At 66.3% G+C, this 55,650-nt stretch carries 55 protein-coding genes and 1 tRNA gene (2 of these 56 running past the window's edge); 31 read left to right on the top strand and 25 right to left on the bottom strand.

Annotated features, from left to right (window positions below; translation table 11 throughout):
* The 8 genes from zapD to DIE13_RS11315 all read right to left on the bottom strand — a co-directional run.
* On the bottom strand, positions 1-690 hold the 5' portion of the coding sequence (gene zapD / locus DIE13_RS11350) for a cell division protein ZapD (protein WP_124827220.1). It extends 66 nt beyond the left edge of the window; only the first 690 of its 756 coding nucleotides appear in the window; the start codon lies at positions 688-690; its stop codon lies beyond the left edge, outside the window.
* 110 nt (positions 691-800) lie between these two features.
* A complete protein-coding gene (gene coaE, locus DIE13_RS11345; protein WP_124827219.1) occupies positions 801-1,409 on the bottom strand; it encodes a dephospho-CoA kinase in 609 nt (202 codons plus the stop codon).
* An 84-nt stretch (positions 1,410-1,493) separates the two neighbouring features.
* Positions 1,494-2,405: an A24 family peptidase gene (locus DIE13_RS11340; protein ID WP_124827218.1), complete on the bottom strand. Its 912-nt coding sequence runs from the start codon at positions 2,403-2,405 to the stop codon at positions 1,494-1,496.
* A gap of 44 nt (positions 2,406-2,449) precedes the next feature.
* A complete protein-coding gene (locus tag DIE13_RS11335) occupies positions 2,450-3,655 on the bottom strand; it encodes a type II secretion system F family protein (RefSeq protein ID WP_124827217.1) in 1,206 nt (401 codons plus the stop codon).
* Between the two features lie 5 nt (positions 3,656-3,660).
* Positions 3,661-4,938, bottom strand: a complete 1,278-nt coding sequence (locus tag DIE13_RS11330; RefSeq protein WP_124827216.1) for a GspE/PulE family protein — start codon at positions 4,936-4,938, stop codon at positions 3,661-3,663.
* 83 nt (positions 4,939-5,021) lie between these two features.
* Entirely contained in the window at positions 5,022-6,311 is a 1,290-nt protein-coding gene (locus DIE13_RS11325) for an HlyC/CorC family transporter (protein ID WP_124827215.1), read from the bottom strand.
* A gap of 140 nt (positions 6,312-6,451) precedes the next feature.
* Positions 6,452-6,528, bottom strand: a tRNA-Pro gene (locus DIE13_RS11320).
* A gap of 149 nt (positions 6,529-6,677) precedes the next feature.
* Positions 6,678-7,673, bottom strand: a complete 996-nt coding sequence (locus DIE13_RS11315) for a polyprenyl synthetase family protein (RefSeq protein WP_124827214.1) — start codon at positions 7,671-7,673, stop codon at positions 6,678-6,680.
* Positions 7,674-7,883: 210 nt separating this feature from the next.
* On the opposite strand from DIE13_RS11315, the gene rplU reads away from it, so the two are divergent.
* The 4 genes from rplU (at position 7,884) to proB (ending at position 10,979) form a co-directional block, all read left to right on the top strand.
* Positions 7,884-8,195 (top strand): 50S ribosomal protein L21, encoded by a 312-nt coding sequence (gene rplU / locus DIE13_RS11310; protein ID WP_027783472.1) that lies wholly within the window; start codon positions 7,884-7,886, stop codon positions 8,193-8,195.
* Between the two features lie 24 nt (positions 8,196-8,219).
* A complete protein-coding gene (rpmA, locus tag DIE13_RS11305) occupies positions 8,220-8,483 on the top strand; it encodes a 50S ribosomal protein L27 (protein ID WP_006476999.1) in 264 nt (87 codons plus the stop codon).
* 188 nt (positions 8,484-8,671) lie between these two features.
* Positions 8,672-9,784, top strand: coding sequence for a GTPase ObgE (gene obgE, locus DIE13_RS11300; protein WP_124827213.1), 1,113 nt, complete (start codon positions 8,672-8,674; stop codon positions 9,782-9,784).
* A gap of 76 nt (positions 9,785-9,860) precedes the next feature.
* A complete protein-coding gene (gene proB / locus DIE13_RS11295) occupies positions 9,861-10,979 on the top strand; it encodes a glutamate 5-kinase (protein WP_096506192.1) in 1,119 nt (372 codons plus the stop codon).
* Positions 10,980-11,074: 95 nt separating this feature from the next.
* Here the strand turns inward: proB and DIE13_RS11290 are convergent, their stop codons facing one another.
* Together DIE13_RS11290 and DIE13_RS11285 are read right to left on the bottom strand one after the other, a co-directional pair.
* Positions 11,075-11,683, bottom strand: a complete 609-nt coding sequence (locus tag DIE13_RS11290) for a CNP1-like family protein (protein ID WP_124827212.1) — start codon at positions 11,681-11,683, stop codon at positions 11,075-11,077.
* 13 nt (positions 11,684-11,696) lie between these two features.
* Positions 11,697-12,344, bottom strand: coding sequence for an RNA pyrophosphohydrolase (locus DIE13_RS11285; protein ID WP_096506196.1), 648 nt, complete (start codon positions 12,342-12,344; stop codon positions 11,697-11,699).
* Between the two features lie 217 nt (positions 12,345-12,561).
* Between DIE13_RS11285 and DIE13_RS11275 the strand changes: the two genes are divergently transcribed.
* On the top strand, positions 12,562-14,298 hold the full coding sequence (locus DIE13_RS11275) for a proline--tRNA ligase (protein ID WP_124827211.1): 1,737 nt from the start codon (positions 12,562-12,564) through the stop codon (positions 14,296-14,298).
* Between the two features lie 21 nt (positions 14,299-14,319).
* Positions 14,320-14,922: a MarC family protein gene (locus DIE13_RS11270; RefSeq protein ID WP_048251148.1), complete on the top strand. Its 603-nt coding sequence runs from the start codon at positions 14,320-14,322 to the stop codon at positions 14,920-14,922.
* A 76-nt stretch (positions 14,923-14,998) separates the two neighbouring features.
* Here DIE13_RS11270 and DIE13_RS11265 read toward each other — a convergent pair whose 3' ends face one another.
* Both DIE13_RS11265 and ffh read right to left on the bottom strand, forming a co-directional pair.
* Entirely contained in the window at positions 14,999-15,550 is a 552-nt protein-coding gene (locus tag DIE13_RS11265) for a hypoxanthine-guanine phosphoribosyltransferase (protein ID WP_096506204.1), read from the bottom strand.
* 94 nt (positions 15,551-15,644) lie between these two features.
* Positions 15,645-17,012, bottom strand: coding sequence for a signal recognition particle protein (gene ffh / locus DIE13_RS11260; protein ID WP_124827210.1), 1,368 nt, complete (start codon positions 17,010-17,012; stop codon positions 15,645-15,647).
* Positions 17,013-17,101: 89 nt separating this feature from the next.
* Between ffh and DIE13_RS11255 the strand changes: the two genes are divergently transcribed.
* From DIE13_RS11255 to DIE13_RS11215, 7 genes are all read left to right on the top strand, one after another.
* Positions 17,102-17,995: an inner membrane protein YpjD gene (locus DIE13_RS11255; RefSeq protein WP_096506208.1), complete on the top strand. Its 894-nt coding sequence runs from the start codon at positions 17,102-17,104 to the stop codon at positions 17,993-17,995.
* A 13-nt stretch (positions 17,996-18,008) separates the two neighbouring features.
* Positions 18,009-18,326, top strand: a complete 318-nt coding sequence (locus DIE13_RS11250) for a PP0621 family protein (RefSeq protein WP_124827209.1) — start codon at positions 18,009-18,011, stop codon at positions 18,324-18,326.
* Positions 18,323-18,928: a 1,6-anhydro-N-acetylmuramyl-L-alanine amidase AmpD gene (gene ampD / locus DIE13_RS11245; protein WP_124827208.1), complete on the top strand. Its 606-nt coding sequence runs from the start codon at positions 18,323-18,325 to the stop codon at positions 18,926-18,928. Before DIE13_RS11250 ends, ampD begins: the two co-directional genes overlap by 4 nt.
* 447 nt (positions 18,929-19,375) lie before the next feature.
* The gene (locus tag DIE13_RS11235; RefSeq protein ID WP_124827206.1) at positions 19,376-22,366 is read left to right on the top strand and encodes a ribonucleoside-diphosphate reductase subunit alpha; all 2,991 of its coding nucleotides are present in this window, start codon (positions 19,376-19,378) and stop codon (positions 22,364-22,366) included.
* 364 nt (positions 22,367-22,730) lie between these two features.
* Positions 22,731-23,942 (top strand): ribonucleotide-diphosphate reductase subunit beta, encoded by a 1,212-nt coding sequence (locus DIE13_RS11225; protein ID WP_124827204.1) that lies wholly within the window; start codon positions 22,731-22,733, stop codon positions 23,940-23,942.
* A gap of 82 nt (positions 23,943-24,024) precedes the next feature.
* The gene (locus DIE13_RS11220) at positions 24,025-24,351 is read left to right on the top strand and encodes a hypothetical protein (RefSeq protein ID WP_124827203.1); all 327 of its coding nucleotides are present in this window, start codon (positions 24,025-24,027) and stop codon (positions 24,349-24,351) included.
* Between the two features lie 28 nt (positions 24,352-24,379).
* Positions 24,380-25,051, top strand: a complete 672-nt coding sequence (locus DIE13_RS11215; RefSeq protein ID WP_124827202.1) for a histone H1-like DNA-binding protein — start codon at positions 24,380-24,382, stop codon at positions 25,049-25,051.
* 221 nt (positions 25,052-25,272) lie between these two features.
* Here the strand turns inward: DIE13_RS11215 and DIE13_RS11205 are convergent, their stop codons facing one another.
* From DIE13_RS11205 to DIE13_RS11160, 10 genes are all read right to left on the bottom strand, one after another.
* Positions 25,273-25,746 carry a glycine zipper 2TM domain-containing protein gene (locus DIE13_RS11205; protein ID WP_124827200.1) on the bottom strand — a complete coding sequence of 158 codons (474 nt, stop codon included), beginning with the start codon at positions 25,744-25,746 and terminating at the stop codon, positions 25,273-25,275.
* Between the two features lie 19 nt (positions 25,747-25,765).
* Complete coding sequence (locus tag DIE13_RS11200; RefSeq protein WP_124827199.1) at positions 25,766-26,704, bottom strand: carbohydrate kinase family protein; 939 nt, start codon at positions 26,702-26,704, stop codon at positions 25,766-25,768.
* Positions 26,705-26,798: 94 nt separating this feature from the next.
* Positions 26,799-27,302, bottom strand: coding sequence for a thiol peroxidase (tpx, locus tag DIE13_RS11195; protein ID WP_124827198.1), 504 nt, complete (start codon positions 27,300-27,302; stop codon positions 26,799-26,801).
* Positions 27,303-27,374: 72 nt separating this feature from the next.
* On the bottom strand, positions 27,375-28,679 hold the full coding sequence (locus DIE13_RS11190; protein ID WP_124827197.1) for a DUF3426 domain-containing protein: 1,305 nt from the start codon (positions 28,677-28,679) through the stop codon (positions 27,375-27,377).
* A gap of 45 nt (positions 28,680-28,724) precedes the next feature.
* Positions 28,725-29,627 carry a 50S ribosomal protein L11 methyltransferase gene (gene prmA, locus DIE13_RS11185; RefSeq protein ID WP_124827196.1) on the bottom strand — a complete coding sequence of 301 codons (903 nt, stop codon included), beginning with the start codon at positions 29,625-29,627 and terminating at the stop codon, positions 28,725-28,727.
* A gap of 3 nt (positions 29,628-29,630) precedes the next feature.
* On the bottom strand, positions 29,631-30,998 hold the full coding sequence (gene accC, locus DIE13_RS11180; RefSeq protein ID WP_124827195.1) for an acetyl-CoA carboxylase biotin carboxylase subunit: 1,368 nt from the start codon (positions 30,996-30,998) through the stop codon (positions 29,631-29,633).
* Between the two features lie 84 nt (positions 30,999-31,082).
* Positions 31,083-31,553 (bottom strand): acetyl-CoA carboxylase biotin carboxyl carrier protein, encoded by a 471-nt coding sequence (gene accB / locus DIE13_RS11175; RefSeq protein WP_124827194.1) that lies wholly within the window; start codon positions 31,551-31,553, stop codon positions 31,083-31,085.
* A gap of 65 nt (positions 31,554-31,618) precedes the next feature.
* Complete coding sequence (aroQ, locus tag DIE13_RS11170; RefSeq protein ID WP_096506238.1) at positions 31,619-32,071, bottom strand: type II 3-dehydroquinate dehydratase; 453 nt, start codon at positions 32,069-32,071, stop codon at positions 31,619-31,621.
* 194 nt (positions 32,072-32,265) lie between these two features.
* Positions 32,266-32,817: a TlpA family protein disulfide reductase gene (locus DIE13_RS11165; protein WP_124827193.1), complete on the bottom strand. Its 552-nt coding sequence runs from the start codon at positions 32,815-32,817 to the stop codon at positions 32,266-32,268.
* Positions 32,818-32,824: 7 nt separating this feature from the next.
* The gene (locus DIE13_RS11160) at positions 32,825-33,469 is read right to left on the bottom strand and encodes a UDP-N-acetylmuramate--alanine ligase (protein ID WP_124827192.1); all 645 of its coding nucleotides are present in this window, start codon (positions 33,467-33,469) and stop codon (positions 32,825-32,827) included.
* A gap of 245 nt (positions 33,470-33,714) precedes the next feature.
* On the opposite strand from DIE13_RS11160, the gene mpl reads away from it, so the two are divergent.
* The 18 genes from mpl (at position 33,715) to DIE13_RS11065 (ending at position 53,641) form a co-directional block, all read left to right on the top strand.
* Positions 33,715-35,100: a UDP-N-acetylmuramate:L-alanyl-gamma-D-glutamyl-meso-diaminopimelate ligase gene (gene mpl / locus DIE13_RS11155; RefSeq protein WP_124827191.1), complete on the top strand. Its 1,386-nt coding sequence runs from the start codon at positions 33,715-33,717 to the stop codon at positions 35,098-35,100.
* On the top strand, positions 35,097-35,666 hold the full coding sequence (locus DIE13_RS11150; RefSeq protein WP_124827190.1) for a YqiA/YcfP family alpha/beta fold hydrolase: 570 nt from the start codon (positions 35,097-35,099) through the stop codon (positions 35,664-35,666). The genes mpl and DIE13_RS11150 overlap by 4 nt, the downstream gene beginning before the upstream one ends.
* Before the next feature lie 81 nt (positions 35,667-35,747).
* The gene (locus DIE13_RS11145) at positions 35,748-37,838 is read left to right on the top strand and encodes an RNB domain-containing ribonuclease (RefSeq protein WP_124827189.1); all 2,091 of its coding nucleotides are present in this window, start codon (positions 35,748-35,750) and stop codon (positions 37,836-37,838) included.
* Positions 37,835-38,701 carry a shikimate dehydrogenase gene (gene aroE, locus DIE13_RS11140; RefSeq protein WP_124827188.1) on the top strand — a complete coding sequence of 289 codons (867 nt, stop codon included), beginning with the start codon at positions 37,835-37,837 and terminating at the stop codon, positions 38,699-38,701. Before DIE13_RS11145 ends, aroE begins: the two co-directional genes overlap by 4 nt.
* 14 nt (positions 38,702-38,715) lie before the next feature.
* The gene (gene mtgA, locus DIE13_RS11135; RefSeq protein ID WP_124827187.1) at positions 38,716-39,453 is read left to right on the top strand and encodes a monofunctional biosynthetic peptidoglycan transglycosylase; all 738 of its coding nucleotides are present in this window, start codon (positions 38,716-38,718) and stop codon (positions 39,451-39,453) included.
* Positions 39,454-39,887: 434 nt separating this feature from the next.
* Positions 39,888-41,498: a S10 family peptidase gene (locus DIE13_RS11130; RefSeq protein ID WP_124827186.1), complete on the top strand. Its 1,611-nt coding sequence runs from the start codon at positions 39,888-39,890 to the stop codon at positions 41,496-41,498.
* Between the two features lie 84 nt (positions 41,499-41,582).
* The gene (locus DIE13_RS11125) at positions 41,583-41,987 is read left to right on the top strand and encodes an EF-hand domain-containing protein (protein ID WP_124827185.1); all 405 of its coding nucleotides are present in this window, start codon (positions 41,583-41,585) and stop codon (positions 41,985-41,987) included.
* Positions 41,988-42,336: 349 nt separating this feature from the next.
* The gene (locus DIE13_RS11115) at positions 42,337-43,236 is read left to right on the top strand and encodes an IclR family transcriptional regulator (protein ID WP_098549804.1); all 900 of its coding nucleotides are present in this window, start codon (positions 42,337-42,339) and stop codon (positions 43,234-43,236) included.
* Positions 43,233-44,258 carry a 2-dehydro-3-deoxygalactonokinase gene (locus DIE13_RS11110; RefSeq protein WP_124827183.1) on the top strand — a complete coding sequence of 342 codons (1,026 nt, stop codon included), beginning with the start codon at positions 43,233-43,235 and terminating at the stop codon, positions 44,256-44,258. The genes DIE13_RS11115 and DIE13_RS11110 overlap by 4 nt, the downstream gene beginning before the upstream one ends.
* A gap of 22 nt (positions 44,259-44,280) precedes the next feature.
* Positions 44,281-44,958: a 2-dehydro-3-deoxy-6-phosphogalactonate aldolase gene (locus DIE13_RS11105; protein WP_124827182.1), complete on the top strand. Its 678-nt coding sequence runs from the start codon at positions 44,281-44,283 to the stop codon at positions 44,956-44,958.
* Positions 44,958-45,737: an SDR family oxidoreductase gene (locus DIE13_RS11100; protein WP_124827181.1), complete on the top strand. Its 780-nt coding sequence runs from the start codon at positions 44,958-44,960 to the stop codon at positions 45,735-45,737. The genes DIE13_RS11105 and DIE13_RS11100 overlap by 1 nt, the downstream gene beginning before the upstream one ends.
* A gap of 102 nt (positions 45,738-45,839) precedes the next feature.
* Complete coding sequence (locus tag DIE13_RS11095) at positions 45,840-46,835, top strand: arabinose ABC transporter substrate-binding protein (RefSeq protein ID WP_124827180.1); 996 nt, start codon at positions 45,840-45,842, stop codon at positions 46,833-46,835.
* A 67-nt stretch (positions 46,836-46,902) separates the two neighbouring features.
* Positions 46,903-48,414, top strand: coding sequence for an L-arabinose ABC transporter ATP-binding protein AraG (gene araG, locus DIE13_RS11090; protein WP_124827179.1), 1,512 nt, complete (start codon positions 46,903-46,905; stop codon positions 48,412-48,414).
* Positions 48,415-48,514: 100 nt separating this feature from the next.
* Complete coding sequence (gene araH, locus DIE13_RS11085; RefSeq protein WP_124827178.1) at positions 48,515-49,531, top strand: L-arabinose ABC transporter permease AraH; 1,017 nt, start codon at positions 48,515-48,517, stop codon at positions 49,529-49,531.
* A 23-nt stretch (positions 49,532-49,554) separates the two neighbouring features.
* Positions 49,555-50,370, top strand: a complete 816-nt coding sequence (locus tag DIE13_RS11080) for an SDR family NAD(P)-dependent oxidoreductase (RefSeq protein ID WP_124827177.1) — start codon at positions 49,555-49,557, stop codon at positions 50,368-50,370.
* 62 nt (positions 50,371-50,432) lie between these two features.
* Positions 50,433-51,494, top strand: coding sequence for an aldose 1-epimerase (locus DIE13_RS11075; RefSeq protein WP_124827176.1), 1,062 nt, complete (start codon positions 50,433-50,435; stop codon positions 51,492-51,494).
* A 39-nt stretch (positions 51,495-51,533) separates the two neighbouring features.
* Positions 51,534-52,376: an orotidine-5'-phosphate decarboxylase gene (pyrF, locus tag DIE13_RS11070; protein WP_124827175.1), complete on the top strand. Its 843-nt coding sequence runs from the start codon at positions 51,534-51,536 to the stop codon at positions 52,374-52,376.
* 206 nt (positions 52,377-52,582) lie between these two features.
* The gene (locus DIE13_RS11065) at positions 52,583-53,641 is read left to right on the top strand and encodes a haloacid dehalogenase-like hydrolase (protein ID WP_124827174.1); all 1,059 of its coding nucleotides are present in this window, start codon (positions 52,583-52,585) and stop codon (positions 53,639-53,641) included.
* Between the two features lie 42 nt (positions 53,642-53,683).
* On the opposite strand, the gene DIE13_RS11060 is transcribed toward DIE13_RS11065, so the two are convergent.
* The 3 genes in view from DIE13_RS11060 to thiL are tightly spaced (at most 31 nt apart) and all read right to left on the bottom strand, a layout consistent with a single transcriptional unit that may run on beyond the window.
* On the bottom strand, positions 53,684-54,184 hold the full coding sequence (locus DIE13_RS11060) for a CinA family protein (RefSeq protein ID WP_096506278.1): 501 nt from the start codon (positions 54,182-54,184) through the stop codon (positions 53,684-53,686).
* A 31-nt stretch (positions 54,185-54,215) separates the two neighbouring features.
* The gene (locus DIE13_RS11055) at positions 54,216-54,758 is read right to left on the bottom strand and encodes a phosphatidylglycerophosphatase A (protein ID WP_124827173.1); all 543 of its coding nucleotides are present in this window, start codon (positions 54,756-54,758) and stop codon (positions 54,216-54,218) included.
* Positions 54,748-55,650 carry the 3' portion of a thiamine-phosphate kinase gene (gene thiL, locus DIE13_RS11050; RefSeq protein WP_124827172.1) on the bottom strand. It continues 96 nt past the right edge of the window, so 903 of the gene's 999 nt are visible here — the last part of the coding sequence; the start codon falls outside the window, past its right edge; the stop codon is at positions 54,748-54,750. The genes DIE13_RS11055 and thiL overlap by 11 nt, the downstream gene beginning before the upstream one ends.

The raw sequence follows: 55,650 nt of genomic DNA, 5'->3' as shown, positions 1-55,650 counted from the left end.
GTCCTGCATGGTGAACCGTACCCAAAGCATGTATTTGTTCGCGCTCGCTTCGGGGATCACGCGCAGTTCCGGCGGCACGCGTACCTGCATCAGCTGGTAGGTGCGCCCCGACAGCATCTGCTGATAGCTGCCCTGCATCGCCATCACTTTCGACGCCTGTCCCGATTCGCGCGCGAGCCGCAGCACGATCGTCGCGGCGTCGCGCAGCGGCAGCAGCGGCATGATCCATTTCGCGATGTCCTGGCGCCGCTGTTCGGCGGGCCATTGCTGCCACGCATAGTAGGACGGCAGATCGAACTTGCACGTGCCGCCGGGAATCACCGCGCGGCTGCGGATGCTGGCAAGCCACTCGTTGTCGACCAGATGTTGCCCGGTCTTGCCCTGCATCTGCGCGAGATTGGCGAGCGTCTGCTCGATTTCGCCGAGCACGGCTTCGAGTGCGTTCTGTTCGATACCCGGATTGCCGCGAAAGGGGGCGAGCGTCTGGCGTTGACGTTCGAGCTCCTTCATCAGATCCGATTTCAGATCCGCGCGGCCCGTCACCTCGGCGATTTCGAACAGCGTCGTCAGCGCGATGTGGTGCTCACGCGGGTCCTCCTGAGCCAAAAAGAACGCGAAGCGCTCGAACAGGTCTTCGAGGCGCAACAGCGTGCGAATTCGCTCGTTGAACGGATACTCGTAAAGAATCAAGCGCGCTCGCCTCTCGGGGTAGGGATTGAAACAATGCAGGACATTCTAATGCTCACTCTCTACCCTAGCAACGCGCCAATTTCGTACACCATCACGATCGCGCATGCCGATCAGCGCGCGGCGGCCGCGAATTCGAGATAACGTTGGTGCAATGCGTCGACTTCGGCGGCGAGCGCATCGGGTGTCGTCGCGTCGTTGACGATCACGTCGTCGGCCGCCGCGAGACGCGCTTCGCGTGTCGCCTGCCTTGCGATGATCGCTTCGACCTGCTCACGCGTGAAACCATTGCGCCGCATCACGCGCGCAATCTGCGTTTCTACGGAACAGTCGACGACGAGCACACGATTGCTGCGCGCCTTCCAATTACCTGACTCCACGAGCAGCGGTACGACGTAGATCACGTACGGGCCCTGCGCTTCGCCAGCTTCGCGATCGGTCTCGGCGCGGATCAGCGGATGCGTGATCGCTTCGAGACGCCGGCGTGCATCGTCGTCGCTGAAAATCAGTGCGCGCATCCTGGCGCGATCGAGCGAGCCGTCGGCCGCGACGAAATCCGGCCCGAATGCGTGCTCGATCGCCGGCATCGCGAGACCGGCCGGAGCAGTGATGCGGTGCGCGATCAGATCCGTATCGACGAGCGATGCGCCGCGCGCGGCGAACAGGTCGGCGACGGTCGTCTTGCCGCTGCCGATGCCGCCGGTGAGTCCTATTGCAAACATGTGAGCCTCCGCCGGGCCGCCACAACGACGCGAATCGCCTCGCCTCGACGCAGCGAACGATGCGAATGCGGGCGGCGTGTCATGTCAGCCGCCGAGCGCCGAATAAAAAGGGGTACCGAAAAACAGTGTCGCGACGCCGCCTGCTGCCAGGAACGGACCGAACGGAATCGGCTCCTCGAAGCGCATGCGGCCGCGCCACGTCGCGATGAGCCCGACGATCGCGCCCGTCACCGCGGCGAACAGCACGACCTGCGGCAGTGCGGCCCAGCCCATCCATGCGCCGAGCGCGGCGAGCAGCTTCAGGTCGCCGAAGCCGATGCCTTCGATCCCGCGCAACCATTTGAACAGCCAGTAGATCGACCACAGGAACAGGTAGCCGACCATCGCACCGACCACGGCTGAACGCAGCGACGTGAACGTGCCGCCGAGGTTCAGTGCGAGTCCGGCCCAGAGCAGCGGCAGCGTCATCGAATCGGGCAGGTAGCCGGTCCGAATGTCGATCGCGCTCATCGCCAGCAACGCGGCGCATAAACCGAACGCGGCGAATGCGGCGCCGGTGGGGCCGAACGCGGCGAGCGAACCGGCGGCGAGCAGCGCGCCCGCGAGTTCGACGAGCGGATAGCGCACGCCGATCGCGTGGCCGCACTGCCGGCAGCGCCCGCGCAATATCAGATAGCTCGCGAGCGGGATGTTCTCCCACGCGCGCAGCACGTGGCCGCAATGCGGGCATGCACTGCGCGGGCGCCACAGATCGTAGTGAGCCGGATAGCCGTCGTCGGGTGCGGCACGCGTGTTGCCGGTCGCTTCGGCGATTTCCGCTTCCCACGCTCGCTGCATCATCACCGGAATCCGGTGCACGACCACGTTGACGAAACTGCCGACGCACAGACCGAGGACGACGGCGAACGCGTACCGTACCGCGGGCGGCAGCAACGCCAGCGCGAGCAGCGTGCTGTCGGGTGAATCGAAAACGGTGTACAGGGGCGCGGGCGTCATGGGCTCGGGTTGGAACTTTAAAGGCGACAGAGTCGGTTGCGATGCTACACCACGTTGCCGAGCTGAAGGATGGGCAGATACATTGCGATGACGAGGCCGCCGACGAGTGCGCCCAGCACGATCACGATCAGCGGCTCGCCGAGCGCTGCGATCGCGTCGAGGCGAGCGTCGAGCTGGCGTTCGCATAGCGTCGCGATGTCGGCAAGCATCGTGTCGAGCGCGCCGGTTTCCTCGGCGACGGCGATCGGCTGTACCACGTCGTCGGGGAAGCAACCTGCTTCTTGCATCGCGTCGGCAAGACGCGCGCCGCGCAGCACGCGTACCGCGATGCGCGCGGTGGCCTGTTCGAACACCGGGTGGCCGGCCGTGCGTTCGAGCGTCGCGAAGGCATCGGCGAGCGGTACGCCGGCGCCAAGCAATGTCGCCAGCGAGCGACACCAGCGCGCGGCCTCGAACCGCCTGAGTGCGCTGCCGAAGAATGGCGCATCCAGCAGGCGCCGCGCGAGCGCGTAGCGCAGCGCCGCCGAGCGTCGCAGCGCGTGATGTGCCGCAAGCCCCGCCGCTGCCGCGGCGGCGGCGAACGTGCCGCCCCATGCCGCCGTCGCGGATGACAGCGCGAGCAGGGCACGGGTCGGCGCCGGCAGCGCCGCGCCGAAGCCGTCGAAGATCTGCCGGAACGTCGGTACGACCCACACCATCAACGCGGCCGAGATCGCGAGCGCGAACAGGATGACGGCAGCCGGGTAGGCCAGCGCGATCCGCAGCTTGCGCCACTGGGCATCCGCACGTTCGCGATGCTCTGCGACACGCGTCAGGACGGTAGCGAGCGCACCCGATGCTTCGCCGACTTCGATCAGTTGCCGATACAGCGTGCCGAACTGGGACGGATAGCGTGCGAGTGCGGCGGCGAAGCGCTGGCCGCCGACGATTTCGCGCGCGAGGCCCGCCGCGATGCGCGGCAGCCCGTCACGCGTGCGCGTGCGGGCGAGCATGTCGAGCGACGGCGCGAGCGGCAGTCCGGCTTGCAGCAGGCTTGCAAGCTGGCGCGTGAAGCGCGTGACGTCTCGTGCGCCGGCTGCTGGCGGCCGGGCCGTGCCACGCACGTCGAGTGCCAGCACCGCGATGCCGTCGCGCGAGAGCGCCGTGCGCGCTGCGGCCGGATCGAATGCGATGACGATTCCGCTGCATCGCGTGCCGTCGCGGCGACGACCGCGCCACCTGAAGCGGGTTTCGGAAGGCGGCGTGCGCATTGCGATTACGCGTCCGGGGTCGCGGCGAGTGCTTCTGCCATGCTCGTCGTGCCGTCGCGAACGTGCGCGAGCGCGGCATCGCGCAGGCCGAGCACGCCCTCGGCCGCCGCGCATTGCGCGAGCGCCCCGACACTCGCGCGCGCCACGATGCGCTCTGCCATCTCCGCTGAAACCGGCATCGTCTGATGCAGGCCGATCCGGCCGCGATAACCGATGCCGTGACAGGCGGCACAACCCCGCGCGACGAACGGGCGCCAACCGGATTCCAGGGCCGCCGAATCGCAGCCGGCTTCACGCAGCACGCACGCGGGTGCGTCGGAGCGCACACGACACGCGATGCACAGACGCCGAACGAGGCGCTGCGCGGTGACGAGGCGCAACGCGGCCGCGAGGTTGTACGGCGCGACACCGATGTCGAGCAGTCGCGCGACGGCGGCCGGCGCGTCGTTCGTATGCAGTGTCGACAGCACGAGGTGGCCCGTCTGCGCGGCCTTGATCGCGACGTCGGCCGTCTCCGCATCGCGAATCTCGCCGACCATGATGACGTCCGGGTCCTGCCGCAGCAGCGCGCGCAACGCGGTCGCGAAGGTGAGGCCGGCCTTCTCGACGACGCCGACCTGGTTGATGCCGTCGAGCTGGATCTCGGCCGGATCCTCGACCGTGCATACATTGTGTGCGTCGCGGTCGAGCATCTGCAGCGCGCAGTAGAGCGACAGCGTTTTGCCGCTGCCGGTCGGCCCGGTGACGAGCACGAGGCCGTGCGGTGCGCGTATCGCAACCTCCATTGCAGCCGCCTGCCGTGCGTCGAAGCCGAGGCGCGCGAGCGTGAGGTCGGGCGGCAGGGTTTCCAGGCGACGCAGCACGAGTTTCTCGCCGAACAGCGTGGGCAGAGAGCTGACCCGATAGTCGCCCCGCATGCCGGCGTCGACCGCAATGCGCAGTCGACCGTCCTGTGGGAGCCGGCGTTCGGCGATGTCCATACGCGCGAGCACCTTGATCCGCGTGACGAGTGCGTCGCGCAGGTGAGCGGGCGGTCGCGCATGTTCATGGAGTACGCCGTCGATGCGCAGACGGATGCGCCAGCCGGATTCGAACGGTTCGACGTGGATGTCGGATGCATCGCGCACGCGGGCTGCGTGAAGCGTGTCGGTCAGCAACCGGACGGCGGGAGAATCGTCGAGCTGCGCCGCATCGAGCGGGCGGGCGCGCGATGCGGGCAACGTGTCGGGGGGAGCAGGCGACCGCTCGGTATGCAGCGGCGCCGCGGGAGAATTGAAATGCATGTGAGCCGGCGTGTCGGACGCCTGTTGATCGTGACCGGTAAATGATCGCGGATCGTCGGCGGCGCCGGCAGTCGACCGTTCGGCTAGTGCGCGGCGGCGCGTGCGCGCGTGCCGCGCGGCTTGAAGAGTTTGACGGTGCGCACGGCCTGATCGTCGCTGCGCATCACCTCGAGCATCACGTCGCGGATTTTCAGGCACACGTCGCCTTCCGGAATTTCCTCGAGGATTTCGAGGATCAGGCCGTTCAGCGTTTTCGGCCCGTCGGTCGGCAGTTGCAGGTGCAGCCAGCGGTTCAGTTCGCGCAGTGGCATGCTGGCGGCGACGATACATTCGCCGTTCTCGTCCCAGCCGCCCGCGCGCTCGCTGCGCGGCATCGACGTCGTGAATTCGCCGATCAGTTCCTCGATGATGTCCTCGGGCGTGACGAGGCCTTCGAGTTCGCCGTACTCGTTGACGACGAGCGCGGTACGTTGCCTGCTTTCCTGGAAATACTGGAGCTGCTGAACGACCGGCGTGCCCGACGGCACGTAGTACGGTTCGGCGAGCAGCGTGCGCAGCGTTTCGCGGTCGAAATCCTGGTTGTGCAGCGCGGTGAGCGTCTTGCGCACGTGCAGCACGCCGAGCACCTTGTCGATGTCGCCCTCGTACACGATCAACCGGTTGTGATAGCAGGTCTCGAGCTGGTGCAGGACGTCGTCGAGCGGCGCGTAGAAGTTGAGCGACTCGATCTGGCGGCGCGGCACCATCACGTCGTCGACGGTGATGTTTTCGAGGTCGAACAGGTTGAGCAGGATGCTGCGGTGCTTGGTCGGCATGAAACTGCTCGACTCGAGCACGATCGCGCGCAGCTCGTCGGCCGACATCCGCTGGTCGCGGCCCTTCTTCGTGTTGATGCGCAGCACCCAGAGCACGCCGTTCGCGAGTGCATTGACGAACCAGACGACCGGCTTGAACACGCGCATGAGCGGCGCGATCACGAGGCTCGCAGGTAGCGCGATGCGCTCGGGATAGGTCGCGCCGACGATCTTCGGCGCGATTTCCGCGAACACGATGATCAGGAACGCGACGACACCGGTCGCGATCGACAGCGCGAGGTTGTTACGGCCGAACGTATGCAGCGCGAGCGACGTCGTCAGAACCGGGATGATCGTGTTGAACAGGTTGTTGCCGATCAGGATCACGCTGAGCAGCAGGTCGGTGCGGGTGAGCAGGCCCTGCGTGGTCTTCGCGCCGAGCACGCCCTGGCCGGCGAGATGCTTCAACCGGTGACGGTTGAGCGCCATCATCGCGGTCTCGGAAATGGAAAAGAAGCTGGAGCAGAGGAGAAGCAGGAAGACGGCGCTGATTTGCGCCCATAAGGGAATTTGGTCCACGCGTCGGAAAGGGCAGTGAAGGACAGGAATGGAGGGAATATAGCAGAGGCCAGTGGCCGGGATGTGTCGCACATGGCGCGACGGCCCGTGCGAACGGGCAAAAAAAAACCGTGCACATGGTGCACGGTTTTTTCAAAATCTGGTCGGGGTGAGAGGATTCGAACCTCCGGCCTCTACGTCCCGAACGTAGCGCTCTACCAGGCTAAGCTACACCCCGATTTTTTGCCCTTCCAACTTCGCAGTTTTCGTTTAGATCGCTGCGTCGTCTCAAGCAAGAACGTAACTATAACGATGTTTTTTCCAAAATGGAATACCTTGATGAAGAAATTTTTCGAGACAAGGTATCGCCTTCGATTCGCGGCGCGTTTACGACTGCCGCGACGTCGAGTACGAGCACAGCTCGAGCAGGCTTTCCTTGTAGATCGAATCCGGGAACGCGGTGATCGCGGCCGCCGCGGCCTGTGCTTCCTGGCGTGCGCATTCGAGCGTATGGTCGAGCGCACCCGAACGTGTGATCGCGTCGAAAATCGTATCGAAGCGATCGGTGCCGCCCTGTTCGATCGCTTCGCGGGCGAGCGCGGACTGTTCGGGCGTGCCGCGTTCGATCAAATAGATGAGCGGCAGCGTCGGCTTGCCTTCGCGCAGATCGTCGCCGGCGTTCTTGCCCATCGCCTCGGCCGTGCCCGCGTAGTCGAGCCAGTCGTCCATGATCTGGAATGCGGTGCCGATGCGGCGGCCATACTCGGCCGCGGCAGCTTCGGTCGGCGCATCGGCGCCCGAGAGCACTGCGCCCAGTCGTGCCGATGCTTCGAACAGCTTCGCGGTCTTGTAGCGGATCACCTGCATGTAGCGCGTCTCGTCGACGTCCGCATCGTGCATGTTGAGAAGCTGCAGCACTTCGCCTTCGGAAATGATCGTCGTCGCTTCCGACAGGATCTCCATCACGCGCATCTTGCCGACGCCGACCATCATCTCGAACGAGCGCGAATAGAGATAGTCGCCTACCAGCACGCTTGCCGCGTTGCCGAACAGCGCGTTGGCCGTCTGGCGACCGCGGCGCAGTTCGGACTCGTCGACGACGTCGTCATGCAGCAGCGTGGCGGTGTGGATGAACTCGACGACGGCAGCCAGCACGTGCCGCTGGTGCGACGTCTCGCCGAGCGCGCCGGCGACGAGCAGCAGCAGGGCCGGACGCAGCCGCTTGCCGCCCGCACCGATGATGTACTCGGCGATCTGGTTGATCAGCAGTACGTCGGACGCGAGGCTTTGCCGGATAACGCGATTCACCTGCTCCATGTCGCTTGCGATCGGAGCGAGCAGGTGGGCGGCGCTGAGGGTGGGGGAGGCGGTGGACGACGACATGATGATCGAAATGGGTGATGCGGCGGATTATAAGTCGAATCCGAGATATCCCGGTCTGCCGGACGCGCCGCAGCCGCGATTTTGGCCGTCTGGCCAGGGCTTGCACGCGGCAATCGCGGATCGGTTTTGACTTCGGTGCTAACCCCATGTATAATCACGTGTTTTCCGCGCGTGGTGTGCGGAAAAATTGGATCCAGAGTGAGGTTCTCAATGTACGCGGTCATAAAAACCGGCGGCAAGCAGTACAAAGTTGCCGTTGGCGAAAAACTCAAAGTAGAACAGATACCGGCTGACATTGACGCTGAAATCACGCTCGACCAGGTTCTCGCAGTGGGCGAAGGCGAATCGATTAAGTTCGGTGCGCCGCTGGTCAGTGGGGCTTCCGTCAAGGCCACCGTTGTGTCGCACGGTCGTCATGCCAAGGTCACCATCTTCAAGATGCGTCGCCGGAAGCACTACCAAAAGCACGGCGGCCACCGCCAGAACTACACTGAGCTGCGCATCGACGCGATCAACGCGTAAGCGCCTCGGTAAAGGAGCAATCAGATGGCACACAAAAAGGCAGGCGGCTCTTCCCGGAACGGCCGCGACTCCGAGTCGAAACGTCTCGGCGTGAAGGTGTACGGCGGCCAGGCAATCAACGCGGGCGGCATCATCGTGCGTCAGCGCGGCACCCGCATGCACGCTGGCGAGAACGTCGGCATGGGCAAGGATCACACCTTGTTCGCGCTGGTCGACGGTCACGTCAAGTTCGCGACCAAGGGCGCGGACAAGAAGCATCTGGTCATCGTTGTCCCGGCGGCTGCCTAAGTTCAGGCACCCAAGGGCTTCGTAGCCGAAAGGCCCCGCAGTCTTCGCGGGGCCTTTTTTTATTTGGCCGCCGGGCGCATGTGCGCGCCGGTGGTTGTCGCCCAACCGGCGGGCAATCGGCCGAACGGCAGATTGTCCAAGCGCGCCGGCGCGCGGCACAATAGCGGTAATACTGGTCGGAGTAACGAATGAAGTTCATTGACGAAGCACGAATCGAAGTCATCGCCGGCGACGGAGGCGATGGCAGCGCGTCGATGCGCCGCGAGAAATTCGTTCCGTTCGGCGGGCCGGACGGCGGAGACGGCGGCCGGGGCGGAAACGTCTACGCGATCGCCGACCGCAACATCAACACGCTGATCGACTACCGTTACGCGAAGAAGCATCTCGCACGCAACGGCGAAAACGGTCGCGGCTCCGATTGCTACGGCAAGGGCGGCGACGACATCACGCTGCGCATGCCGGTCGGCACGGTCGTCACGGACATGGACACGGGCGAGCTGATCGCCGACCTGACCGAGCACGACCAGCAGGTGATGCTCGCGAAGGGCGGTTCCGGCGGCCTCGGCAACCTGCATTTCAAGTCGAGCACGAACCGTGCGCCGCGCCAGAAGACCGACGGCAAGCCCGGCGAGCGACGCATGCTGCGGCTGGAACTGAAGGTGCTCGCCGACGTCGGGCTGCTCGGCATGCCGAACGCCGGCAAGTCGACGTTCATCTCGTCGGTGTCGAATGCGAAGCCGAAAATCGCCGATTATCCGTTCACGACGCTCGCGCCGAATCTCGGCGTCGTGCGGGTTGGCCCGAGCAAGAGTTTCGTGATTGCGGATATCCCGGGGCTGATCGAGGGTGCCGCCGAAGGCGCGGGCCTTGGTCACCAGTTCCTGCGCCACCTGCAGCGCACCGGCGTGCTGTTGCACCTCGTCGATCTGGCCCCGTTCGATGAAAACGTCGATCCGGTCGCGGAAGCGACGGCGATCGTCGGCGAACTGCGCAAGTACGACGAGGCGCTCTACGAGAAGCCGCGGTGGCTCGTGCTGAACAAGCTCGACATGGTGCCGGAAGACGAGCGCAAGGCGCGCGTTGCCGATTTCCTCGAACGTTTCGGCTGGGACGGCCCGGTATTCGAAATCTCGGCACTCACGGGTCAGGGCTGCGAAGCGCTCTGCTACGCGATCTACGACTACCTCGCCGAGCATTCGGAAGCGCACCGCGTGGCGGAGGAGGAAGATCTGGCCGCGGACGTGCGGTTCCGCGATGCGCCGCCAGCCGATGGCGGCACGACGCCCGGCGGCGACGCCTGAGCGGCTCCGACATGCACCGGGCGCGCGGCCCGGTGCCGGAATTTAATCGCGCATCAGATACAGGAGACAGCGCACGATGCGTTCGATCATCGCGGATTCGAAGCGACTGGTGGTGAAGGTGGGCTCCAGCCTCGTGACCAACGACGGCAAGGGACTCGATCATGCTGCAATCGGCCGCTGGGCTGCCCAGATCGCCGCGCTGCGCGCTCAGGGCAAGGAAGTGGTGCTCGTCAGTTCGGGGGCGATTGCCGAAGGGATGCAGCGGCTCGGGTGGAGTAAGCGCCCGCGCGAGATCGACGAGCTGCAGGCGGCCGCTGCTGTCGGCCAGATGGGGCTCGCGCAAGTCTATGAGAGCCGCTTTACCGAGCACGATATCCGCACCGCGCAGATCCTGCTCACGCACGCCGACCTGGCCGATCGCGAGCGCTACCTGAATGCCCGCTCGACGCTGCTTACGCTGTTGCGGCTCGGCGTCGTGCCGATCATCAACGAGAACGACACGGTCGTCACCGATGAAATCAAGTTCGGCGACAACGACACGCTCGGTGCGCTGGTCGCGAACCTGATCGAAGGCGATGCGCTGATCATCCTGACCGACCAGTCGGGGCTGTTCACCGCCGATCCGCGCAAGGATCCGAACGCGACGCTGGTCGCGGAAGCCAGCGCCGGCGCGCCGGAACTCGAGGCGATGGCGGGCGGCGCAGGCTCGAGCCTCGGCCGTGGCGGGATGCTCACGAAGATCCTGGCGGCAAAGCGCGCGGCGCACAGCGGCGCGAACACCGTGATCGCGAGCGGGCGGGAGCCCGACGTGCTGGTGCGGCTTTCCGCGGGCGAGGCGATCGGCACGCAGCTGATCGCGCGCACTGCACGGATGGCGGCGCGCAAACAGTGGATGGCCGATCATCTGCAGGTGCGCGGGCACGTCGTGATCGATGCGGGTGCGGTCGAGAAACTGACCGGCGGCGGCAAGAGCCTGCTGCCGATCGGCGTGACTGGCGTGCAGGGCGCGTTCGCGCGAGGCGAGGTGATCGCGTGCGTCGGTCCGGACGGGCGCGAAGTGGCGCGTGGCCTCACGAACTACAGCAGCGCGGAAACGAAGCTGATTCACCGCAAGCCGAGCGGCGAGATCGAGACGGTCCTCGGCTACATGCTGGAGCCCGAGCTGATTCACCGCGACAACCTCGTACTGGTGTAACCGCTCGGCCTGGCATCGGCAAACGACAAAAAAGCCCGCATTGCGCGGGCTTTTTCATTGCGGCGGCCAGCGGCCAGATGTCCCGTGCCGCTCGGTCAGTGCAACTGGCTCATCGCGGTACGGTGGAACCGGACGTTCTCCAGAATCTGCTGGGTCGAGCCCTGCGGCATCTTGTTCGAGCAGAAGTAGTCCTGGTAGAGCGCGGCGTGATACGCATTCAGCTCGCCGTTCTCGATGCGGCGCCAGTCGTTCTCGACCGTGCGGTCCCAGCCGTCGTGATCCGAATTCAGGCCCGCGTACTGGCGCCATTCATAGGTGTCGCAGCGGATGCCTTCGTAGTTCACGTTGCGCGCGCCGGCCGGGCTCGTGATGACGACCGCATATCGCACGACGCCGTCGGTGCCGACCGCGAGCGACTTCGCATCGATGGCGAACTTGAGCGGCGTGTTCTGCGACACGTTGAATGGCAGCAGGTCACCTGCTTGCGGCAGCGCAGGCAGCGTATCGACCGGGTTCTCCTTCCAGTTGCCCTGGCGGTCCAGCAGATACACGAAGGCGCTGTCATCCTTGTTGGTCGGCGTCTTCGAATTCGCGCAGCCGGCCAGTGCCGCCGCTGCGGCGATCGATGCGAGCGCGAGAGCAATCGCTTTCAATATGCATTCCTCGTAAAAAAAGGGCGCGACACCAAGGTCGCGCCCGGTCATGCAGTCCGACTCGTCACTTGCCGATGATCACCTGGGGCGGCAGCTCGTCGAGCGTGCTCGCGTCCATTTCGATCTCCGAACAAACCACCGATGTGTCGACAATCGTCAGCGTCTGCTGGACCTGCGTGCCGATCACGCGCGGATAGCGCGACGGACGCGGCCCACGCGGCTTGTCGGCTCGCTGCGCCGGGCGGCGCAGGAAGCGTGACAGTTCCGTCAGCGCCAACTGATAGACATCCCGCTTGAACTCGATCACCGCATCGAGCGGCACCCAGTACTCGTTCCAGCGCCACGCATCGAACTCCGGGTGGTCGGTCGCGCGCAAGCAAATGTCGCAATCGCGTCCGACCATCCGCAGCAGGAACCAGATCTGCTTCTGGCCGCGGTAATGTCCGCGTACTTCGCGTTTGATGAACTTGTCAGGCACCTCGTAACGCAACCAGTCGCGAGTGCGGCCGATTATCTTGACGTGTTCCGGGTGCAGGCCGGTTTCCTCGTGCAGCTCCCGGTACATCGCCTGCATGGGGGTCTCGCCATACTTGATCCCACCTTGAGGAAACTGCCAGGAATGCTCGCGGAGCCGCTTGCCCCAAAACACCTCGTTGCGCGCGTTCAAGAGGATGATGCCGACGTTCGGGCGAAAGCCTTCACGATCCAGCATACAACCACCTTCGAATCCTTTAAAATTGCTTTGATTATAAACAGATAACGGGCGCTGCGCACCGTGACGGAGCGAATCCGCCCGGGGTGCATCGGCTGAATTGTCCCTGATTTGTCTGCTACGTCATCTGCGCCATCGCCGTTCGTCGCGCGCAGCTTTTTCACCTTGAAACTTTTTCGGGCGCCCCGCCTGGGGCGCCGTATTTGGAACCGTCCGCATGAAAGCTTCCCGTTTCTTTATCGGCACCCTCAAAGAAGCACCGGCCGACGCAGAGATCGTCAGCCACAAGCTGATGGTGCGCGCCGGCATGATCCGTCGTGTCGCCGGCGGCATCTATAACTACCTGCCGGTCGGCCTGCGCTCGATTCGCAAGGTCGAGGCGATCGTGCGCGAGGAAATGAACCGGGCAGGCGCCATCGAGCTGCTGATGCCGGCCGTGCAACCGGCCGAGCTGTGGCAGGAATCGGGGCGCTGGGAGCAGTACGGCCCCGAGCTGCTGCGCTTCAAGGACCGCAAGGACAACGACTTCGTGATCGGGCCGACGCACGAGGAAGTCGTCACCGATATCGCGCGCAACCAGATCAAGAGCTACCGGCAGATGCCGGTGAACTTCTATCAGATCCAGACGAAGTTCCGCGACGAGATCCGTCCGCGTTTCGGCGTGATGCGCGGCCGCGAATTCATCATGAAGGACGCGTATTCGTTCGACAAGGACGCAGCCGGCCTGAACGAGTCGTATCGCAAGATGTACGACGCGTACGTGCGCATCTTTACGCGCCTGGGTCTCGAGTTCCGTGCGGTCGCGGCCGACAGCGGCTCGATCGGCGGCAACTTCTCGCACGAGTTCCACGTGATCGCCGATACCGGCGAGGACGCGATCGCCTACTGCCCGACGTCCGAGTTCGCGGCGAACATCGAGGCGGCAGAAGCGCTGCCGCTGGTCGCGGAGCGCGCGGCGCCGGCCGAAGCGATGGAAAAGGTCGCGACGCCCGGCAAGGCGAAGTGCGAAGCCGTCGCCGAGCTGCTGGCGATCCCGCTCGAGCGTACGATCAAGTCGATCGTGCTGGCCACCGACAACGAAGGCGCCGAGCCGACCATCTGGCTCGTGATGCTGCGCGGCGACCATGACCTGAACGAGATCAAGGTGTCGAAGCTGCCGGGTCTGAAGAACCACCGCTTCGCGACCGAGCAGGAAATCGTCGAGTGGTTCGGCACGCCGCCGGGCTATCTCGGCCCGGTCGGCACGAAGAAGCCGGTGAAGGTGATCGCCGATCGCACGGTCGCGAACATGAGCGACTTCGTTGTCGGTGCGAACGAGGTCGACTATCACATCGCGGGTGTGAACTGGGGCCGCGACCTGCCGGAGCCGGACGTCGCCGACGTGCGCAACGTGAAGAAGGGCGATCCGTCGCCGGACGGCAAGGGCACGATCGACATCTGCCGCGGCATCGAAGTCGGTCACGTGTTTCAGCTCGGCACCAAGTACTCGGAAGCGCTGGGCGCGACGTTCCTCGACGAGTCGGGCAAGCCGCAGCCGATGCTGATGGGTTGCTACGGCGTCGGCGTCACGCGCATTCTGGGCGCGGCGATTGAACAGAACTTCGACGACAAGGGCATCATCTGGCCCGAGTCGATCGCACCGTTCGAAATCGTGCTGTGCCCGATGGGCTACGACCGTAGCGACATGGTTCGCGAGGCGGCCGACAAGCTGTACGCGGAGCTGACGGCGGCCGGCATCGACGTGATCCTCGACGATCGCGGCGAGCGCCCGGGCGTGATGTTCGCCGACTGGGAGCTGATCGGCGTGCCGCATCGCCTGGTGATCGGCGAGCGCGGCCTGAAGGAAGGCAAGATCGAGTACCAGGGCCGCCGCGATGCCGAAGCGACGCTGCTGCCGGCCGACACGGCTGCGGCCACGGTGACGGAGAAGATCCGCGCCGCGCTCGCGCGTTGATCGCGGCAATCGGGGGACACGGTGGAATACACCTTCCTGTCGGCCACCGTGCTCCTCGTGCTGATCACGGATCCGCTCGGTAACATCCCGCTGTTCATTTCGGCGATGCGGGACGTGCCGCGCGAGCGGCGCGTGAAGCTGATCCTGCGTGAAGTGGGGATCGCGTTCGTGATCCTGCTGTTCTTCATGGTGGTCGGCGACCGCTTCCTGCGGATGATGAGTCTCACCGACCTGTCGCTGCGGCTCGGCGGCGGGATCGTGCTGTTCCTGATCGCGCTGCGGATGATCTTTCCGCATCCGGACGGCGCGCTCGGCAGCGATCCGCGCGCGGGTGGCGAACCGTTCATCGTGCCGCTCGCGATTCCGGCGCTGGCCGGCCCGTCGGCACTCGCGACGGTGATGCTGCTGACGTCGCAGGCGCCGGGCAAGATGCTCGAGTGGGTCGGCGCGCTGACGGTCACGATGATCGTCTGTGCGATCACGCTGGTATTGGCCGAACGGATCCAGCAATGGCTCGGCGAGCGAACCGTCGCGGCGTTCGAGCGGCTGATGGGTCTCGTGCTAGTCGCGATCTCGGTCGAGATGCTGCTGGCCGGCATCCGGGCATTCGTGCACCAGCTGTAACGTCGGCCGCGCAGGCCAAAAAAAGCGGCGCGCCGGGAAACCGGTGCGCCGCTTTTTTATCGTCGGGGCAGGGCGATCAGACGTTCGTGGTCAGCGCACGGATCGTCGGCAGATTGCGCCAGTAACCCTTCGCGTCCATCCCGCAGCCGAACACGTAGCGGTCCGGCACCGAGAAGCCGCAGAAATCGGGGTGCAGCGGCTTCGCCTTCGCGAGCGTCTTCTCGCACAGCACGGCGGACATGAAGCGCTTCGCGCCCATGTCGAGGATGCGGTCGCGGATCGCGGCCATCGTTTCGCCTTCGTCGAGGATGTCGTCGAGTACGAGCACGATCCGGTCCTTCACCGATTCTCGCGGCGCGACGCGCCAGTGCATCTCCGGGCTGCCCTGCGTCGTGTTGCGGTAGCGGGTCAGGTGGATGTAGTCGAACTCCAGCGGGAAATCGAGATGCGGCAGCAGCATCCCGGTAAACACCGCGGCGCCGCCCATCACCGAGAGAACGAGCGGGAACGCGTCGCCGATCTCGGCGCGGATCGCGTCGGCCATCTTGGAGATCGAAGCGTTGACGGCATCGGCCGAGACGATCTCTTCGGAGTGGTCGAAAATGTGGAGGGCTTCTTCGCGGTTCATGTGTTCTGGCGGCCAGTCGGTATACAAACAAGAATGAAGCAGAACGGCCGGCGCGCGCTACGGCAAAAACCCGCGCGCCGGCCGACAGGCGAAATCAGCGCATGCCGGGCATCATGCCCTTCAGGCCGCGCATCATCTTCTGCATGTTGCCGCCCTTCAGCTTCTTCATCATCGTACGCATCTGATCGTACTGGTTCAGCATCCGGTTGACTTCCTGCACCGGCACGCCCGCGCCGGCTGCAATGCGGCGCTTGCGCGTCGCCTTGATGATTTCGGGTTTCGCGCGCTCGGCGGGCGTCATCGAGCTGATGATCCCTTCCATCCGGCGGATCTGCTTCTCGGCCTGGCCCATGTCGGCGCCGGCCGCCGCCTGCTGGAACTGCGCGGGCAGCTTGTCCATCAGCGACGACAGGCCGCCCATGTTCTTCATCTGCGAGATCTGCGCGCGGAAATCGTTCAGGTCGAAGTCGCCGCCTTTCTTTACCTTGTCGGCGAGCTTCTGCGCGGCCTGTACGTCGACGCCGCGCTGCGCTTCCTCGACGAGCGCGAGGATGTCGCCCATGCCGAGGATCCGGTTCGCCATCCGGTCGGGGTGGAACACCTCGAGGCCGTCGAGCTTTTCGGCGACGCCGACGAACTTGATCGGTTTGCCCGTGACGTGACGCACCGACAGCGCCGCACCGCCGCGCGAATCGCCGTCGAGCTTGGTCAGCACGACGCCGGTGAGCGGCAGCGTGTCGTTGAACGCCTTCGCGGTGTTGACCGCGTCCTGGCCGAGCATCGCGTCGACGACGAACAGCGTTTCGGCCGGCTTCAGCGTGCCGTGCAGCGCGGCGATTTCCTGCATCATCGCCTCGTCGATACCGAGACGGCCGGCCGTATCGACGAGCAGCACGTCATGGTAGTGGCGCTTCGCCCAGTCGACGGCGGCGACCGCGATGTCGACGGGCTTCTGGTCCGGTGTCGACGGGAAGAAGTCGGCGCCGACCTGCTCGGTCACCGTTTTCAACTGCATGATCGCGGCCGGGCGATACACGTCGCACGACACCGTCAGCACCTTCTTCTTGTACTTCTCGCGCAGCAGCTTCGCGAGCTTGCCGACGGTCGTGGTCTTGCCGGCACCCTGCAGGCCGGCCATCAGGATCACGGCGGGCGGCGTGACCGCGAGGTTCAGCTCGGCGGCCTTGCCTTCGTAGTCGCCGCCGATCACCGCGGTCAGCTCCTTCTGGACCACGCCGACGAGCGCCTGGCCCGGCGACAGGCTGCTGATCACCTCCTCGCCGAGCGCCTTTTCCTTGACCTTGGCGATGAATTCGCGGACGACGGGCAATGCGACGTCGGCCTCCAGCAGCGCGAGACGCACCTCGCGGAGCATCTCCTGGGTGTTCGCCTCGGTAAGCCGGGCCTCGCCGCGCAGCGTCTTGACGACGCGCGCCATCCGTTGAGTGAGATTGTCGAGCATGGGGAGCGATGGACAGTGGGGCCCGAAGGCGCGATGGAACCTGACAAAGGGAGCCGTCGCGGGAAGGGGGCCTAGTGTAAACTTCGAACATGGATATTGTACTGTATGCCCTCACCGCATTCCTGTACGGCGGCCTCGCCGTTGCAGGCTGGCGCACGCACCGCCAGGGCGCGACGCCGCTCGTCGCGAGCGTGCCGGCCGTACCGGTCCCTGCGTCCGCCGCGTCGGGGATGAGCGGGGCCGGCCGCGCGCTGCTGTTTGCCGCGCTCGTCGCGCACGGCGTGCTGCTGCACATGACGATCTTCCCGAACGACGCGATGATCTTCGGTTTCGCGTTCGCGCTGTCCGCGATGTTCTGGCTCGGCGCCGGCATCTACTGGATCGAGAGCTTTTTCTTCCCGCTCGACAGCCTGCGCCTGCTCGTGCTGCCGCTCGCGTGCGTCGCGTCGCTGCTGCCGCTCGTGTTCGGCGGCGTGCGGGTGCTTCCTTACGCCGCAGCGCCGCTGTTCAAGATGCACTTCCTGATCGCGAACATCGCGTACGGTCTCTTCGCGATCGCCGCACTGCACGCAATCCTGATGCTGATGGTCGAGCGCCGTCTGCAGTCGCTGCGAAGCGGCGGACGCGGCGGCTCGACCGGCTGGATCGCGAGCTGGCTCGAAACGCTGCCGCCGCTCCTCACGCTCGAGAAGCTGCTGTTCCGGCTGATCGGCGCGGGCTTCGTGCTGCTCACGCTGACGCTTGCATCGGGGATCCTGTTCAGCGAGCAGGTCGATGCGCGCGCGCTGCGGCTCGACCACAAGACCGTGTTCGCGGTGCTGTCGTGGCTGATGTTCGGCGGCCTGCTGGTCGCGCGCAAGACATCGGGCTGGCGCGGGCGTGGCGCCGCGCGCTGGGTGCTCGTGTCGTTTGCCGCGCTGCTGCTCGCGTATGTGGGCAGCCGGTTCGTTTTCGAGGTGCTGCTGCACCGCTCCGTGGTTTGAACGCAGGTTTCCGATGCGACAGATTCTTCTCCTGATTCTTCTCTTCTTCGCGGGTTCGTGGATCGCGCGCAAGCTGCGCCAGGCCCAGGAGCACGCGCAGGCGCGCACCGGCCGCGGCGCCGGCTACGATGGCGCATCCGGTCACGGCGGCGCCGGCGCGGCACGCCCGAATGGCGATGCACGCTCGCTGCCCGAACCGATGGTGCGCTGCGCCGAATGCGGCGTGCATGCGCCGAAGGGCGAAGCCGTCGTGTCGGACGGCGAGTATTTCTGCAGCACCGAGCACGCGCAGCGCCATCGCACGCACGCGAGCGGCTCCGACGCGCGATGAGCGCCGTGCCGCTGCTGTCGGTCGACGCGAACGGCTGGGTGCGTGAAGCGCGCCATGCCCCGTCGCCGAATTTCGAGGCGCGGCCCGCGGGCGCGGTACCGACGCTCGTCGTCGTGCACAACATCAGCCTGCCGCCCGGCGAGTTCGGCGGCGACGCGATCGAGGCGCTGTTCCTGAATCGCCTCGATTGCGATGCGCACCCCTATTACCAGAGTCATCTGCGCGGCGTGCGCGTGTCCGCGCACTTCCTGATCCGCCGCGACGGCGAACTCGTGCAGTTCGTGTCGTGCGACGAGCGCGCGTGGCATGCGGGCGCGTCGGATTTCTTCGGCCGGCCGCGCTGTAACGACTTCTCGATCGGCATCGAGCTCGAAGGCGCGGACGACGTGCCGTTCGACGCGGCGCAGTACGCAACGCTCGGCGTGCTCGCACGCACGCTTGCGGCGCGCTACCCGGTCGATGCGGTAGCGGGGCATTCCGACATCGCGCCGGGCCGCAAGACCGACCCGGGTCCGCACTTCGATTGGCAACGCTTCGCGGACGATGCCGGCTTTTCCGCCGAATACTTTCCTTTCCGTCAGCACCGAGCGCAGGGTTTTTGAGCCGGCAAAAAAAATTTTTCCGACCAATGCCTTGTCACGTCTGCCCGTCCGGGGGGCAGGGGTGATGTCAATACCTTTCGCGCAAATTCTCCGTTTTGACCTCGTCCGAATGTCCACTATACTTGGTGCCGGTTGAGTAGTTCTGTACTAGATATAGTGTGTGCCGCAGGGGAAACCCCAGCGGCACCGGCCGGCGGGCAACGCCGGCGGACAGGGTTCTCAGGCGGCGCATCAGGCCGGGCGGTCCGGGCGTCGCGATCAAGCGCAGCGAACTTCGACGGGGCAGGGTATACATGACGAAGCACACGACCGGATCGGTTGTCGCGCATCGGCCGCACCGGTTTCCCCGACGCATCGCTCGCCTCTTACCGCTTGCGCACCGCATTGCGCAGCGTTCGTTTTAATCCGCGGTTCTCTCCGCACCATCCAACACCAGGAGCTTTGCATATGCAAACCACCGACAACGCGACCTCCCAGTACGAGAGCGCCTCGAGCCGTCCGCTCGGCGGGACCGAACAGGGCGCGCAGGGCCTCGCGCCGCAAGCCACATTCGCCGACTACAAGGTGATCCGCCGCAACGGCAGCGTGGTGTCGTTCGAGCCTTCGAAGATCGCGATCGCGGTGACCAAGGCTTTCCTGGCCGTCAATGGCGGGCAGGGCGCGGCATCGGCGCGCGTGCGCGAACTCGTCGAGCAGCTGACGCACAGCGTCGTGCGCGCGCTCGTGCGTAGCCGTCCGAACGGCGGTACGTTCCATATCGAAGACATTCAGGATCAGGTCGAACTCGCGCTGATGCGCGGCGGCGAGCACAACGTCGCGCGTGCGTACGTGCTGTATCGCGAGAAGCGTCACCTCGAGCGCCAGCATGCGGGCGAGGAAGCAGCGGCAGTCGGCGGCGAGGCGAGCACCGGCATCAACGTCGTCGACAACGGCGTCACGCGCCCGCTCGACCTGAACGCACTGCGCGCGCTGATCGTGTCGGCATGCGACGGTCTCGGCGCTGCGGTTAACCCTGACCCGATCGTCGCGGAGACGGTGAAGAACCTGTACGACGGCGTGCCGATGAGCCAGGTCTACGACTCGGCGATCCTCGCTGCGCGCACGATGATCGAAAAGGATCCGGCGTACAGCCAGGTCACGGCCCGCATCCTGCTGCACACGATCCGTCGCGAGATCCTCGGCGAGGAAGTTGTGCAGGCCGACATGTCGGCCCGCTACGCGGAATACTTCCCGCAGTTCCTGAAGCGCGGCGTCGACGCCGGCCTGCTCGACGACAAGCTGCTGCAGTTCGACCTGAAGCGTCTGGGCGAAGCGCTCGACGCGAACCGCGACCTGCAGTTCGGCTACCTCGGCCTGCAGACGCTGTACGACCGCTACTTCCTGCACGTCGACGGCAACCGCATCGAAATGCCGCAGGCATTCTTCATGCGCGTCGCGATGGGCCTGTCGCTGAACGAGATCGACCGCGAAACGCGCGCGATCGAGTTCTACAACGTGCTGTCGAGCTTCGACTTCATGAGCTCGACGCCGACGCTGTTCAACTCGGGCACGCACCGCTCGCAGCTGTCGTCGTGCTACCTGACGACGGTCGCGGACGATCTCGACGGCATCTATGAAGCGCTGAAGGAAAACGCGCTGCTGTCGAAGTTCGCCGGCGGTCTGGGCAACGACTGGACGCGCGTGCGCGCACTTGGCTCGCATATCAAGGGTACGAACGGCAAGTCGCAAGGCGTGGTGCCGTTCCTGAAGGTCGTCAACGACACGGCCGTCGCGGTCAACCAGGGCGGCAAGCGCAAGGGTGCGGTGTGCGCGTACCTCGAATCGTGGCACCTGGACATCGAGGAGTTCCTCGAGCTGCGCAAGAACACCGGCGACGATCGCCGCCGCACGCACGACATGAACACGGCGAACTGGATTCCCGACCTGTTCATGAAGCGCGTGATGGAAGGCGCGGACTGGACGCTGTTCTCGCCGTCGACCTGCCCGGATCTGCACGACAAGTTCGGCGCGGAGTTCGAGGCGGCTTACACGGCTTACGAAGACAAGGTCGCGCGCGGCGAGATCAAGCTGTTCAAGAAGATCCCGGCGCAGCAGCTCTGGCGCAAGATGCTCGGCATGCTGTTCGAAACGGGCCACCCGTGGATCACGTTCAAGGATCCGTGCAACATCCGCTCGCCGCAGCAGCACGTAGGCGTCGTCCACTCGTCGAACCTGTGCACGGAAATCACGCTGAACACGAGCGACACCGAAATCGCGGTGTGCAACCTCGGTTCCGTGAACCTCGTCGCCCACCTGGTGAAGCAGGCCGACGGCAGCTACGCGCTCGACCACGACAAGCTGAAGCGCACGATCAGCGTCGCGATGCGCATGCTCGACAACGTGATCGACATCAACTACTACGCGGTGCCGAAGGCGCGTAACTCGAACCTGAAGCACCGCCCGGTCGGCATGGGCATCATGGGCTTCCAGGACTGCCTGCACCTGCTGCGCACGCCGTACGCGTCGGAAGCGGCAGTCGAGTTCGCCGATCGTTCGATGGAAGCGGTCTGCTACTACGCCTACTACGCGTCGACCGAGCTGGCCGAGGAACGCGGCCGCTACTCGAGCTACCGCGGCTCGTTGTGGGATCGCGGCATCCTCCCGCAGGACACGCTGAAGCTGCTGACGGAAGCGCGTGGCGGCTACGTCGAGGTCGACACGTCCGAGTCGCTCGACTGGACGACGCTGCGTTCGCGGATCGCCTCGTACGGCATGCGCAACTCGAACTGCGTCGCGATCGCGCCGACGGCGACGATCTCGAACATCATCGGCGTGTCGGCGTGCATCGAGCCGACCTTCCAGAACCTGTACGTGAAGTCGAACCTGTCGGGCGAATTCACGGTGGTGAACGAGTACCTCGTTCGCGACCTGAAGGAGCGCGGTCTGTGGGACGAAGTGATGGTCGCCGACCTGAAGTACTTCGACGGGATGCTGTCGCGCATCGACCGCATCCCGTCCGACCTGCGTGCGATCTACGCGACCGCATTCGAAGTCGATCCGACGTGGCTGGTCGAAGCGGCATCGCGTCGCCAGAAGTGGATCGACCAGGCGCAGTCGCTGAACATCTACATGGGCGGCGCGTCGGGCAAGAAGCTCGACGAGGTCTACAAGCTCGCATGGCTGCGTGGTCTGAAGACGACCTACTATCTCCGCACGATGGCGGCGACGCACGTCGAGAAGTCGACGGTCGCACACGGCGCGCTGAACGCAGTGCCGACGGGCGGCTCGGGCAGCGGCGGCGCGCAAGGCGCAGCAGGCGGCTTCGGTGCGGCAGGTGGCGATGCATCGTCGGGTGCGGTCAATGCGGCACCGGCGCTCGCGCCGGTCGAAGCAGACGGTCCGGTGTGCACGATGCGTCCGGGCGATCCGGGCTTCGACGAGTGCGAAGCTTGCCAGTAACGCGGCGCGCATCGACCTGAAGAAGGTTCGAGCGGCGCGCACGACAACCGATCGAGGTTGAAGTGTGCGCCGCTCTCAACTAAAAAAATGATAAGGAATCTGTAACGCGACATCTGCGTTGCAGTCACTGGCAAGCGATCGAAACATCCCCGACAGCGTCGCGTTTCGATCAGCGTTCGATGCGTCGAGCGCACCTCGCGATACATGTGCGACACACGTCGCGCTCTGCATGAACGACGATGCGTTGCTCAAAGTGTTGTATCGAGGTCGCAACGCGAATCGAAAAAAGGATTTTTCGTGAGCGAACCCTTTTATCGCTCAGGAAAAGATGGTACAAACCGTTCTAAATTGATGGTGAGAATTTATGCTCAACTGGGATGACGAGAAGACTGCCGTAACCCCCGCGAGCGGAGCGCAGCAAAACGCGTTGCGCACCTCCGCCGGGATGGTTGTCGGAATGCAGGCCGCAGCGCCTGCCGCCCATCAGGTCCGTGACATTTTCGAAGGCGATCTTGCGGTGCCGCCGCAAGCATCAGCTGTTCCCGCTGGCGGTTCCGAAGCGCGGGTCAATGTCGCCGACAAGCGCATCATCAACGGCCAGACTGACGTCAATCAGCTGGTGCCGTTCAAGTACAAGTGGGCGTGGGAAAAGTATCTGGCGGGTTGCGCGAACCACTGGATGCCGCAGGAAATCAACATGTCCCGCGACATCGCACTGTGGAAGGACCCGAACGGTCTGACCGAGGACGAGCGCCGTATCGTCAAGCGTAACCTCGGTTTCTTCGTGACGGCCGATTCGCTCGCCGCGAACAACATCGTGCTCGGCACGTACCGCCACATCACGGCGCCCGAGTGCCGGCAGTTCCTGCTGCGCCAGGCGTTCGAAGAGGCGATCCACACGCACGCGTACCAATACATTGTCGAATCGCTCGGTCTCGACGAAGGCGAGATCTTCAACGCGTACCACGAGGTCACGTCGATCCGCGCGAAGGACGAATTCCTGATCCCGTTCATTCATACGCTGACGGATCCGGCCTTCAAGACCGGCACGCTCGAAGCGGATCAGAAGCTGCTGAAGTCGCTGATCGTGTTCGCCTGCATCATGGAAGGCCTGTTCTTCTATGTCGGTTTCACGCAGATCCTCGCGCTCGGCCGCCAGAACAAGATGACGGGTGCTGCGGAGCAATATCAGTACATCCTGCGCGACGAGTCGATGCACTGCAATTTCGGCATCGACCTGATCAACCAGATCAAGCTCGAGAACCCGCATCTCTGGACCGCGGAATTCCGCGCGGAGATCCGCGAGCTGTTCAAGCAGGCTGTCGAACTCGAATACCGCTACGCCGAGGACACGATGCCGCGCGGCGTGCTGGGTTTGAACGCGTCGATGTTCAAGAGCTACCTGCGCTTCATCAGCAATCGCCGTTGCCAGCAGATCGGCCTCGATCCGCTGTACCCGAACGAGGAAAACCCGTTCCCGTGGATGAGCGAAATGATCGACCTGAAGAAGGAACGCAACTTCTTCGAGACGCGAGTGATCGAGTATCAGACGGGCGGCGCGCTGTCCTGGGAATAACCCGCAGCAGCGAACCCGTCACATGATGGAGCAGCCGGTGGCCTCTCGGTCCCGGCCCAAGGTTTAGGAGCAAGAACGCCTGATGCAAAGCATGCCCGGTGCCTTAACGGCCCAACGACATGATCGGCACTTTGCGAACCCTTCAGTGGGATGGGCAAACTTCCCTCCGGAAAAAGCGGACGGCCGTGTGGCGGTCCGCTTGATCAAGCGATTAGGGGTGGCGGCGCGAGGTGCGCCGGCTACCGACTTGATTTGGCGCGCGAGGCCACGGGGTCACGCGCGCCATACCGTATTCATTAGCGTAAGCGAGCGGTATCCGCGTACGCCGATGAATAGCCCGCTTCGAAGCGCACGTCCTGAACAGCGTCCGCGGGAAGCGGGTTTTGACGAAGGGTGTAGTTTGAACTGACTCTCATCTGAACCTGAAGGAGAACAACATGGCTACTGCCAAGAAGAAACCGGCTGCTAAGAAGGTTGCTGCCAAGAAGACCGTTGCGAAGAAGGCTGCAGCTCCGGCGAAGAAGGCCGCTGCAGTGAAGAAGGTAGCTGCGAAGAAGGTCGCGGTGAAGAAGGTTGCCGCGAAGAAGGCAGCACCGGCGAAGAAGGCTGCCGCGAAGAAGGTCGCAACGAAGAAGGTTGCAGCCAAGAAGGTCGCAGCTAAGAAAGTCGCGGTGAAGAAGGTTGCCGCGAAGAAGGCTGCACCGGCGAAGAAGGCCGCTGTGAAGAAGGTTGCAGCCAAGAAGGCAGCACCGGCGAAGAAGGCTGCTGCGAAGAAGGCGGCACCGGCGAAGAAGGCTGCAGCCAAGAAGGCCGCGCCTGCGAAGAAGGCTGCAGCCAAGAAGGCCGCGCCTGCGAAGAAGGCTGCTGCGAAGAAGGCCGCGCCCGCCAAGAAGGCTGCCCCTGCGAAGAAGGCTGCTGCTGCACCGAAGGCTGCCGCTCCCAAGGCTGCTGCACCGGCGAAGAAGGCTGCTGCTCCGAAGAAGGCCGTCGTGAAGAAGGCCGCACCGGCAACCACCGCGTCGACCGCATCGGTTGCGCCGGCATCGGGCGCGAAGACCGCGCTCAACCCGGCAGCGGCATGGCCGTTCCCGACCGGCAGCCGCCCGTAATCGCGACTGACCAGTACCACCCGGACACTCACGTGGTGTCCGCGGGTTGAGTAGCGCTACTCAATCGGTCCCGCCATCTCGTTTGGATGGCGGGATTTTTTTCGTCCGCATTGCTGCGTCCATGTGCCGGCGGGCACGGCCGAGTAGGGGCGAAAAAAAACGCATGTGCAGCATCGCACATGCGTTCGACCGCGGCTTGCGCCGCGTGCTGAGGATGCTCGTTAGTGCGTGACGCGCGTGATGCCGCCGCTCGACAGCAGTCGCACGCGGTCGCCCGCGCGGAACATTTCGCCGCTCGCTGCCTGCGTGATCGAGCGCAGGTCGCCATTGTCGAGACGCACGGTGATTTCGACACCGTTCGCCGTGCTGAGGTTTTCGCCGACCGCGTTGCCCGCGACCGCGCCGACGAGACCGCCGGCGATCGCCGTCAGGATCGACCCCTTGCCGCCGCCGATCGCGCTGCCCGCGACTGCGCCGAGCGCACCGCCGCCGAGCGTGCCGATCGCGCTGCCGCCGCCGTCGGACTGGATGCGCACCGCACGGACGCTTTCGACCGTGCCCATGCGCACAGTCTGTTCGCGCTGTGCCTGGCCGACGCTATAGACATCCGCCGAACCCGGCGGCGTGAAGCAGCCGGCCAGCGTCAGCGTGGCCGTCAGCATGGCCGCGAGCGTGAGGGTTTTTTTCGTCAACATCTGTGCTCTCCCACAATATTCATTTGAGACTGTAACCGAAGGCAGCCTCGAAGCGCGCATCGATTTCGGCGCGCGTCAGTGCGTAAGTCTGGGGCCCTTGGTGGGCGATCTTGATCGAGCCCATCAGGCTCGCGAGGCGGCCCGTGGTTGCCCAGTCGAGACCATTTTCGATGCCGTACAGCAGGCCGCCCCGGAAGGCGTCGCCGCAGCCTGTCGGATCGACGACACGCTCGGATTGCACGACCGGAATCTGTTCTTCGCCGTTTTTGTGAAGAATGGTCGAGCCGTGCTCGCCGCGCGTGATGATCAACGCCTGAACCCGGCTGGCGATTTCCTGTTCGGACCAGCCCGTCTTGTCGCTGACGAGCTTGCCTTCGTAGTCGTTGACCGCGACGAAGGTCGCGAGTTCAATGATGCGTCGCAGCGTCGCACCGTCGAACAGCGGCAGGCCCTGGCCCGGATCGAAGATGAACGGAATGCCGGCCTTCGCGAATTGCTCGGCGTGCTGGACCATCCCTTCGAAACCGTCCGGTGCGACGATGCCGAGCTTCACGCCCGACACATCGTCCGCGCGGTTCAGATGCGACTGCATCATCGCGCCCGGGTGGAATGCGGTGATCTGGTTGTTGTCAAGATCGGTCGTGATCATCGCTTGCGCGGTGTGCGTTTCGGCCACCACGCGCACGCTCGCCTTCGACAGCCCGAGGGCATCGAGGCGCTCGAGATAGCGGTCCGCGTCGTTCGCGCCGACCGTCGCCATGATGCGCGCATCGCCGCCGAGCATGTGCAGTGCGTAAGCGATGTTCCCCGCGCAACCGCCGAATTCGCGACGCATCGTCGGCACGAGGAAGCTCACGTTGAGAAGGTGAACCTGGTCGGGCAGGATGTGCTCGCGAAACCGGCCTTCGAAGGTCATGATGTTGTCGTAGGCGAGCGAGCCGCAAATCAGCGTAGTCAAGGCGTGCGTTCCTGTAGAGAGCAAAGGGAGGCGGCCGCCCGGCCGGCGCGGAGGGCCCGTCGGGCCTCGCGCGGCAGGGCCGGGCGGCAGCGGATTACTTCAGTGCGGCGAGTGCTGCGTCGTAGTTCGGCTCGTCCTTGATCTCGCTGACGAGTTGCGCGTGGATCACCTTGTCCTGCGCGTCGAGCACGACGACCGCGCGTGCGGTCAGGCCGTTCAGCGGGCCGCTCGTCACGTCGACGCCGTAGGCGTTCGCGAATGCGCGGCCGGTGCGGAACGTCGAAGCCGTCACGACGTTCGACAGGCCTTCAGTCGTGCAGAAGCGCGTGGCGGCGAACGGCAGGTCGCCCGACACGACGATCACGACCGTGTTGTCGAGCGACGATGCGGCTTCGTTGAACTTGCGGGTCGACGTCGCGCAGGTCGGCGTGTCGAGGCTCGGCACGATGTTCAACACCTTGCGCTTGCCGGCGAAGCTGGCGAGCGACACGTCGGCGAGGTCCTTGCCGACCAGCTTGAAGTCGGGGGCTTGCGAGCCGACGGCCGGGAACGTGCCGGCGAGATCGATCGGGTTGCCACCCAGCGTAACTTTGCTCATGTTCGTGCTCCGAAATAGCGCGCCCCTTGGGCGCGCGGGTTGAGACGGCGCGCATGCGCGCGCCGCGACGCGTCACGGATAGAAGATCTGGACGCGGAAATTCGATGCGGGCGTGCCGTTCGTTTCGAGACGCACGACCATAGTCTGCGTCGCGCCGGCCGGCAACCCGGCGTCGATCGGCGTGCCCGGGCGCACGTAGTCGCGCGGCGCGAGCACGCGGCGCACGGTCACGTGATTGGTGTCGTCGAGCAGCGTGAGCTCGAGCGACGGATACGCGAGCGCGACGCGGTAGCGGTTCGTCAGCGGCACCTTCAGTTCCAGCACGCGCGGGCCGTCGAGCTGGCGCAGGTCGGTCGCGTCGAGCCGCAGGCCGTTGATCGCGCGCGGCGGCGTGAATGTGCAGCCGAGCGGCGCGCACGCCTGCCGGAACCAGTCCTGCGTGACGGGCCAATGGATCATCAGCGCTTCACGCTGCCACCATGCGAGCTGCGCGACGAGCAGCACCGCGAGCGCGGCGGCGACCAGGCCGCCGAAGAAGCCGCCGATCACCCCACGTTGCCGCGGCGCGAGTGTTTCGCGCGTGACGGCGAAGTGCGGGCGGTCGTCGTCGGTCAGCGTGGCGGGGAACGGTACGGCGGGTTTGCCGGCGGTCGCGGCTGGTGCAGCGGCGAATTCGTCCGAGTGGATGTCCGGTTCCGGTGCGGCTTGCGCCGGCGCGAATGCGAAGCGCGGTTCGCGCGGCGCGCGTTCGTCGTCGGGTGCGGCGAAGCGTGCGTAGCCGAAGGGTTCGGTCGTACTGCCAGAAACGCGCGCATCCGTGTCCGGCGGGGTGTGAGCGACGAAGCGCGGTTCGCGCGGATCGTGCTCGGCCGACGGTACGGACGACTCACCGGTTTCGTACGGAGCCGGTTTCGATTCGGCCGGTTGGGCGGAGGACGTGAAAGCGTGCGGTTCGGCAGGGGCGGGCGAGATCGGCGCGGGCGTGCCGGTCAGGTGAACGACGCCGGCCTCCGTGGCCGGCAGCGCCAGCGGCACCAGCGGTTCGGTGCGCACGGTCTGCACGTTGTGCTGCAAAGACGGGTCGACGCCGGCGTCGAGCCACGGCGCCCACATGTCCCAGCCTTCCGGCTTGTAGTCGGCATCGGACGCAGGTCCGGCAGGCGCATCGGCGGTGAAGAGCCGCGCCGGCGCAGTGTCGTGTTGCGCGCCGGCGGCAGCCGGCTCGGGCTGCTGCGCCAGTTCTGGAACGAGCGATTGCGACGCGTTGAAGACCTGCTGGCAGTGTCCGCAGCGTACGAGCCCGTCATGCAGCGAGAGCTGTTCCTGCCGCAGCCGGAAGACGGTTTCGCAATGAGGGCAGCGCGTCGCAAGAAGCATGTCGAGCCGGGCGGCCTGCTGGCCAGAGTGAGGGACAGCGCTATTCTAATGGCTTTCCCGCCGGGTTCCGGCGAGGCATACCCAACCTTCGTGTTCGCGCCAGACCGAGATGTCGACGTAGCGCGCATAGACGGCTGCGACTTCGTCCGCCTGGCGCGCGAGCACACCCGACAGCGCGATGCGGCCGCCCGGTTTCACTTTCGACGCGAGCATCGACGCCATCAGCTTCAGCGGGTTCGACAGGATGTTCGCGACGACGATGTCGAACTCGCCGGCCGGGCATGCGTCGGGCAGCCCGTACGTGACTTCCGCGCGGTTGCGTTCGCTGTTCTGCCGGGCCGATTCGACCGCCTGCGGATCGATGTCGATACCGACGACGGGGTTCGCCCCGCATTTCTGCGCAAGGATCGCGAGAATGCCGGAGCCGCAGCCGTAGTCGAGCACCGACTGGCCGGGCTGCACCGACTGCTCGAGCCATTCCATGCACAGGCGCGTGGTCGGGTGGCTGCCGGTGCCGAATGCGAGACCGGGGTCGAGTTCGAGGATCAGCGCGTCGGGATCGGGCGCGTCGTGCCAGGACGGCACGACCCAGATCCGCTCGCCGATCGGGATCGGCTCGAATTGCGACTGCGTGAGCCGCACCCAGTCCTGTTCCTCGACTTCACGAACGTCGAACTTCGGCGTCTCGGCGACGCCGATTTCGTTCGCGGCCGCCGCGAGCAGCACGGCCGGCTCGTGATCGGGCGACAGCAGCGCGACCACGCGCGAGTGCTGCCACGCGGTGCGGTCCGGCACAAGGCCCGGCTCGCCGAAGAGCGGCTGTTCGTCGGGCGTGTCGGCGTCGGCGTCCTCGACGGAAACCGACAGCGCGCCCAGTTCGAGCAGCGCGTCGGACAGCGCCTCCGCATGCTCACGGGCCAGTTCGACGACGAGTTCGCGATAGCTCATGCTTTACGCTTCTTCCGGTGCGACCTGCTGCTTCTGGGCGAGCCGGTGTTCGAGGTAGTGGATGCTGGTGCCGCCTTCGACGAACTTCGAGTCGATCATCAGCTCGCGGTGCAGCGGGATGTTGGTCTGGATGCCTTCGACGACCATTTCCGACAGCGCGATGCGCATCCGGCGGATCGCCTGGTCGCGCGTTGCGCCGTAGGTGATCAGCTTGCCAATCATCGAATCATAGTTCGGCGGCACGAAATAGCCATTGTAGGCATGCGAGTCGACGCGCACGCCGGGGCCGCCCGGCGTATGCCACGACGTGATCCGGCCCGGCGACGGCGTGAACTTGAACGGATCTTCGGCGTTGATCCGGCATTCGATCGCATGGCCGCGGAACTGGATGTCGCGCTGGCGCAGCGCGAGCTTCTCGCCGGCCGCGATGCGGATCTGTTCCTGCACGATGTCGACGCCCGTGATCATCTCCGACACCGGGTGCTCGACCTGCACGCGCGTGTTCATCTCGATGAAGTAGAACTCGTTGTTCTCGTACAGGAATTCAAACGTGCCCGCGCCGAGGTAGCCCATCTTCTTGCACGCGTCCGCGCAGCGGTCGCCGATGCGCTCGATCAGGCGGCGCGGAATGCCGGGCGCCGGCGCTTCCTCGATCACCTTCTGGTGACGGCGCTGCATCGAGCAATCGCGCTCGCCGAGCCAGATCGCGTTCTTGTGCGCGTCGGACAGCACCTGAATTTCGATGTGGCGCGGGTTCTCGAGGAACTTCTCCATGTACACCTGCGGGTTGCCGAACGCACGGCCGGCTTCCTCGCGGGTCATGTTGACCGCGTTCACGAGCGCAGCCTCGGTGTGCACGACACGCATCCCGCGGCCGCCGCCGCCGCCTGCGGCCTTGATGATCACCGGATAGCCGATCGTGCGTGCAATCTTCACGATCTCCTTCGGATCGTCCGGCAACGCGCCTTCCGAACCCGGCACGCACGGCACGCCGGTCTTGATCATGGTCTGCTTCGCGGTGACCTTGTCGCCCATCATGCGGATCGTTTCCGGGCGCGGGCCGATGAAAGTGAAGCCCGACTGCTCGACGCGTTCCGCGAAGTCGGCGTTCTCCGACAGGAAGCCGTAGCCGGGGTGGATCGCCTCGGCATCGGTGACTTCCGCGGCGCTGATCAGCGCCGGCATGTTCAGGTAGCTCAGGTTCGACGGAGCCGGGCCGATACAGACGGCTTCGTCCGCGAGGCGCACGTACTTGGCTTCCTTGTCGGCTTCCGAGTAGACGACCACCGTCTTGACGCCGAGTTCGCGGCACGCACGCTGGATGCGCAGCGCGATTTCACCGCGGTTGGCAATGAGGATTTTTTCAAACATAGCGAGTATTCGTCTCTTCGAGGGGCGCGCGAACGGCGCCTGGCGAGCATCGGCGGCGCGCGGCCGGCAGGCCGCGCGGCGGGCTTAGCCGATCACGAAAAGCGGCTGGCCGTATTCGACGGCCTGGCCGTTCTCGACGAGGATTTCCTTGATCACGCCGGCCTTGTCCGACTCGATCTCGTTGAGCAGCTTCATCGCTTCGATGATGCAGATGGTCTGGCCCTCCTTGACCGTGTCACCGACCTGGACGAACGGGTCCGCGCCCGGCGACGGCGCGCGGTAGAACGTGCCGACCATCGGCGACGTCACGACGTGGCCCTGCGGCACGGCGGGCGCGGCAGCGCCTGCCGGCGCAGCAGCCGCGCCTTCGGTCGGCAGCGCGGCCGAAGGCGCCGGTGCGCTGACCTGCGGGGCAAATCCTGCCGTCTGCTGGACATAGACCGGCGGCGCATTCTTGACGATACGCACCTTGCCTTCGCCCTCTGTCACTTCCAGTTCCGAGATGCCGGATTCGGAAACGAGGTCGATCAGAGTTTTCAGCTTACGAAGATCCATCGGGAGTTCCCCTTTCAATACGTGAAAGCGCCGGGTGGGACCGGCGCTGAATCTAGATCGCGAAATCAGCCGCGCGACGCGCCTTGCAGCTTGTCCAGCGCGTACTCGAGCGCGTACAGATAACCTTTCCAGCCCAGCCCGCAGATCACGCCTTCGGCCTGGTCGGAAAAGTAGGAGTGATGCCTGAACGCTTCGCGGCGGTGCACGTTCGACAGATGAATCTCGACGAACGGGATGCCAACGCCGGCGATCGCGTCCCGGATCGCGACGCTCGTGTGCGTATACGCGGCCGGATTGATCAGGATGAAGTCGGTTTGTTCCTGCCGTGCAGCCTGGATGCGGTCGACGAGCGCGCCTTCATGGTTGCTCTGGAACGACGACAACTCAGCCCCCGCTTCCTGCGCACGCGCGGCAAGCGCCTGATCGATCTGTGCCAGCGTGACGTGGCCGTACACCTCCGGTTCCCGGGTGCCGAGAAGATTCAGGTTGGGGCCGTGCAGCACCAGCAATCGTGTCATGGTCGCTTCTATTTCTGCGGAATTGCGCGAACTTTAGCGCTATTTAGAGAATTTTGTCTAGTTTTGCCGAACGGCTGGGCGCGCCGGACCTGCAAGAATTACCGGTGCGGATGCAAAGTATCGGCGAATTGACGTGAAATTGCGGCGATCGACACACAAATCGCCGCCAACGTGCGGGCGGCCGTTCCGGTCGATCACAACGCGTCGAGGGTCTTTTTCAGCTCGGCCGGCTGGATTTGTCCCAATTTTGTCTCGCGAATCTTGCCGGTCTCGTCGATGACGACCGTAAACGGCAGCGCGCCGGCGGTATTTCCGAAATTACGGGCCAGATCGGCGCCCGCGTAGCCGCTGACGAAAACCGGGTAGTCGACCTTCACCTTCTGCAGGAAGCTCTTCACGTTCTGGTCCGAATCGACGCCGATCCCGATGAAGCGGATGCCTTTCTGCCTGTATTGATGCGACAGCGCGACGAGTTCCGGCATCTCCTCGACGCACGGGCCGCACCACGATGCCCAGAAGTTGACGACCACTTTCTGGCCCTTGAACGACGCGAGCGACGCGGGCTTGCCGTCGACGCCCGTGAGCGACGCGGCCCAGAGCTGATCGACCGGGCTGCCCTGAGCGGGCGCGGCGACGGCGACGCCGTCGTCGGCACTGTCGCCGTGGAACCAATGGCCGGCGGCGATCCCGCCGGCGACGGCGGCGGCCGCGACGACCGCGAGCGCCAACATGCGTTTCATCATCATCGTTGAATCATTCCGGTTCGGAAGGGGCGTTGCCTGCCTCGACGAGCGCGCGCAATGCGGCGGCGTCCGCGCGGGCGACCCGGCCACGCGCGTCGGCCTTGACCGCGCCGCGCAGGTCGTCGCTCGCGTAGAGCGCGACGTGAATGCCGATCGCGTCGACGTCGCGCCGCGGGCGCCACAGGAAGCTGAGCGTCTCGACGTCGGCGCGACCGGCGAAATGCCGCGTCTCAGACACGTCGTACTGAACGTTCTGGTTCAGCAGGTAGATCGCGACGTCCTTCGGGTTGTCGGTGAATATCTGCAAATGAATATCCGAATGCTCGTTCGCGGTGCCGTTCAGCACCGCGCCCGTCACATAGGGATTGAACTCGGCGAGCCGGCGCATCCAGTCGAGGGCGATTTCGCGCAGCCGGCGCAGTTCGTCCGGTTGCGTGTCGCTCTGGAACAGGGCGAGGTACTCGCGCAGTTCTTCCTCGATCAGGTCGTTATCCGGCAGCCATTCGCCGGCAACGCGCGTGTCGCCGAATAGCTGGCGCGCGGCCTTGCGTTTTGCGCTGGCGTAATCGAGGCCGTCTTCCGCGATCAGGCGGGCGGCGGACTGGGCGATTTCCTCGCGGGCGCGCCGCGGGTCGACAAGGGGTTTGCGAGACATGATCCGGCAATCATACTCGATCGCTGCCATGCCCGAACGCGCTGCGGCTGCGTGCCGCCCGCCGCGCCGGCCGGCACCTGCATCCATCGTTCGGGCCGCCGGGCACGGCAGGCCGTCAGTTACAATGACGGTCTTTGTGTCGCGGCGAAAGTCGTTGACCGGGCGTCGGCCGCACGGCCTGTCCGGCGCGCCGCTGACCTTCCTTTCCGAATCGACGGCGCCCGGCGGCGCGAAAGCATTCATCTATGCACATCCACATTCTTGGCATCTGCGGCACCTTCATGGGCGGTCTTGCCGTGCTCGCGCGCGAGGCGGGCCACACGGTGACGGGTTGCGACGCGGGCGTCTATCCGCCGATGAGCACGCAGCTCGAGGCGCAGGGCATCAAGCTGATCGAGGGCTACGGCGCCGAGCAGATCGGCCTGAAGCCAGACCTGTTCGTGATCGGCAACGTCGTCACGCGCGGTAATCCGCTGATGGAGGCGATCCTCGATCGCGGCCTGCCGTACGTATCCGGTCCGCAATGGCTCGGCGAGCACGTGCTGGCGGGCAAGTGGGTGCTGGCGGTCGCGGGCACGCACGGCAAGACGACCACGTCGTCGATGCTCGCGTGGCTGCTGGAGGATGCAGGCCTGAACCCGGGCTTCCTGATCGGCGGCGTGCCGCTGAACTTCGGGGTGTCGGCGCGGCTGACCGATTCGAGCTTCTTCGTGATCGAGGCCGACGAATACGACACGGCGTTCTTCGACAAGCGCTCGAAGTTCGTCCATTACCGGCCGCGCACCGCGGTGCTCAACAATCTCGAATTCGATCACGCCGACATCTTTCCGGATCTCGCTGCAATCGAGACGCAATTCCATCATCTCGTGCGCACCGTGCCGGGCGTCGGCCGCATCGTCACGAACGGCCGCTCGGATGCGCTTGAGCGCGTGCTCGCACGCGGCTGCTGGAGCGAAGTCGAACGCTTCGGCGTCGACGGCGGCTGGCAGGCGTTGCCGGCCGAGGACGGCGTGCCGGTCGACGAGCGCTTCGCGGTGTACTCGCAAGCCGGGCGCGTCGGCGAAGTCGCGTGGCAGGTGCAGGGCGATCACAACCGGATGAACGCGCTCGCGGCGATCGCGGCCGCGCGCCACGTCGGCGTTCCGCCAGCGCAGGCGGCCGAATCCCTCGCGTCGTTCCGCAACGTGAAGCGGCGCATGGAAGTGCGCGGCAGCGTCGACGGCGTGACCGTCTACGACGACTTCGCGCACCACCCGACCGCGATCGAAACCACGATCGCCGGCCTTCGCGCACGAATCGGCCGCCAAAATTCCCGCATCCTCGCCGTGCTCGAGCCGCGCTCGAACACGATGAAGCTCGGCGTGATGAAGGCGCAACTGCCGGCGAGCCTCGCCGACGCCGATCTGGTGTTCGGCTACGGCGCGCCGACCGGGCGCGACGCGCTCGGCTGGAACCTCGGCGACGCGCTCGCGCCGCTCGGCGACAAGGCGCGCGCGTTCGACGATCTGCATCTTCTGGTGAAGTCGGTCGTCGAGGCCGCACGTCCGGGCGACCACGTGCTCGTGATGAGCAACGGCGGTTTCGGCGGCGTGCACCAGAAGCTGCTCGACGCGCTCGGGAGCCGCGCGTGATCCTGTATCTGCACGGGTTCCGCTCGTCGCCGGAGTCGCAGAAGTCGCGGCTGCTGGCCGCGCGCCTGGCCGAACTCGGCCGCACGAGCGAGTGGCGTTGCCCGTCGCTGTCGGTGTCGCCGCTCGACGCGATCGCCGTCGCGCAGGCCGAGGTGGCCGGCGCGCGCGACGTGACGGTGATCGGCAGTTCGCTCGGCGGCTATTACGCGACCTGGCTGGCGGAAAAGCACGGCTGGAAGGCGGTGCTGCTGAATCCGGCGATCGCGCCGCAGCGCGATCTCGAACACTATCTGGGCGAACAGCCGCTGTGGCACGGCGGCGGGTCGATCGTCGTCGAGCGCCGTCACCTCCACGAACTCGATGCGCTGCGCGTGCCGGCGATTTCGCGGCCCGAACGCTACTATCTGTTCGCGGCGACCGGCGACGAAGTGCTCGACTACCGCGAGATGCTCGCCCATTACCCGGGCGCGAAGACGCGCGTGATCGAAGGCAGCGATCACGGAATCAGCGAATTTGCCGACTATGTCGACGACGTTCTTGCTTTTTGCGACGACAGAACGTCATGAACCCGGCGTCATGCCGATCGAATTCCCATCATCATGCGGCGCCGCCGATGCGGCGCCCGGCAGTCTGAACGAGAGTACTGAGTGAACGTTTTCTTCGAGGAATCGGGCAGTTTCAAGGCGGGCAGCGTGCTGTCGCGCCAGGGCGACGCATTTCAGGTCGAGTTGCCCGGCGGGCGGCGGGCGAAGGTACGTGCAAAGGACGTGCTGATCGAATTCGAAAAGCCGGCCGCGGGCGAGCTGATGCAGGAAGCCGATACGGCCGCGCAGCAGATCGATCTGGATTTCCTGTGGGAATGCGCGCCGGCCGAGGAGTTCGCCTATACGGCGCTGGCCGCGGAGTACTTCGGTGCGACCTACGGCCCGGTCGAGCGCGCGGCGCTCGTGCTGCGCCTGCACGGCTCGCCCGTCTATTTCCGCCGCAAGGGGCGCGGGCAATACCAGCGCGCGCCGGAGGAGCAGCTCAAGATGGCGCTCGCGTCGCTCGAGCGCAAGCGCCAGCAGGCGCTCGTCCAGGCGCAGTATGAAGAGGAACTGAAGGCCGGCAAGCTGCCGGAAGCGTTCGCGGGCAAGGTGCTCGGGCTGCTGACGCGGCCGGACAAGAACGCGATCGAATACAAGGCGCTCGAGGCCGCGGCCGGCGCGCGCGGCGTATCGCCGGCGCGGCTGATGCTCGATTGCGGCGGCATCGAGTCGGCGCGTGCGCTGCACGAGGCGCGCTTTCTCGCGGAATTCTTCCCGCACGGCACGGGTTTTCCGCCAGTCACGGTCGGCCCGCTGCCGGACGACCTGCCGCGCGCGGACGTCCAGGCATTCTCGATCGACGACATCACGACGACCGAAATCGACGACGCGTTCTCGGTCGAGCACCTGTCCGACGGTCGCGTGCGGATCGGCGTGCACATCGCGGCGCCGGCGCTCGGCATCGTGCGCGGCGACGCGGTCGATGCGATCGCGCGGGCACGCCTGTCGACCGTCTACATGCCGGGCGACAAGATCACGATGCTGCCGGACGACGTCGTCGACGTGTTCACGCTGAAAGAGGGCGACTACCGCCCGGCGCTGTCGCTGTACATCATCATCAATCGCGAAACGCAAGAGATCGTCGCGAACGAGACGCGTGCAGAGCTCGTGTACGTGAAGAACAACCTGCGTCACAACACGCTCGACGAACTCGTCAACGAGGAGACGCTCGCGGCCGGCACCGGCGACTACCCGCACAAGGACGACATCGCCGTGCTGTGGCCGCTCGCGCAGGCGCTGTTCGAGAAGCGTCAGGTCGCGCGCGCGGGCTACGGCCTGAAGCGAGAAGTGCAGCGCAACACCGATTACAACTTCTACGTCGAAGGCGAGCACGTGTCGATCACGCCGCGCCGCCGCGGCTCGCCGCTCGACCTGATCGTGTCGGAGCTCGCGATCCTCGCGAATTCGACGTGGGGCGCGTTCCTGCACGATCACACGGTGCCGGGCATCTACCGCTCGCAGCGCGGCTTCGGCGCGCCGGGCCCGAAGCGCACGCGGATGCAGACGACGGCCGCGCCGCACGAGGGCCTCGGCGTCGCGCAGTACGCGTGGAGCACGTCGCCGCTGCGCCGCTATGTCGACCTCGTGAACCAGTGGCAACTGCTCGCGTGCGTGCAGCACGGCGTCACCGCGAAGCTTGCCGCACCGTTCAAGCCGAAGGACGCCGACCTGTACGCGGTCGTGCAGGGCTTCGACGACACCTATACCGCGTATGCCGATTACCAGCGCCGGATGGAGTACTTCTGGTGCCTGCGCTGGCTTGCGCAGGAGCAAAAGAAGCAGGTCGTCGCGAGCGTGGTGAAGGGCGATCTCGTGCGCCTCGAGGAAATCCCGCTGCTGCTGCACGTGCCGGGGCTCGGCGTGCATGCGCGCGGCACCCGTGTGCTGCTCGACGTGATGTCGCTCGACGAGCTGACGATCGAGGCGTCGGTGCGACTGCTGAACGTGCTCGACGCGCCGACCGTGACGAGCGGTGACGCGGCCGACGACGAAGAAGAGGCGGAAGGCGGCGACGACACGCTGGTCGATGCGGCAGACGCGTCGGCCGAAACCGAAGCCGAAGCGCTGGCCGAGGCGGACGGCGCGGCGGCCGAAGGCGGCGATGCCGCGAGCGGCAACGGTAACGGCAGCGAAGAGGGGCGTGCATCATGAGCGCAGCGGTATCGACGGGCGGCGCCGACCGCTATGTCGTGTTCGGCAATCCGGTGGCGCACAGCAAGTCGCCGTTCATCCACACGCAGTTCGCCGCGCAGACCGGCGAGGCGATCGTCTACGAACACCGGCTCGCGCCGGTCGACGGCTTCGAGCCCGCCGTGCGTGCGTTCATCGCCGAAGGCGGCCGCGGCGCGAACGTGACGGTGCCGTTCAAGCTCGACGCGCATGCGCTCGCCGACATGCTGTCGCCGCGCGCGGCGGCAGCGGGCGCGGTGAACACGCTGCGCATCGACGCCGACGGCAGCATCCACGGCGACAACACCGATGGCGTCGGCCTCGTGCGCGACATCGAACTGAATCTCGGCGTGTCGCTGGCGGGTGCACGCATCCTGCTGCTCGGCGCGGGCGGCGCGGCGCGCGGCGTCGTGCTGCCGATGCTCGACCGCGCGCCGCTGTCGATCACGATCGTGAACCGCACGGCGAGCAAGGCCGAGACGCTCGTCGGCCAGTTCACGCAGGCCGCGCACGATGCGGGCTGCGTGCTGTCGGGCGGCGGCCCGGAGGCGGTGCGTGCGCAGCGGTACGACGTGATCGTCAACGCGACGGCCGGCAGCCTCGATGCGGCGCTGCCGGAGTGCGACCCGGCAGCGTTCGGCGCGGGCACGCTCGCGTACGACATGATGTACGGCGCGCAGCCGACCGTGTTCATGCAGCACGCGGCGTCGCTCGGCGCACGCACGGCCGACGGCCTCGGGATGCTGGTCGAGCAGGCTGCCGAATCGTTCTTCATCTGGCGCGGCGTGCGGCCGGACGGCGCGCCGGTGCTCGCGGCGCTGCGCCAGGCGCTCGCCGCGAACTGAGCGGAGCGCGGCAGGTGGTGGCGGTGAGCGACGCGCAGCGCACGCGGACGGTGAGCCCGGCCCGCTGGATCGTCTATGCGGGTTCGGTGTTCGCGGGCGCCTGGCTCGCGACGCAACTGTTCTACCTCGCGCAGATCGCGTTGTGGTCGTTCATCAATCCCGGCTCGACCGCGTTCATGCGCACTGACGCATGGTGGCTGTCGCGCGAGAATCCGCCCGCGCAGATCCGGCACCAGTGGGTGCCGTACGACCAGATCTCGCGCAACCTGAAGCGCGCGCTGATCGCCTCCGAGGATTCGACGTTCGCGACCAACAACGGCTACGACGTCGATGCGATCCTGCAGGCGTGGGAGAAGAACAAGGCGCGCGGCCGGATCGTCGCGGGCGGGTCGACGATCACACAACAGCTGGCGCGCAACCTGTTCCTGTCGCGCGAGAAGAGCTACATCCGCAAGGGGCAGGAGCTCATCATCACGTGGATGCTCGAGACGGTGCTCGACAAGGAGCGGATCTTCGAGATATACCTGAATTCGGTCGAGTGGGGGCGCGGCGTGTACGGCGCCGAGGCTGCTGCACGCTATTACTACAAGATTCCCGCAAGCCGGCTCGGCGCATGGCAGTCGGCCCGCCTCGCGGTGATGCTGCCGAAGCCGCGCTGGTTCGACACGCATCGCGGCTCGGCCTACCAGGCGCAGCGCGCGGCCGTCATTGCCCGCCGGATGGGCGCGGCCGAACTCCCGCAATCGCAGTGACGCAGTGAGCGGCGCGCCCGCTCCCGCCGCATCTTCCGTTTCGCCGCCGACGCAGTATTGGTGCGCTGCAGCGCATTCGTGTCACCCGCATTTCGGGTCGCATCCATTAGACGAATCCGTCTATTTCGCTTTACTGAACGATGCCGGCAGCCGCGTGACTTTGTTTGCCGATATGGCACGAAATCCGGGGATTTTTAGTGTTTTCCGATAAACACGGCATGCTGTGAAAGGCGAATGAAATTAAATGGTTCGCAAATCGAAGCATTGTTGAAAGGTGTGCGCCGCACCGGCTTCGGGTCAAATATTTCCAAATTTTTCAAAGCCCACCTGCTCGCGTATATTGGCCGGCGCCTCGGCTTATCGGCCGCACTCGAGGCGGGGGGCGGCTTACCCGGCTGCTCGACACAAAAACATTCGAGAGAAGGAAAGCAACGATGCCAGCGAGCAAAGCGAAGCTGTTGTTGGGGGTTGTGTTCTCTTCGCTGATTCTGACGGCCTGCAACGACGACGTGACGTCGTCCGCTGCGACAGGCGCCGACAGTTCAGCCGATCCCGCCGCCCAGGCGGACAAGCCGTACAACGATCCGAACAGTTATTCGTCGAGTGCGACCGCGTCGCTCGACGCGTCCGCCGCGGTCGAAAAGGCCGCCGTCACCCATCACACGATCACGCTGAACGGTCAGACGATCCGCTATACGGCCACGGCCGGCCACCTCGTCGCTCGCAATCCGCAGACGGGCGCGCCCGAAGCATCGTTCTTCTACGTCGCGTACACGGCCGACAACCAGCCCGCGGCGAAGCGACCCGTCACGTTCCTGTACAACGGCGGCCCCGGCTCGGCATCGGTGTGGCTGCATCTCGGTTCGTTCGGCCCGAAACGGATCCAGACGGGCGACCCGAACGCGAACACGTCGACGTTCCCGTTCGTCGACAACGCGGAAAGCCTGCTCGACACGACCGACCTCGTGTTCGTCGATGCAATCGGCACCGGGTACTCCGAAGCCATCGCGCCGAACACGAACCAGACGTTCTGGGGTGTCGACCAGGACGGCGGCGCGTTCCGCGACTTCGTCACGCGCTACCTCGCGGTGAACCAGCGCAGCGATTCGCCGAAGTACCTGTTCGGCGAGTCGTACGGCACGCCGCGCACCGACGTGCTCGCGAACCTGCTCGAGACGGCCGGCGTGAACCTGGCCGGGATCGTGCTGCAATCGTCGATTCTGAACTACAACGCCAACTGTGACATGGCGAGCGACTATGTCGGCAACTCGAACAACGGGTCGAGCCCGGTCAGTTGCGCGGGCTTCGTGCCGTCCTATGGCACCGTCGGCGCGTACTACCAGCTCGACAATCCGAACCCGTCGAGCCTGCCGCAATACGCGGACCAGATGCGCCTGCTGACGGCCGGCAGTTATGCGCCTGCGGTGAACGCGTATCTCGCGAGCCACACGCCGCCGTCGCCCACGCTCGTCACGACGATGGTGAATTCGACCGGCGTGAAGCAGGCGCTGTGGAACGCCGACTTCAACGTGATCCCGACCTTCTTCGACAACAGCTTCCAGGTGTCGCTGATCCCGGGCACGCTGATCGGCCGGTACGACGCGCGCGTGAACGTGCCGTCGTCGAGTCCGCTCGCGGCGGAAGGCGACCCGTCGAGCACGTACATCACGAAGCCGTTCACGGACACGATCGGCACCTATCTGCCGAACGTGCTGAAGTACAGCGCGCAGTCCGCGTATTCGCTGAGCAGCAATGCGATCAACACGTGGGACTGGACGCACGACGGCCTCGCGATGCCCGACACGATCCCCGATCTCGCCGCGGCGCTCACGCTCAATCCGTCGCTGAAGGTGCTGTCGCTGAACGGGTATCACGACATCGCGACGCCGTTCTACCAGACCGAGCTCGACCTCGCGCGGCTCGGAACGCAACCGAACCTGACGATCAAGGACTATCAGGGTGGACACATGGTCTATCTCGACGATACGTCGCGTCCGCAGGAGAAAGCCGACCTCGTGACCTTCTACAACGCGGCCGCGCACTGATGCGATGTGCGGGCCTGGCGACGCGCGCCCGTGGCGGCGCCGTTCGCGGGCCGTCGACGACCTCATTCCAGACTGGAGCCTGACATGAAGAAACGTTTCATCGTCGTTGCCGCGGTGCTTGCATGCGGCGGCGTTGCAACATCCGTGTCCCTGTGCGCGTTCGCGCAGGCGAGCGACGCCGTTACCCCGGCGCGTGCGCGCCAAGCGCAGCTCGGCGATCCGTACGTGCCGCCGGCGGCGCGCAAGCCGACCGCCGGCACGCAGACGACCGGCGCCGCGCTGCACGCGCAGGTGGTGCGCAAGCTCGCGCGGCAGTTCGGCGCGGCCGACACGCAGAACACCGGGTCGATCACGCAGGCGCAGGCGCGCGCGGCAGGCCTCGGCTATGTCGCGAACCACTTCCGGCAGATCGACGCGAGCGGCAGCGGCCGCGTGTCGTTCTCCGACGTGCAGCGCTACATGCAGGCGCGCAGCGCGAACCAGCAGTAAGCGCGCCCTGCATGAGCAAACGGGGGCGGAACCTGCGACGCGGCGGGTTCCGCCCCCGCGCACATGACACGGCCGTTTCGCGACGGTCGGCGCGCGCTTTCAGCGTTTATCTCATTATATGGACAACGCATTCAAATATTGGAGGCGAATGCGTGCGCTCCTACAATCCGAAGCACATCGACAGCTTCGGACCCACGCATCGCGCGGCGCCCGACGCATACGGAGACACATTCCATGAAGTTCGCCGGGCGCTTTCCTCGGTGCATCGACCGCCGGCTTGCCGCGTCGCCGGACGTCGTTCCGGCGCTGCGACAGCGGCTTCACCGATTCCGTTGAAGAAGCCTGTTCCATGACCAAGATGCCCGACTCCCTTGCTCTCGACGCCCGGCGCGCGACGCCGGACGATGCGCCGCTCACGGACAGCATCGGCGCGACCAGCACGCCGCTCGATCTCGCCGCGCAGCAGGCCGGCACGCAGACGCTGCTGCGCGGTCTTGCGATCCTCGAGGCGATCGCCAACGGCGCGCGCGACATGCGCGCGATCGGCGCCGCGCTCGGCACGACGCGCAGCACGACGCACCGGCTCGTGAGCAGCCTCGTGCAGGCCCGCTACCTGCGCCAGGTCCAGGGCGGCTACCTGCTCGGCCCGAAGCTGATCGAGCTCGGCACGATCGCGCTCGAACAGATGCCGCTCACGGCGGTGGCGCGCCCGCACCTCGAAGCGCTCGCGGAAGCGACGCTCGACACGATTCACCTCGGCGTGCGCGACGGCGACGACGTGCTGTACATCGACAAGATTCCCGGCACGCGCGGCCTCGAGATGCGCTCGCGCGTCGGTCACCGGATGCCGCTCGCATCGACCGGCATCGGCAAGGCGATGATGCTCGACCTCGATCCGGATCTGTGGCGCTCGTTGTTCGAGGCCGCACGGCGCGCGCTGGCCGGTGTCAATTTCAAGCCGGACAACCGGCCCGAAACGAGCGCGTTCCTGCAGCGCATGGCGCACTACGCGGCCGGCGGCTATACGTTCGACCTCGAGGAAAACGAGGCGTCGATCCGCTGCGTGGCCGCACCGATTCGCGACGCATCGGGCGCGATCGTCGCGGCAGTGTCGGTCGCGAGCACGATTCCGTACATGCCGCACGACCGGATGGACGAACTGATTCCGCTCGTGCAGCGCGAAGCGCGAGCGATTTCCGCGGAGCTGGGCTGGAGCCCGCCGCAGGGTACTCGCAGGATCAAACGATGACCAATTCGACCCGGACCGTTCCGGACGCCAGTTCCGCCGCGCCGTCGCTGATCGCGCTCGACTGGGGCACGACGTCGCTGCGCGCGTACCTTCTCGACGCGCACGGCGCACTCATCGACACGCGCAGCCGCGCGGCGGGCGTGATGCACGTGCCGGCCGGCGGCGCGCGCGCGTTCGACGTCGTGTTCGAGGAGGCGTGCGGCGACTGGCTCGACCGTGCGCCGGGCGTGCCGGTGCTGGCCGCCGGGATGGTCGGCAGCGCCCAGGGCTGGCGCGAGGCGCCGTACGTCGAGGTGCCGGCCGGCGCCGATGCGCTCGTCGCGGGCCTCGTCACGGTGACGACGTCGCGCGGCACCACGGTGTCGATCGTGCCGGGCGTGATCGCGACGGGCGATCTGCCCGACGTGATGCGCGGCGAAGAAACGCAGATATTCGGCGCAATCGCGAGCGATCCCATGCTTGATGCAGATCGTTCAGGGGTACTGATCGGCTTGCCGGGCACGCATGCTAAATGGGCGTGGGTGAAGGGCGGACTCATCGAGCGCTTCCAGACCTTCATGACGGGCGAACTGTTCGCCGCGTTGCGTGACCACACGATCCTTGGCCGCACGATGCGCCCGAGCGCATCAGGCGACCGCGCGGCGTTCGCGCGCGGCGTGACGGTGGCGCGCGGCGCGCAGCGCACCGGGCTGCTCGCGACGATCTTCAGCACGCGCACGCTCGGCCTGACCGACCGGCTCGCCCCCGATGCGCAGGGCGACTACCTGTCCGGCCTGCTGATCGGCCATGAACTGAACGCGCTCGACGCGATGCTCGCGGAGCGCGGCGTCGCGCTCGCGAACCAGCCGCTGCTGCTGATCGGCGACGACGGATTATGTGCGCGCTACGTGGATGCGCTGCGCGTGTTCGGCTGCACGCATGCGCGCGTCGTCGCGCATGCGACCGAGCGCGGACTGTGGCGCATTGCATCGCGCGCCGGGCTCGTGCGTGCGGACGGCGAGCCCGTCTGCGCGGACCAATGAATTGACTGAAGAGGAATTGCCGATGTCGTCCGACCTTACGCTGCCCGCGCCGTACACCCCGCACGCCGCACTGATGCGCGCATTCGATGCGTGCCCGCTGATTGCGATCATGCGTGGCATCGCGCCCGCCGAAGCGGCCGACCACGGCCATGCGCTGTACGAAGCCGGCTTCCGGATCGTCGAAGTGCCGCTCAACTCGCCCGATCCGTTCGACAGTATCGCGGCGCTGCGCCGCGCGTTGCCGGACGACATGGTCGTCGGCGCGGGCACCGTGCTGCGCGCCGAATTTGTCGACCGTGTGCAGGATGCCGGCGGCACGCTGATCGTGATGCCGCACAGTGACGCGGCCGTGGTTCGCCGCGCGCGCGAGCGCGGGCTCGCGAGCGCACCGGGCGTCGCGACGCCGACCGAAGCGTTCGCCGCACTCGCGAACGGCGCCGACGTGCTGAAGATGTTCCCGGCCGAGCAACTCGGCGTGCTCGTCGTGAAGGCGTGGCGCGCGGTGATCGACCGCGCGGTGCCGCTGATTCCGGTCGGCGGCATTTCGCCGGACAACATGCAGCCGTTTCTCGCGGCCGGCGCCAACGGCTTCGGACTCGGCTCGGCGCTGTACCGGCCCGGTCAGTCGGCGGACGCGACCGCGGCGAACGCGCGCGCGTTCCAGGCCGGCCTGCGCGTCGCGCGCGGCGGAGCCGCTTGATGGAACGCCTCGCGGGCAAGGTCGCGATGGTGACGGGCGCGGGTCGCGGGATCGGCGCCGCGATCGCGCACGCGTTCGCTCGCGAAGGCGCGGCCGTCGCGCTCGTCGATCTCGATTTCGCGCAGGCGCAGCATACGGCTGCCGCGATCGCGCGCGACATCGACGGCGCGCGCGTGCTCGCGCTGCATGCCGACGTCGCGCAGCAGGCGTCGGTGCGCGACGCGCTCGCGCAGACCGAAGCCGCGCTCGGCCCGCTCGACGTGCTCGTGAACAACGCCGGCATCAATGTGTTCGCCGATCCGCTGACGATGACGGACGACGACTGGCGCCGCTGCTTCGCGGTCGATCTCGACGGTGTGTGGCACGGCTGCCGCGCGGCGCTGCCGGGCATGGTCGAACGCGGCCGCGGCAGCATCGTGAACATCGCGTCGACGCATGCGTTCCGGATCATCCCGGGCTGCTTTCCGTACCCGGTCGCGAAACACGGCGTGTTGGGCCTCACGCGCGCGCTCGGCATCGAATACGCGGCGCGCAACGTGCGCGTGAACGCGATCGCGCCGGGCTACATCGAGACGCAGCTCACGCGCGACTGGTGGGATGCGCAGGCCGACCCGGCCGCCGCGCGCGCCGAGACGCTTGCATTGCAGCCGATGAAGCGGATCGGCAAACCTGAGGAGGTCGCGATGACGGCCGTGTTCCTCGCGTCCGACGAGGCGCCGTTCATCAATGCCGCGTGCATCACCGTCGATGGCGGGCGCGCGGCGCTGTACCACGACTGACGCAACGATTCGAAAGACCGCACGTGCGACGGCCGCGCGCACGCCGCGTCGAAACCAACAAGCGGCTGCATCCTGTTCGATGAAGACAAGGAGACACTGGAGATGAAACGCAGAACGTTCGTAACGCTGGCCGCAGCGGCCGCGGTGTTGACGGGCAGCCCGGTTGCGCACGCGTCCGATCCGGTCAAGATCGGCTTCCTGGTCAAGCAGCCGGAGGAGCCGTGGTTCCAGGACGAATGGAAGTTCGCCGAGATTGCCGCGAAGGACAAGGGCTTCACGCTCGTGAAGATCGGTGCGCCGTCGGGCGAGAAGGTCATGAGCGCGATCGACAACCTCGCCGCGCAGAAGGCGCAGGGTTTCATCATCTGCACGCCTGACGTGAAGCTCGGGCCGGGCATCGTCGCGAAGGCGAAGTCGCACAACCTGAAGATGATGACGGTCGACGACCGCCTCGTCGACGGCGCGGGCAAGCCGATCGAATCGGTCCCGCACATGGGCATTTCCGCCTACAACATCGGCAAGCAGGTCGGCGACGGCATCGCGGCCGAGATCAAGAAGCGCGGCTGGGACATGAAGGACGTCGGCGCGATCGACATCACGTACGAGCAGTTGCCGACCGCGCACGACCGCACGAGCGGCGCGACCGATGCGCTGGTGGCCGCGGGCTTCCCGAAGGCGAACGTGATCGCGGCGCCGCAGGCGAAGACCGACACCGAAAACGCGTTCAACGCGGCGAACATCGCGCTCACGAAGAACCCGCAGTTCAAGCACTGGGTCGCCTACGGCCTGAACGACGAGGCCGTGCTCGGCGCGGTGCGCGCGGCCGAAGGGCGCGGCTTCAAGGCCGACAACATGATCGGGATCGGCATCGGCGGTTCCGACTCGGCGCTGAACGAATTCAAGAAACCGCAGCCGACGGGCTTCTACGGCACCGTGATCATCAGCCCGAAGCGCCACGGCGAGGAAACTTCAGATCTGATGTACACGTGGATCACGCAGGGCAAGGCACCGCCGCCGCTGACGCTGACGACCGGCATGCTCGCGACGCGCGACAACGTGACGAAGGTGCGCGAGGAGATGGGGCTCGCCTCGAAGTAAGCGGTCCGCCGGCCGCCGCGGCGAAGCGGCGGCCGGCGGTCGATCGATCCGGAAGTGGGGAGACGACGTGTCAGCGGCACTGCGTTTTGACAATATCGGCAAGGTCTTTCCCGGCGTGCGCGCACTCGACGGCATCTCGTTCGACGTGCATGCGGGCGAAGTGCATGGCCTGATGGGCGAGAACGGCGCGGGCAAGTCGACGCTGCTGAAGATTCTCGGCGGCGAATATCAGCCCGATGCGGGCAGCGTGCTGGTCGACGGCCAGCCCGTGCATTTCTCGAGTGCGGCTGCGTCGATCGCGGCCGGCATTGCGGTGATTCACCAGGAGCTGCAATACGTGCCCGACCTGACGGTCGCGGAGAACCTGCTGCTCGGCCGCCTGCCGAACGCGCTCGGCTGGGTGAAGAAGGGCGAGGCGAAGCGCCACGTGCGCGAGCGGCTCGCGGCGATGGGCGTCGATCTCGATCCCGATGCGAAGCTCGGGCGGCTGTCGATCGCGCAGCGGCAAATGGTCGAGATCTGCAAGGCGCTGATGCGCAACGCGCGCGTGATCGCGCTCGACGAACCGACGAGCTCGCTGTCGCATCGCGAGACCGAAGTGCTGTTCAAGCTCGTCGACGACCTGCGCGCGCAAGGCCGTGCGCTGATCTACATCTCGCACCGGATGGACGAGATCTACCGGTTGTGCGATGCGTGCACGATCTTTCGCGACGGACGCAAGATCGCGTCGCATGCGTCGCTCGACGACGTGCCGCGCGAGCGGCTCGTCGCCGAGATGGTCGGGCGAGAGATTTCGGACATCTATCATTACGCGCCGCGCGCGCTCGGCGACGTGCGGTTTTCCGCCGAAGGCGTCGACGGCCCGGCGCTGCGCGAACCCGCCAGCTTCTCGGTGCGCGCGGGCGAGATCGTCGGCTTCTTCGGACTGGTCGGCGCGGGGCGCAGCGAACTGATGCGGCTCGTGTACGGCGCGGACCGCCGGCGCGCGGGCGTGCTGACGCTCGACGGCGCGCGCATCGACGTGAAGCGCACCGGCGACGCGATTCGCCACGGCATCGTGCTGTGCCCGGAGGACCGCAAGGAAGAAGGGATCATCGCGATCGCGTCGGTCGCGGAGAACATCAACATCAGTTGCCGCCGCCATTCGCTGCGCGCGGGGCTCTTCATCAACCGCAAGGCGGAAAGCGAGACGGCCGACCGCTTCATCCAGCGGCTGAAGATCAAGACGCCGAACCGGCGGCAGAAGATCCGCTTCCTGTCGGGCGGCAACCAGCAGAAGGCGATCCTGTCGCGCTGGCTCGCGGAGCCCGACCTGAAGGTCGTGATCCTCGACGAGCCTACGCGCGGCATCGACGTTGGCGCGAAGCATGAAATCTACGACGTGATCTACCGGCTCGCGGAACGCGGCTGCGCGATCGTGATGGTGTCGTCGGAACTGCCGGAAGTGCTCGGCGTGTCCGACCGCATCGTCGTGATGCGCGAAGGCCGTATCGCGGGCGAGCTGCCGCGCGAACAGGCGAACGAGCACTCGGTGCTGAGCCTCGCGCTGCCGCAGACGAGCGCCGTCGAGGCGGCCTGAGGCCGCGCGGGGTAGGCTGGGCCGGCCTCGGGCGGCGCACGACATTCGAATCGATCACGCGCGGCGCGGGCCGCGCGAAGCAGGAGCAGGAGACACAATCATGCAAGTCAGGGAAAACCTCGCCAGCGCGGCCGTGAAGCCGTCGGCCGACACGCTGGCGCCCCAGCAGAGCGACCGCCAGAAGTGGTGGCAGCACCTCACCGAATACAGCCTGATCGCGATCTTCGCGGTGATGTTCATCACGATGTCGCTGACGGTCGATCACTTCTTCTCGATCGACAACATGCTCGGCCTCGCGCTGTCGATCTCGCAGATCGGCATGGTCGCGTGCACGATGATGTTCTGTCTGGCCTCGCGCGACTTCGACCTGTCGATCGGTTCGACGGTCGCGTTCTCCGGCGTGCTGTGCGCGATGGTGCTGAACGCGACCGACAACACGTTCGTCGCGATCGTCGCGGCGGTCGCGGCAGGCGCGGCGATCGGCTTCGTGAACGGCGCGGTGATCGCGTATCTGCGCATCAACGCGCTGATCACGACGCTCGCGACGATGGAGATCGTGCGCGGACTCGGCTTCATCGTGTCGAAGGGGCAGGCGGTCGGCGTATCGTCGGATACGTTCATCGCGCTCGGCGGGCTCACGCTCTTCGGCGTATCGCTGCCGATCTGGGTCACGCTGCTGTGCTTCATCGCGTTCGGCGTGCTGCTGAACCAGACCGTCTATGGGCGCAACACGCTCGCGATCGGCGGCAACCCCGAGGCGTCGCGGCTCGCGGGGATCAACGTCGAACGTACGCGCGTGTACATCTTCCTGATCCAGGGCGCGGTGACGGCGCTCGCCGGCGTGATTCTCGCGTCGCGCATCACGTCGGGCCAGCCGAACGCCGCACAGGGCTTCGAGCTGAACGTGATCTCCGCGTGCGTGCTCGGCGGCGTGTCGCTGATGGGCGGCCGCGCGACGATCTCGGGTGTCGTGATCGGCGTGCTGATCATGGGCACCGTCGAGAACGTGATGAACCTGCTGAACATCGACGCGTTCTACCAGTACCTGGTGCGCGGCGCGATCCTGCTCGCGGCGGTGCTGCTCGACCAGATGAAGAACCGCGGCGTACGCGACTGACCGATTCCACGGAGACGATCCGCATGACCATCGAAACTTCCGCGCACGATCCGCACGCCGCGAGCCACGCACGCTACGCGCGCTACCCGAGCCTCGCGGATCGGGCGGTGCTGATCACGGGCGGCGCGACCGGCATCGGCGCGGCGTTCGTCGAGCACTTCGCGCGGCAGGGCGCGCGCGTCGCATTCGTCGATCTCGACGCGCAGGCGGGCCGGGCGCTGGCGGAACGCCTCGCGCAGGCGCCTGACGTACGCCATGCGCCGTTGTTCCTTGCGTGCGACCTGACCGACATCGACGCGTTGCGCGATGCGATCGACGCGATCCGCGCAGGCATCGGCGCGATCGCGGTGCTCGTGAACAACGCGGCGAACGACGTGCGTCACGCGATCGTCGACGTGACGCCCGCATCGTTCGACGCGGGCATCGCGGTGAACCTGCGTCACCAGTTCTTCGCGGCGCAGGCCGTGATCGACGACATGAAGCGGCACGGCGGCGGCGCGATCATCAATCTCGGCTCGATCAGCTGGATGTTGAAGAACGGCGGCTATCCCGTCTACGTGATGGCGAAGGCGGCCGTGCAGGGGCTCACGCGCGGGCTCGCACGCGATCTCGGCCCGTTCGGCATCCGCGTGAATTCGCTGGTGCCGGGCTGGGTGATGACCGACAAGCAGCGCCGGTTGTGGCTCGACGACGCGGGCCGCGCGGCGATCAAGGCCGGCCAGTGCATCGACGCCGAGCTGCTGCCGGACGATCTCGCGCGGATGGCGCTGTTCCTCGCGGCCGACGACAGCCGGATGATCACCGCGCAGGACGTGGTGGTCGACGGCGGCTGGGCCTGAGCATTCGCGCGGGATCGCGCAACGAACCGTATCGTTTCTTCGACGAAGGAAAGGAGTTCATCATGACTGCCACGTCCTCGCGCGCATCGTCGTCCACGAGCCAGTCGCGCCGCGCGCGCCTGGCTGCAGCAGCCCAGCCGGTCAGCGCCGGCCCGCAGACCGCCGCGTTCGCGCAGGGCGTCGGCGCCGCGCACGCGGCGGCCGTCACGCTGTCGAACGCGTCGCTGCGGCTCGACGTGCTGCCGCATCTGGGCGGCGGCATCGCGCGCTTCGACTGGCGCGGCGACAACGGCGCACTGGTGCCGGTGTTCCGCCGCTGCGAGCACCCGCAAGCCGCGACGGATCCGAACGAGCTCGCGTGCTATCCGCTGTTGCCGTACTCGAACCGGATCGGCAACGGCCGCTTCGAATGCGACGGGCGCAGCGTCGCGGTGCCGCGCAACCGTCGCGACGAGTCGTTGCCGATTCACGGCGACGGCTGGCTCGCACCGTGGCAGGTGGACGACGCGACCGACACCACGCTGCAACTGTCGCTCGATCGCGCGAGCGGCGCGCCGTATGCGTTTCGTGCGATCCAGTCGTTCGCGCTCGACGATGCGACGCTGTCGATCGCGCTGACGATCGAGAACGCGGGGCGCGCACGGCTGCCGTTCGGGCTCGGCGTGCATCCGTTCCTGGTGCGCGACGACGCGACCGAACTGGCCGCGGCGGCCGGCGGGTTGTGGTTGTCGGGCGCCGATTTCCTGCCGGTGCGGCACGTGAGCGTGCCGCCGGCGTGGCAGTTCGGCGTCGCGTATCCGCTGCCGGCGACGCTCGTCAATCATGCGTTCACCGGCTGGGGCGGTCACGCGACGGTGGGCTGGCCGCGCCGCGGGCTGTCGATGACGGTTGCCGCCGACGCCGATGCGTACGTGCTCTTCACGCCGCCCGGCAAGGATTTCTTCTGCTTCGAGCCGGTCGATCATCCGATCAATGCGGTCAACCTGCCGGGCGGCGGAGCCGCGCACGGGATGACGCTGCTCGCGCCGGGCGAGCGGCTCACGCGGCGTTTTTCGTTTACCGTCGAGCGGACCGACGCACGCGTCGATGCAGCCGCGCGCGAGGGACGCCGGCGACGCGGGTAAAATACGCGGTCTACCAACGGTTTGCCGCGAGTATCCGCCATGTCTTCCCCGCTTACTTTCATCGAATCGCTGCGCGCCGCGTGGCAGCGCACGAATTCGCTGCTGTGCGTCGGCCTCGATCCCGAGCCGTCGCGCTTTCCCGTGCAATTCGACGGCCAGCCCGATGCGATCTTCGAATTCTGCCGGCAGATCGTCGACGCGACCGCGCAGTATGCAAGCGCGTTCAAGCCGCAGATCGCGTACTTCGCCGCGCACCGCGCGGAAGATCAGCTCGAGCGCCTGATTGCGCACATCCACCTCCAACACCCGGGCCTGCCCGTGATCCTCGACGCGAAGCGTGGCGACATCGGCAGCACGGCCGAGCAGTACGCACGCGAAGCGTTCGAGCGCTATCGCGCGGACGCAGTCACCGTGAACCCGTACATGGGCTACGACTCGGTCGAGCCGTACTTCGAGCACGACGGCAAGGGCGTGATCGTGCTGTGCCGCACGTCGAACCCGGGCGGTTCGGACCTCCAGTTCCTCGAAACGAACGGGGCCGGCCATCCGGGCCGGCCGCTGTACCAGGTCGTGGCCGACCTGGCGGCGAACAAGTGGAACGCGAAGAACGGCCAGCTCGGCCTCGTGGTCGGCGCGACGTTCCCGAACGAAATCGAGATCGTGCGCGGGATCGTCGGCGACATGCCGCTTCTGATCCCCGGCATCGGCGCGCAGGGCGGCGACGTGCAGGCGACCGTCAACGCGGGCCGCACGGCAGACGGCACCGGGATGATGATCAACTCGTCGCGTGCGATCCTGTACGCGAGCAACGGCGAGGACTTTGCCGAAGCCGCGGCGCTCGCCGCGCAGAAGACGCGCGATACGATCAACGCGCATCGCTGAAATATCGCTGATGCGCAGGCCGCCCGCCCGGGCGGCCTTTTGCTGCGCCCCGCGCCCGCGGGCCGCGCGGCTTTTTCACCGTGAGCCATCCTGGCGCGCGCGAACAACTTCCCGTCGCTTGTGTATCGCATGCCCGCGCGCCAATCGCGCGATGCTGCCGTTTGTCATCGATCCGTAACCAGAATGTCAAGAAAGGGAGCGACGCCATGCCCAAGCTGTCCCGCCATCTTCTGAGCGCGCTTGCCGCGTCGTTGTGCATGACGTTCGCCCATGCGGCGGACCTGTCGCACTGGCCGGCGGACAGCGCGAAGGCGCTGAACGCGATGATCGCCGAGCACGCGAATCGCGGCGACTACGCGGTGTTCGACGCCGACAACACGACTTACCGCTATGACCTCGAGGAATCGCTGCTGCCGTATCTCGAGCACCGCGGCGTGCTCACGCGCGACTCGCTCGACCCGTCGCTGAAACTGATCCCGTTCAAGGATTCCGCCGACTACAAGGAGTCGCTGACGAGCTACTACTACCGGCTCTGCGAGATCGACGACCTGGTCTGCTACCCGTGGATCGCCCAGGCGTTCGCGGGGCTGTCGCTCGCCGACCTGAAGCGCCACATCGACGCGATGCTCGCCGACGGCAAGCCGGTGCCGATCCGCTACTGGCAGGGCGACAAGGTGGTCGACGGCGCGGCGAACCCGCCGCGCTTCTTCCGCGGGATGCAGGAGCTGTACAACGCGCTGCGCGAGAACGGGATCGAGGTGTTCGTGATGACGGCCGCGCACGAGGAACTCGCGCGGCTGGTGCTGTCCGATCCGAAGTACGGCTACAACGTGAAGCCGCAGAACGTGATCGGCGTGACGACGCTGCTGCGCAACCCGGCGACGGGCGCGCTGACGACGTCGCGGCTGCAGATCAAGGCCGGCAAGTACGACGAAGCCGCGAACCGCAACCTCGTGATCACGCCGTTCCTGATGAACCCGATGACGTGGTACGAGGGCAAGCTCGGCTCGATCGTCGGCTGGATCGACCAGTGGAAGAAGCCGGTGCTGGTCGCGGGCGACACGCCGACGTCCGACGGCTACATGCTGCTGAATGCGACGGACGTCGCGCGCGGCGGCGTGCGCGTGTGGGTGAACAAGAAGGACAAGCAGATGGCGCAGATCCGCGCGTGGTCGGACGAATCGGCCGCACAGCAGAAGGCGCTCGGCCTGCCGGTCACGGCGGACAAGAACTGGATCGTCGTGAAGCCCGACGCGATCCAGTAAGCGGGCGGGGGGCGCTTGCCGCCGCGCCGTTTTCCGGACGAATCAGCTTTCGCGTTCGTCGAGCAGCTTCAGCAGCCCGCGCAGCGCATGCGCGGCCGCCTGCGTGCGGATCTGTTCGCGGTCGCCCTTGAACACGAGCGTCTCGACGTCGGTATGCAGCCGGTTGCTCCAGCCGAACGACACGGTGCCGACCGGCTTCTTCTCGCTGCCGCCCGCCGGGCCGGCGATGCCGGTGACGGACAGCGCGACCTGCGCGCGGCTGTTGCGCAACGCGCCTTCGGCCATCGCGCGGGCGACGGGCTCGCTGACGGCACCGTGTTTTTCGATCAGGTCGGGCGGTACGCCGATCATCTCGCTCTTGGCCTGGTTCGAGTACGTGACGAAGCCGCGCTCGAACCACTGGCTGCTGCCGGAGATGTCGGTGATCGCGGCGGCGATCATGCCGCCCGTGCATGATTCGGCGGTGGCGAGCGACAGGTGCTCGTCACGCAGCTTGTTGCCTGCGCGGATCGCAAGCTGGTGGACGACGGAATCGGTTGGCATGCGCGTCGGGAAACGAAAGTCGGGAAATCGGTCAGCCGATGACGGAGCGCCACACAGCAATCACGAGCAGCGTCATGAAGGCGGCGATCAGGTCGTCGGTCATGATGCCGAAGCCGCCGGTCATGCGGCGGTCGAAATAGCGGATCGGCGGCGGCTTGAGCATGTCGAACAGGCGGAACGCGACGAAGGCCCACAGCTGGCCGACGAAGGTCGCGGGCGTGACGAACAGCATCACGAGCCAGACTGCGACGATTTCGTCCCAGACGACGGGGCCCGGATCGGTCGCGCCCATCCTGCGTGCGGTGAAGCCGGTGATCCAGGCGCCGCCGACGAACCCGAGCGCGATCAGCGCCCACCATTCGGGCACCGTCAGATAGCGGTTCAGCACGACGAACGTCAGCCAGCCGAACAGCGAGCCGAACGTGCCGGGCATGAATGGCGCAAGCCCGCTGCCGAAGCCGAGCGACACGATGTGCGCCGGGTGCGACAGCATGAAGCGCGCGGTGGCGCGCTGCGGCACGTTCCGCGCGGCGCCGGGCGCGGCCGCGGTGTGCGCGGTCGGGTCAGTCTGCATGGAAGTGGTCGAAGCCGTGCAACGTGAGTGTCAGGGGCGTGCCGGCGGCGTCGCGCCACGCGATCGCGGGCTGCTCGGACGGCGACGACAACGCGCGTATTGTACCGACCCGCGTGACCGGAACGCCGGCGCTGGCGCCGGCTGCGTCGACCGCCGCACGGGCCGCGACAGGCGCTGTGAAGCACAGCTCGTAGTCGTCTCCGCCCGCCAGCGTGCATTGGCGCTGCATGGCGGGCGGCAGGGTCGCGAGCGCGGCCGAGCGCGGCACCGCGTCGGCGTCGATGTCGGCGCGCACGTTGGAGCGGGTCAGGATGTGCAGCAGGTCGCCGGCGAGGCCGTCCGAGATGTCGAGCGCCGCGTGCGCGACGCCCGCCAGCGCGAGACCGAGCGCGATGCGCGGCTCGGGGCGCTCGAGCGCCAGCCGGAACGCGGCGGCTTCGGCCGCACCGGCGGTCCATTCGCCGCGCGCGATCCCGAGCCCGGCGCGCGCGTCGCCGAGCGTGCCGGATACCCAGATGTCGTCGCCGTCGCGTGCGGCATCGCGTCGCAGCGCAGCATCCGGCGCGACTTCGCCGAACACGGTCACGCACAGGTTCAGCGGCCCGCTCGTCGTGTCGCCGCCGATCAGTTCGCAGCCGAACCGCTCGGCGAGCGCGAACAGGCCGTCGCTGAATGCCTCGAGCCATGCCGCGTCGGCGCGCGGCAGCGCGCATGCGAGCGTGAACGCGCGCGGCTCGGCGCCCATCGCCGCGAGATCCGACAGGTTGACCGCGAGCGTCTTGTGGCCAAGCGCGTCGGGCGCGACAGTGGGGAAGAAGTGGCGGCCTTCGACCAGCATGTCCGTCGAAATGGCTAGTAATTTCCCGGATCGCGGTGCGATCAGCGCGCAATC

Source organism: Burkholderia sp. Bp9016 (assembly GCF_003857765.1).
Lineage (GTDB): Bacteria > Pseudomonadota > Gammaproteobacteria > Burkholderiales > Burkholderiaceae > Burkholderia.
The sequence above is the reverse complement of the archived record's forward strand: the minus strand, read 5'-3'. Positions and strand labels throughout refer to the sequence as shown.

What these genes read in the sequence shown, in the direction of transcription:
- DIE13_RS11190 (WP_124827197.1), bottom strand. Translation starts at nt 28,679, where the DNA reads ATGCTTCTTGCGACGCGCTGCCCTCATTGCGAAACCGTCTTCCGGCTG.
- DIE13_RS11250 (WP_124827209.1), top strand. Translation starts at nt 18,009, where the DNA reads ATGCGACAGATTCTTCTCCTGATTCTTCTCTTCTTCGCGGGTTCGTGG.
- ampD (WP_124827208.1), top strand. Translation starts at nt 18,323, where the DNA reads ATGAGCGCCGTGCCGCTGCTGTCGGTCGACGCGAACGGCTGGGTGCGT.
- DIE13_RS11340 (WP_124827218.1), bottom strand. Translation starts at nt 2,405, where the DNA reads ATGACGCCCGCGCCCCTGTACACCGTTTTCGATTCACCCGACAGCACG.
- DIE13_RS11105 (WP_124827182.1), top strand. Translation starts at nt 44,281, where the DNA reads ATGTCGTCCGACCTTACGCTGCCCGCGCCGTACACCCCGCACGCCGCA.
- DIE13_RS11100 (WP_124827181.1), top strand. Translation starts at nt 44,958, where the DNA reads ATGGAACGCCTCGCGGGCAAGGTCGCGATGGTGACGGGCGCGGGTCGC.
- DIE13_RS11335 (WP_124827217.1), bottom strand. Translation starts at nt 3,655, where the DNA reads ATGCGCACGCCGCCTTCCGAAACCCGCTTCAGGTGGCGCGGTCGTCGC.
- DIE13_RS11285 (WP_096506196.1), bottom strand. Translation starts at nt 12,344, where the DNA reads ATGCTGGATCGTGAAGGCTTTCGCCCGAACGTCGGCATCATCCTCTTG.
- DIE13_RS11115 (WP_098549804.1), top strand. Translation starts at nt 42,337, where the DNA reads ATGACCAAGATGCCCGACTCCCTTGCTCTCGACGCCCGGCGCGCGACG.
- aroQ (WP_096506238.1), bottom strand. Translation starts at nt 32,071, where the DNA reads ATGACACGATTGCTGGTGCTGCACGGCCCCAACCTGAATCTTCTCGGC.
- DIE13_RS11220 (WP_124827203.1), top strand. Translation starts at nt 24,025, where the DNA reads ATGCAAAGCATGCCCGGTGCCTTAACGGCCCAACGACATGATCGGCAC.
- DIE13_RS11275 (WP_124827211.1), top strand. Translation starts at nt 12,562, where the DNA reads ATGAAAGCTTCCCGTTTCTTTATCGGCACCCTCAAAGAAGCACCGGCC.
- DIE13_RS11255 (WP_096506208.1), top strand. Translation starts at nt 17,102, where the DNA reads ATGGATATTGTACTGTATGCCCTCACCGCATTCCTGTACGGCGGCCTC.
- DIE13_RS11205 (WP_124827200.1), bottom strand. Translation starts at nt 25,746, where the DNA reads ATGTTGACGAAAAAAACCCTCACGCTCGCGGCCATGCTGACGGCCACG.
- DIE13_RS11130 (WP_124827186.1), top strand. Translation starts at nt 39,888, where the DNA reads ATGCCAGCGAGCAAAGCGAAGCTGTTGTTGGGGGTTGTGTTCTCTTCG.
- tpx (WP_124827198.1), bottom strand. Translation starts at nt 27,302, where the DNA reads ATGAGCAAAGTTACGCTGGGTGGCAACCCGATCGATCTCGCCGGCACG.
- mpl (WP_124827191.1), top strand. Translation starts at nt 33,715, where the DNA reads ATGCACATCCACATTCTTGGCATCTGCGGCACCTTCATGGGCGGTCTT.
- araH (WP_124827178.1), top strand. Translation starts at nt 48,515, where the DNA reads ATGCAAGTCAGGGAAAACCTCGCCAGCGCGGCCGTGAAGCCGTCGGCC.
- rpmA (WP_006476999.1), top strand. Translation starts at nt 8,220, where the DNA reads ATGGCACACAAAAAGGCAGGCGGCTCTTCCCGGAACGGCCGCGACTCC.
- rplU (WP_027783472.1), top strand. Translation starts at nt 7,884, where the DNA reads ATGTACGCGGTCATAAAAACCGGCGGCAAGCAGTACAAAGTTGCCGTT.
- prmA (WP_124827196.1), bottom strand. Translation starts at nt 29,627, where the DNA reads ATGAGCTATCGCGAACTCGTCGTCGAACTGGCCCGTGAGCATGCGGAG.
- accB (WP_124827194.1), bottom strand. Translation starts at nt 31,553, where the DNA reads ATGGATCTTCGTAAGCTGAAAACTCTGATCGACCTCGTTTCCGAATCC.
- DIE13_RS11330 (WP_124827216.1), bottom strand. Translation starts at nt 4,938, where the DNA reads ATGCATTTCAATTCTCCCGCGGCGCCGCTGCATACCGAGCGGTCGCCT.
- ffh (WP_124827210.1), bottom strand. Translation starts at nt 17,012, where the DNA reads ATGCTCGACAATCTCACTCAACGGATGGCGCGCGTCGTCAAGACGCTG.
- DIE13_RS11315 (WP_124827214.1), bottom strand. Translation starts at nt 7,673, where the DNA reads ATGTCGTCGTCCACCGCCTCCCCCACCCTCAGCGCCGCCCACCTGCTC.
- DIE13_RS11075 (WP_124827176.1), top strand. Translation starts at nt 50,433, where the DNA reads ATGACTGCCACGTCCTCGCGCGCATCGTCGTCCACGAGCCAGTCGCGC.
- pyrF (WP_124827175.1), top strand. Translation starts at nt 51,534, where the DNA reads ATGTCTTCCCCGCTTACTTTCATCGAATCGCTGCGCGCCGCGTGGCAG.
- DIE13_RS11160 (WP_124827192.1), bottom strand. Translation starts at nt 33,469, where the DNA reads ATGTCTCGCAAACCCCTTGTCGACCCGCGGCGCGCCCGCGAGGAAATC.
- DIE13_RS11290 (WP_124827212.1), bottom strand. Translation starts at nt 11,683, where the DNA reads ATGACCGGGCGCGACCTTGGTGTCGCGCCCTTTTTTTACGAGGAATGC.
- aroE (WP_124827188.1), top strand. Translation starts at nt 37,835, where the DNA reads ATGAGCGCAGCGGTATCGACGGGCGGCGCCGACCGCTATGTCGTGTTC.
- DIE13_RS11080 (WP_124827177.1), top strand. Translation starts at nt 49,555, where the DNA reads ATGACCATCGAAACTTCCGCGCACGATCCGCACGCCGCGAGCCACGCA.
- DIE13_RS11165 (WP_124827193.1), bottom strand. Translation starts at nt 32,817, where the DNA reads ATGATGATGAAACGCATGTTGGCGCTCGCGGTCGTCGCGGCCGCCGCC.
- DIE13_RS11065 (WP_124827174.1), top strand. Translation starts at nt 52,583, where the DNA reads ATGCCCAAGCTGTCCCGCCATCTTCTGAGCGCGCTTGCCGCGTCGTTG.
- DIE13_RS11225 (WP_124827204.1), top strand. Translation starts at nt 22,731, where the DNA reads ATGCTCAACTGGGATGACGAGAAGACTGCCGTAACCCCCGCGAGCGGA.
- DIE13_RS11095 (WP_124827180.1), top strand. Translation starts at nt 45,840, where the DNA reads ATGAAACGCAGAACGTTCGTAACGCTGGCCGCAGCGGCCGCGGTGTTG.
- coaE (WP_124827219.1), bottom strand. Translation starts at nt 1,409, where the DNA reads ATGTTTGCAATAGGACTCACCGGCGGCATCGGCAGCGGCAAGACGACC.
- DIE13_RS11060 (WP_096506278.1), bottom strand. Translation starts at nt 54,184, where the DNA reads ATGCCAACCGATTCCGTCGTCCACCAGCTTGCGATCCGCGCAGGCAAC.
- obgE (WP_124827213.1), top strand. Translation starts at nt 8,672, where the DNA reads ATGAAGTTCATTGACGAAGCACGAATCGAAGTCATCGCCGGCGACGGA.
- DIE13_RS11125 (WP_124827185.1), top strand. Translation starts at nt 41,583, where the DNA reads ATGAAGAAACGTTTCATCGTCGTTGCCGCGGTGCTTGCATGCGGCGGC.
- proB (WP_096506192.1), top strand. Translation starts at nt 9,861, where the DNA reads ATGCGTTCGATCATCGCGGATTCGAAGCGACTGGTGGTGAAGGTGGGC.
- DIE13_RS11235 (WP_124827206.1), top strand. Translation starts at nt 19,376, where the DNA reads ATGCAAACCACCGACAACGCGACCTCCCAGTACGAGAGCGCCTCGAGC.
- DIE13_RS11265 (WP_096506204.1), bottom strand. Translation starts at nt 15,550, where the DNA reads ATGAACCGCGAAGAAGCCCTCCACATTTTCGACCACTCCGAAGAGATC.
- DIE13_RS11055 (WP_124827173.1), bottom strand. Translation starts at nt 54,758, where the DNA reads ATGCAGACTGACCCGACCGCGCACACCGCGGCCGCGCCCGGCGCCGCG.
- DIE13_RS11110 (WP_124827183.1), top strand. Translation starts at nt 43,233, where the DNA reads ATGACCAATTCGACCCGGACCGTTCCGGACGCCAGTTCCGCCGCGCCG.
- accC (WP_124827195.1), bottom strand. Translation starts at nt 30,998, where the DNA reads ATGTTTGAAAAAATCCTCATTGCCAACCGCGGTGAAATCGCGCTGCGC.
- DIE13_RS11215 (WP_124827202.1), top strand. Translation starts at nt 24,380, where the DNA reads ATGGCTACTGCCAAGAAGAAACCGGCTGCTAAGAAGGTTGCTGCCAAG.